This is a genomic window from Anianabacter salinae (genome assembly GCF_019061145.1).
Classification (GTDB): Bacteria; Pseudomonadota; Alphaproteobacteria; order Rhodobacterales; family Rhodobacteraceae; genus Anianibacter; species Anianibacter salinarum.
The window spans coordinates 1-56,051 of record NZ_JAHQZS010000008.1 but is presented as its reverse complement, the minus strand read 5'-3'; the positions used below and the strand labels follow the sequence as shown (position 1 = coordinate 56,051).

The following is a 56,051-nucleotide window of genomic DNA, read 5'->3' as shown; positions in this document are numbered from 1 at the left end:
GTCTCATCACGCCAATGGGTTTCGTCATCCACCCAGCCATTGCGCTGCGCGACATAGGTCCATGTGCGGATATACGCCAACCGCTTGGACAACGCATCGATGTCGCCATCGGTTCGGTCGATGCGCTTGACCTGCCGGGCCATCCAGTCGTCGGGAACCCGGTGCCATTCGTGCAGAAAGCGAAAGATCTGGTCCAGCAGGCTGGTGTGTTCCTGATGGCTGATGCCCCGGAAATCGGGAATCCGGCAGACGTCCCACAAGAGGCGCACATCCTCGGGACGCCGCGCGCGGTCTCGGATCTCGGGCACGTCAGCCAGCGTCTTCAGCGACTGCAGGTCGTCGGCGTCGCGCGCGCGGGTCAGCCATTCGTTGCTCGTGTGTTCCTCGAGCGACGCGATCAGCCGGTGCAGCGCGCCGAATTCGAGCCGGGAATTGCGCCACTGCAGCTTGCGCACCGGCGCAAAGCGGTGGTCCATGATCGACTGAACAACCTCGTCGTCCAGCGGCCCCGCATCGCCCGTGGTCCCAAAGGTGCCGTCCTTGGTGTGACGCCCCGCCCGGCCCGCGATCTGCGCCAGCTCGTTCGGCTGCAGCGGCCGCATCCGCCGCCCGTCGAACTTGTGCAGGCTGGAGAACGCGACATGCCCGATATCAAGGTTGAGACCCATCCCGATGGCATCGGTGGCGACAAGGAAATCCACGTCGCCGTTCTGATACATCTCGACCTGCGCATTGCGCGTGCGCGGCGACAGCGCGCCCATCACCACGGCCGCCCCGCCCTTCTGGCGGCGGATCAGTTCGGCGATGGCATAGACGTTTTCCACCGAGAAACCGACGATGGCCGAGCGCGGGACCATGCGGCTGATCTTTTTCTGGCCGGAATAGATCAGCTGCGAAAACCGCTCGCGCCCCATGAACTGCACGCGGGGCACCAGCGCGGCGATGGCGCTGCGCATGGTGTCGGACCCCAGGAACAACGTCTCGTGCAGGCCGCGCGCGTTCAGCAACCGGTCGGTGAAGACATGGCCCCGCTCGGGGTCGGCGCACAGCTGCACCTCGTCGATGGCAAGGAAATCGGCGCCCAGCGCGTCCGGCATCGCCTCGACGGTGCAGACCCAGTATTGCGCGCGCGGCGGGACGATGCGCTCCTCGCCGGTCACAAGCGCCACGACCGAAGGGCCCCGGATGGCGACGATGCGGTCATAGACCTCGCGCGCCAAAAGCCGCAGCGGCAGGCCGATCACGCCCGTGCGGTGCGCCAGCATCCGCTCGATGGCATAATGCGTCTTGCCGGTATTGGTCGGGCCCAGGACCGCGACGATCCTTGACTGCTCGGCCATGGAACTGCCCTTCGGGTGTGGTCAGAGCGGGGTTGCGCCCGTCTCTTTTTCGAGCCTCTCGATGGTCTCGTCTACGTCCTGCAGATGCGGATGTATAGCCTCGACCCGGCGCCAGACCTCTAGCGCGGCTTCCGAATTTCCCGTGCGTTGCAGGATCACCGCAAGCCCGGACAGCGCGCCGAAATGGTCGGGGTTCAGCGCCAGCGCCGCGCCGATGTCGTTCATCGCAAGGCCGAACCTGTCCTGCTGGTAGAACGCCGTCGCGCGGGCATGGAAGGCCTCGGCAAAGTCCGGCGCATGGTCGATCAGCGCGGACAGATGGTCGATGGCGCTGGCCCACTCTTCTTCCTCGATGGCGTCGCGCCCGCGCTGCAGCAGGAAATCCATCGAGTCGGACCCCGACCGCGACCAGGCGTCGATCACCTTACGCTCGGCCCTGCGCCAGTTGTCGTTGTCCGGGTCCGCCAGTTCGGTCATCAGGGTGTCCAGATCGGACGCCTCTTGCGCCGCCGCAGGCGCGGCAAACGCGACACAGACCAGCAGTGCCGCAACGATACGTTTGGAAATGAAAGCACAAGCCACCATAAGCCGAGTATAGGCCCCTTGCGCCGTTTGGCGACACCCCCCGGGCCGTCACATATCAGGGAAGTGAACAGATGAGCGACGTGATCGACACCGCAGTCAAGGAACTCAACGCCAAGATGGACGGCGGCTTTGACGGAACCGCGAAATTCGTGATCGAGGGCGAAGGCGCTATCATGGTCGACGAGAACGGCGCGCGCGCCGGGGACGACGACGCGGACGTGACGCTGACCGCTGACGCCGACACCTTCAAGTCGATGCTGGACGGCGACATCAACCCCACGGCGGCCTTCATGCAGGGCAAGCTGGCGGTGGACGGCGACATGGGCCTTGCGATGAAACTCGGATCGGTGCTCGGCTGATCATGGCGGACGCGGCGCCGTTCCTTGCCGATCTGGCGGATGGACCCGAAGGCGGCCACGCCGTCTGGACCCATGCGGCGGACGGCGTGCGCCTGCGGATCGGGCTTTGGCCCAGGGCGGACGCGGCGGGCACGGTGCTGCTGTTCCCCGGCCGCACGGAATACATCGAGAAATACGGCCGCGCGGCGCGTGACCTGGCGGCGCGCGGATTGGCGACGGTGGCGATCGACTGGCGCGGTCAGGGTCTGGCCGACCGGCTTCTGCCCGACGCCGCGCCGGGGCATGTGGCGGATTTCGCCGATTATCAGCTGGATGTCGCGGCCCTGGTGGCAGTTGCCCGGGCGCAGGGGTTGCCGGAACCCTACACGCTGATCGGGCACTCGATGGGAGGCTGCATCGGGCTTCGCGCGGTGATGGACGGGCTGCCGGTCAAGGCGGCGGCGTTCAGCGCGCCGATGTGGGGTATCGCCATCGCCGGGATGATGCGCCCTGCCGCCTGGGCGCTCAGCTGGGCGGCGCGGCGGATCAACCTTGGGCACGCCTATCCCCCCGGCACTTCGGGCGAAAGCTATGCTGCCGCGACGCCGTTCGATGACAACATGCTGACCCGCGACCGCGAGATGTTCGACTACATGCGGCGGCAGGTTGTCGAAAAGCCCGAGCTGGCGCTTGGCGGCCCCAGCTATCAATGGCTGAACGAGGCGCTGACGGAATGCCGCGCGCTGTCGCGCCTGCCCGCGCCCGATCTGCCTTGCGTCACCTTCCTTGGCACGCACGAGCGCATCGTCGATCCCGGGCGCATCCACGCCCGCATGGCGCAATGGCCGCGCGGACGGCTCGAGATCGTGGACGGCGGCGAGCACGAGACCATGATGGAGCGCCCCGAGGTGCGGGCGCGGTTCTTCGACGCGGTGGCCGGGATCGCGGACGCCTGAGCGTCAGTCCGCCACGACCTCTTGCCGCTGGCGGCCCAGACCCTCGATGGTCAGTTCCACAACATCCCCGGCCTTGAGCCAGCGCTGCGGCTTCATGCCCATCCCGACGCCGGGCGGCGTGCCGGTGGCGATCACGTCGCCGGGGTGCAGCGTCATCATCTGGCTGAGATACGACACCAGATGGGCGACGCCAAAGATCATCCGGTCGCTGCGCCCCGATTGCATCACCTCGCCGTTCACCCGCAATTCCATGCCCAGGTCCTGCGGATCGGCCACCTCGTCCGGCGTGACCAGCCAGGGGCCGAGCGGACCAAAGCTGTCGCAGCTCTTGCCCTTGGTCCATTGGCCTGCACGCTCGATCTGGAAGGCGCGTTCGGACACGTCGTTGACGCAGGCATAGCCCGCGACATGGGCCATCGCCTCGGCTTCGGTGACGTATTTCGCGGTCTTGCCGATCACCACGCCCAGCTCCACCTCCCAGTCGGTCTTGTGACCGCCGCGCGGGATGCGCAAGGGGTCGGACGGCCCGCAGATGGCGGAAGTGGCCTTCATGAAAACGATGGGTTCGGGCGGCGGTTCCATCCCCGCCTCGGCGGCATGGTCGGAATAGTTAAGCCCGATGCAGATGAACTTGCCCGTCCCCGCGACGCAGGGACCAAGACGCGGCGCGCCGTCGACAAGGGGCAGATCGTCCAGCGGGATGTCGTGCAGGCGGGCCAGCACCGGCCCCGACAGATCGGCGATCACGCCCGACAGATCGCGGATCAGGCCGTCTTCGCCCAGAAGTCCGGGCTTTTCCTGCCCCGCCTCACCAAACCGCAGGAATTTCATCGCGCACCTCCCGAATTTTCCGAGGGTGACACTACCCGCCAGACCGGCGGGCGCAAGGCGGCGTCAGATCGCGATCTTGGTGAAGGCGTCGCGCAGCGCCTGGCTCCACGCCAGGCTCATTTCCTGGAACGTCTCGTCGTTGGCGTCGATCCGGCGTTGTTCCTCGATGCGGCATGCGCCCGCGCGCACGGTCACAAGGTCCAGCGGCATCCCCACCGACAGGTTCGAGCGCAGGGTCGAATCCATCGACAGCAGCGCCGCCTTGCGCGCGTCCTGAAGCGAGGTTTCAGGGCGCACCACCCGGTCGAGGATCGGCTTGCCATACTTGTGCTCGCCGATCTGAAGGAACGGCGTGTCCTTGGTCGCCTCGATGAAATTGCCCTCGGGATAGATCAGGAACATCCGCATCGCGCCGCCCCGTCGCTGCCCCGCGACGATCATCGCCGCCGACGCACTTTCGCTGGCGCGGCTCATTTTCGAGGCGATCTCGACGCGCACGTCCGACAGGGTCTGGCCGATCATCTCTGCCACTTGCAGCATCGTCTCGCAGGTCATGATCGACCCGCGGTCTGCGGCGTCGATGGCGTGCACCGCCTCATCCAGCCGCGCGATGGTGGTCTGCGTCACCGACAACGATCCAGAGGTCATCATCACGATAACCCGTTCGCCCGGATCCTCGTAGATGAACATCTTGCGATAGGTCGAGATGTTGTCGAGACCCGCGTTCGTGCGCGTATCGGACAAAAGCACCATGCCCTCGTCCAGAAGGAGGCCGACGCAGTAAGTCATGGCGATTGTCCGTCAGGATTGTTGCTGCTGCATGTTCTGGACTGCAACGGTGACGTCAAGGGTCTCATCGCCGCGCCCCATCACGATGCCGCGGATTGGAGCTGCGTCTTCCGCGTCGAGGCCCGATCCAAGACGGACATACCGCTCGTCCGGGCAGACCCCGTTGGTAGGGTCGAACGCCACCCATCCCAGCGCCGGAACGTGCAGTTCCGCCCAGGCATGGCTGGCCGACGCGCCGATCAGATCATCCGCGCCATCGGTGTGCAGGTAGCCGCAGACATAGCGCGCCGGGATGCCCGCCGCGCGCGCCGCCGCGATCAGCAGATGCGCAAGGTCCTGGCAGACGCCCTTGCCCTGCTCCAGCGCTTCGGCGGCGCGGGTGTGGGCGTCTGTCTCGCCGGGGCTGTAGACCAGCGCCTCCTGCACGGCGGCGGACAGCGCGTGGGCACGCTCCAGCACGTCCTCGGCGGCGATCCCTGCAACGGCGGTCTCGGCCAGCGCGGCGATGGCGGGGTCGGGTTCGGTTGCATCGGTGGATTGCAGATAGACCTCGGGCGCGATGCGCTCGCGGTGGCCGCGCAGGACACCCGCCATGTCCGACGTCTCGACGATGCCTTCGTTCGTAACCTCGATCTGGCTGACAAACCCCCGGATGCTGGCGGTCTCCACGAAATCGCCCGCGCCGTCATGAAAGCCTGCGCCGAACACCGCGTCCGTGACCGTGCGGGACCATTCGATGATCGTCTGACCCTCGAATTCCGCCGGGCGCATCCGCAGCGATTGCACCAGCCCGCGCACAGGCTCGGAAAAGCGGTAGGTCGTGGTGTGGGTGACATGCAGTCTCATGCGGCGCGTCCCGTCATGTAATTAGCGTAGACGTGGCCGCTGAGAACGCCGACCTGGCGAATCATCCGGGTCAGGAATTCATGCAGGCCCTCGTCGAAGATGTCGGCAATGGTCGCTTCGCTGAGTTCCCCTTGAAGCGCGCGCGCATAGCTTTGCGCCTCGGTCGTGGTGCCGTAGCCGCGGCCCAGCGCATCCAGTTCCTCGCGGATGCCTTCCACCGAGTAGCGGATCGAGCGTGGGCACTGCCGGTTGAGGATCAGGAAATCGGCGATCTTGGCCGAGGACAATTCACCCTTGTAGACCCAGTTGAACGCGCGGGCCGAGGACAGCGCCCGAAGCACCGTCTGCCATTGGTAGTTGTCCAGACCGCTGCCGACATAGGACAGCCCCGGCAACAGAACAAAATACTTCACATCCAGGATTCGCGCCGTGGAATCCGCCCGCTCGATCAGCGATCCCAGCCGGATGAAGTGATACCCGTCGTTGCGCAACAGCGTGCCCTCGACCGCGCCGCGGATCAGCGCGGTGGTGCGCATGGTCCAGTCGGTCAGGTCGCGCAGCGGCAGCTGAGAGCGTTCGGTGCGCGCCATCTCGGCCATTTCCTGATGCGCGACGTTGATCGCGTCCCAAACCTGCGTGGTCATTGCCGTGCGCACGATCCGCGCATTCTCGCGCGCCGCGTGCAGGCAGGACGCGATGGACGACGTGTTCTCGCGGTCGAAGAACATATGGCTCTCGACGTTGCGCTGCACCATGTCGCCATACTTGGCGACAAAGGCAGTTCGGGTGCCCGCCGCGTTCAGGATCGATTCCCACTCGTTGCGAAAACCGCCGCCGGTATTCGGCAACAGCGCGTTGCGCGCGCCGACCTCGAGCAGGCGCGCCGAGGTTTCCGCGCGCTCAAGGTAGCGGGCGATCCAGAACAGGTTGTCTGCCGTGCGGCTCAGCATCGCGTCACTCCGCCAGAACCCATGTGTCCTTGACCCCGCCGCCTTGCGACGAGTTCACAACGAGCGAGCCGTCCACCAGCGCCACCCGCGTCAGCCCGCCGGGCACCAGGACGATATCCTCGCCGACAAGGCAATAGGGGCGCAGATCGACATGGCGCGGCGCGACGCCTTCCTCGACGAATGTCGGACAGGTGGACAGCGCCAGAGTTGGCTGCGCGATGTAGTTGTGCGGCCGCGCCTCGATCTTGGCGCGGAACGCGGCGATCTGGCTTTCGCTGGCCTTCGGGCCGACCAGCATGCCGTAGCCTCCCGATCCGTGGACTTCCTTCACCACAAGCTCCGCCAGGTGGGACAGCACGTATTTCAGGTCGTCCGGCTTGGCGCATTGCCAGGTCGGCACGTTGTTCAGAAGCGGCTCTTCGCCCAGGTAGAAGCGCACCATCTCGGGCACGAAGGTATAGATCGCCTTGTCATCCGCCACGCCCGCGCCCGGCGCCGAGCAGATCGTCACACCGCCCGAGCGGTAGACGTTCATCAGGCCCGGAATGCCCAGCATGGAATCCGGGCGGAAGCACAGCGGGTCGATGTAGGCGTCGTCAATCCGGCGGTAGATCACATCCACCTTGCGCGGGCCTTCGGTGGTTTTCATCCAGACGAAATCACCCTCGACGAACAGGTCCTGCCCTTCGACCAGTTCGACGCCCATCATGTCGGCCAGAAACGAATGCTCGTAATAGGCGCTGTTGAAATGGCCGGGCGTGAGGATCACCACGTTCGGCTCGCCGGTGCATTTCTCGGGCGCGACGGAGGCCAGCGTGCGGTTCAGCTGGCGCGGATAGCTTTCCACCGGCGCGATGCGGTTCTCCTGGAACAGGTGCGGAAACATCCGCATCATGATCTCGCGGTTTTCCAGCATGTAGGACACGCCCGACGGGGTGCGGCAGTTGTCTTCGAGCACGAAGAATTCGTCCGGCCCGGTGCGCACCAGATCGATGCCGACGATGTGCGAATACACATCCTTGGGCGGACGGAATCCCACCACAGCGTGCTCGTACGCCTCGTTGCAGTAGACCAGATGCGCGGGCACGATCCCGGCCTTGATGATCTCGGCCCGCCCGTAGACATCGCACAGGAAGGCGTTGAGCGCGCGCGCCCGCTGGATGATCCCGCGTTCAAGCCGCCGCCATTCGGTGTCGGTGAACACGCGCGGAAACATGTCGAACGGGATCAGCCGGTCTGGATCGCCGCCCTCGCCGTAGACGGCAAAGGTGATGCCGATCCGGCGGAACAGCGCTTCGGCCTCGGATTGCTTGAGCGTGCGCAATTCCTCGGGCATGTCGCGCATCCAGCCGTCAAGCGCGCGGTAAGCCGGGCGAACACCATCGCCGTCATACATCTCGTTGAAATACATCATATCCCCTGCATTCCCCCTATCAGATGCACGGGGCGCAGAGGATTTCCAGCCGCACGTTCCAGAACCCGCCCAGATGCAGCGTCTTCGCCCAATAATTAGGCATCCGCGCTTGGGTGGGCGCTGGCGGATCACTGCGGACGGCCCGGCCAAGGGCGAATGGCCGCAATGCGCTGTGTTGGACCCCGTTGCGCCGGGCGCGCGGTGCCCTACTCTCGCGGCATGGCACGCGATCCCGTTCTCACCTTCACCGACCGGGGCATCTATTGCCCCGCTGGCGATTTCTTCGTCGATCCGTGGCGTCCGGTGGACCGCGCGCTCATCACCCACGGGCACGCCGACCACGCCCGCCCCGACCACCGCCGCTACATGGCGACCCCTGCCGCCGCACCGGTGATGCGGTTTCGCCTTGGCGACATCGCCATCGACACCCTGCCCTACGGCGAGACGCGACGGATCGGCGGCGCTGACGTGTCGTTTCACCCCGCAGGCCATGTGCCCGGATCGGCGCAGATCCGCATCGAGGTCGCGGGCGAGGTCTGGGTCGTCTCGGGCGACTACAAGATCGAACCGGACGGACTGTGCGAACCGTTCGAGCCGGTGCGCTGCCACGCCTTCATCACCGAATGCACCTTCGGGCTGCCGGTGTTCTCCTGGGCCCCGCAGGCGCAGGTGATGGCAGAGATCGACGGTTGGTGGCGCGCCTGCGCGGCAGAGGGCAACACCGCCGTGATCGGTGCCTATGCGCTGGGAAAGGCGCAGCGCATCCTTGCCAATGTGGACACTTCCATCGGGCCGATCCTGACGCACGGCGCGATCGAGAACACCAACGAGGTGCTGCGCGCGCAAGGCATCGCGCTGCCCGACACGATCCGCGTGACGCCCGAGATGGACCCAAAGGACCACCCCGGCGCGCTGGTGATCGCCACGCCATCTGCACTCGGAACCCCGTGGATGCGGCGGTTTGGCCCCGTCTCGACCGGCTTTGCCAGCGGCTGGATGCGCCTTCGGGGCGTGCGCCGCCGCCGCGCCGCCGACCGGGGCTTTGTGTTGTCCGACCACGTCGACTGGGACGGCGTGAACAGCGCCATCGCCGAGACCGGAGCGGAACGGGTGTTCGTCACCCACGGCTACACCTCGATCTTTCGCCGCTGGCTGGAGGATCAGGGCTATGATGCCCGCATCGTGGAAACCGAGTTCACCGGCGAAAGCCTCGACGATCCGGACCCGCAGCAGGAGACCGCGCAATGACCGACCTGACGCTTGCCGACCGCTATTTCCGCTGGAACGCCCGCTACATCGAACGGGGCATGCTGGCCCTGGTCGCATCGCAGCCCATTTTGCGCCGCCTGATGGAGGTGACGGCCCCTCTGGGCAGCAGCCTGCCCGCCGGCATGGACATCTCCATCGACGCCGACGGCACGCATTGGTTCCGACCTGCCGGCGTTGCCGCCGATGCGCCCGTCATCCTGTATATCCACGGCGGCGGCTTCACCATCGGCAGCCCCAACACGCATCGCGGCTTGATCGGGCACCTGGCCGAGGCCGCGGGCCTGCGCGCCGCCGCTCCGCGCTACGGACTGGCGCCCGAACATCCTTTTCCCGCCGCGCCGCAAGACGCCACCGCAGCCTACAAGCGCCTTATCGATAGCGGCACCCCGCCCGTGGCGATTTGCGGCGACAGCGCGGGCGGGTGCCTTGCACTTCTGGTCGCGCAGGCCGCGCGTGACGCGGGCTGGCCAATGCCCCGCGCGCTTGGGCTTCTGGCCCCGGTCGCAGACCTGTCGGGAGACATCGCTGAGCGGTTCGCGCAGGCCGAGGACGAGATGCTGATCCCGCCCGCCTGGGCCGAACGCATCCGCCGCGACTATCTTTCGGGCACCGATCCCACCGACCCCAAGGTCTCGCCGCTGTTCGGCGACCTTACAGGCCTGCCGCCCACGCTGATCCAGGCCGGAGATGGCGAAGCGCTGGTCGAGGACGCGCGCCGCCTGCAGGAGGCCATGGACGACTGCACGCTCGACCTTTGGCCGGGGATGCAGCACGTCTGGCAGATCCACGCGGGCAAATCCCCCGTCGCCAACCGCGCGCTTGGCCGGATGGGGCAGTTCCTGCGCGATCACGCCGCCGCATGAAGCGTTTCGCCGACCTCTTCGCGCAGCTTGACCAGACCACGCGCATCACCCCCAAGGTCGCGGCGCTGGCTGCCTATTTCCAGGACGCGCCCGAGGACGACCGGCTTTGGACCATCGCGCTCTTGTCGGGACGCCGCCCTAAGCGCACCGTCACCACGACGCTTCTGCGCACATGGGCAGCCGAACGGGCGGGCATCCCGCTATGGCTGTTCGAGGAAAGCTATCCCATCGTCGGCGATCTGGCCGAGACCATCGCGCTGGTCCTGCCGCCCGCCACGCGCGGGAGCGACCGCAGCCTGACGGACTGGATCGGCGTGATCCGGGGGCTGTCGGCGCTGGACGAGGACGCGCGCAAGACCGCGATCCTAAGCGCCTGGAACAGCCTCGGCCCACTGGAGCGGTTCCTGTTCAACAAGCTCATCACCGGCGGTTTCCGCATGGGCGTCAGCCAAAAGCTGATGACCCGCGCGCTGTCCCAAGCCACAGGCATCGACGAGGCCGAGCTCGCTCATCGCCTGATGGGCGACTGGACGCCCGAGACGACCAGCTTCGACGCGCTGGTCCTGACCCACGATCCCGCTGCCGACCTGTCGAAACCCTATCCCTTCTACCTCGCCTACCAGCTTGACGATCCGCCCGAAGACCACGGGTCCCCCGGCGACTGGCATGCGGAATGGAAATGGGACGGCATCCGGGGGCAGCTGGTGATCCGGGGCGGCCAGCACTTTGTCTGGTCACGCGGCGAAGAGTTGATGACCGACCGCTTCCCCGAACTCGCCGCCGCCCGCGACTTTCTCCCCGACGGCACCGTGATCGACGGCGAGATTCTCGCATGGGGCGACGGCGCGCCGCTGCCCTTCAACGCCCTGCAGAAACGCATCGGGCGCAAGACGGTGCCAAAGTCGCTGCTGCGCGACGCGCCGGTGATCGTGAAGGCCTATGACCTTCTGGAATGGCAGGGCGAAGACATCCGCGCCCGCCCCTTCGCCGACCGCCGCGCACTTCTCGACCGGCTGGTCGGCGCGCTGCCGCCCGAGGCCCCCGTCCGCCTGTCACCGCTGATCGCCTTCGACTGTTGGGACGCGCTGGCCGCCACCCGCGCCACGTCGCGCGACAAGGGGGCAGAGGGCGTGATGCTGAAACACCGCGCCTCGCCTTATCTCTCGGGCCGCAAGAAAGGCGACTGGTGGAAATGGAAGGTCGACCCCCTGACCATCGACGCGGTGATGATCTACGCCCAGCAGGGCCACGGGCGGCGCGCGAACCTGTTCACCGACTTCACCTTTGCCGTGCACGACGGCGACGCACTGGTGCCGTTCACCAAGGCCTATTCCGGCCTGACGGATGCCGAATTCCGCAAGATCACTGCATGGGTCAAGAAGAACACGCTGGAGCGCTACGGCCCGGTGCGCGCGGTGAAACCCGAGCATGTCTTCGAGATCGCCTTCGAAGGCATTCAGGAAAGCCCCCGCCACAAGTCCGGCGTCGCCCTGCGTTTTCCGCGCATGAGCCGCTGGCGGCACGACAAGCCTGTGGAGGAGGCGAACACGCTGGAAGACCTGCGGGCGATGCTGGCGGCCTATGGGCAGGGGGGGAAGGTTGGGGTGGACGCGGTCACGCCGCAGGAGACGGATTAGTGGCAAGTGGGGGCGGCGCAGTGGTTCGGCGCTATTCGTCCCGTCCGGCTTCGGCCGGGTTGCTGGAGAATAGCGCGATCTTGTTCCCTTGCGGGTCGCGCAGATACCCGACGTAGAACTGTGGACCATAGGCCGCCCGAAAACCGGGCGCTCCCTCGTCGGTGCCGCCCGCGGCCAGCGCGGCGGCATGCAACGCGCGAACCTGGGCTTGGCTGCGCGCCTCGAACACGACCATGGCGCCGTTCCCGGCCGACGCGGGGCGACCATCGAAGGTCGGCTTGACGTAGAAATCCGGCTGCACGGGCGTTTCACCCGGTGCAACCGGCAAGCTGTAGCTCAAACCCTCCGGGCCCTCTTTCAGCCTATACCCGAGGACCGGCATAAACGCCGAGTAAAAGCGCCGCGCGCGGGCGGTGTCATCTGTGCCGACAGTGACATAGGCAATCATGCCGTGGGCCTCGGTTCCGGGTTTCTGCAAGTGACGCAGCACGACGAAAGCCATGCGCTGCGCCCAGCGCCGCCCCACCAGAGCAAGGGGTGCGATCTGCGCGCCACCCCCCTACCCCCCCTGAAGCACGGCATTGCCGTCGACCATGTAGCTTGCCGAGATCGGGCGTGCCGCAGCCCCGAGGGCGCGGGCGATCTGGCCGAGGTGCCCTTCTTCGATGTCGGGAAGCGCCACGCCCTGGAGGTCGATCTTGCGGATATGGGCCTGGACCTCGTCCAGAAGCCGGGTTCTGATCGCCGGGGGCAGCGCGCCGTCGATGATGACGCCTTCGAAATCGATCACCGCAAGGCTGGACACGATGGCATGGGCCAGGCTGCGGGCGGCCCGGATCACCCATTGGCCAAGGACAGGTTCCAGCCGGTCCCAGTCGTCGGTCTCGTCCGGGATCTCGACGTGGTCATGCCCTGCGTCGCGCAGCATCCGTTTCAATACGGCGAGCGAGGCATGATCGACCAGCCGGTTTCCGCCCGCCTCGTCGGGAACCCGAAGCGGGCCCAGACCGCCGGAATTGCCGCGCCGCCCCGAGAACACGCTGCCGTTCAACACGATGCCGCCGCCGATGAAGGTGCCGACGAAAAAGTAGATGGTGTCGAGGTGCCTGACCCCGGGCCCGAACACGAGTTCCGCGCGGCATGCGGCGGTGCCGTCGTTCTCTGCGGTGACGGGACCGGGCAGAAGCGCGCTCAGATCCTCGACCGCGAACGTCTGCCATGCCGTCATTTCCGCCGCCGGTGCGCCGAAGTCCTCGGTCCAGTGCCACAGCTCTGACGGCATGGCGACATGAGACCCCGCGATGCTGCCTGCTGGCAATCCCGCGTCGGCAAGCAGCCCCGGAACCTCGCGGCGCAGGAAATCGGCGGTCGCGTCAGGTGTCGGATAGCCGTGGCGGGACGTTCTGCGCGCCCGGACGCCGCCGACAAAATCCGCGACGATCATGTCAAAGCTGCTGCGCCCGATCTTCAGGCCGATGTGGAACCGCGCGTCGGGGTTCAGCCGCATCGGCGTCGAGGGCTGACCGATACGCCCGCGGATCGGCTCGCAGCGGAGCAGAAATCCGTCCTCTTCGAGGCTGCGGAAGATCACCGACAGGGCGTTGGGCGACAGGCCGGTCGCCCGCGTGGCGTCCGCCTTGGTCATCGTCCCGTGCTGCCGCACCAGGTGAAGAACAAGGCGCTCGTTGGCGCCCCTCACCGTCGTCTGGTTCGAGCCGCGCAGCGGGATGGATGGCAGCCTGGCCTCTTTGTCGGGCGTCATGTCGAAATTCCGTAGCAGGGGTGCCGTCGCGCTCAAAAGCCTCTCGTTCAATGAAATACGGCCCTGGGCGCTGCGCCACAAGCCTGCGCTTCTTAATTAATTCATCTGACAGTTTTTAATTTGACTCGCCGCGCCGCCCGCGCCTAGGGTGATGCGTCTGGCGCTGGCGGACGGTGTGACCAGCGCGTGACCGACCGGCGGCCAGGACGCGAAGTCGTGGCGCCAGAGATCGAACGAACAGAGGAGGAGACAAGATGAACGCGATCAAGACAGGGCTTCTGGGCCTCGCCGCATCGACGGCGATGGCGGGCACGGCCTGGGCGGACGGCAGCGTGTGCCTGATCACGAAGGACGCGACCAACCCGTTTTTCGTCAAGATGGCAGAGGGCGCCTTTGCCAAGGCGGTCGAGCTTGGCGTCGAGCTGCGGTCCTTCGCGGGCAAGTTCGACGGCGACCACGAAACGCAGGTTGCCGCGATCGAAACCTGCATGGCCGCCGAGGTCGACGGCATCCTTCTGGTCGCGTCCGACACCAAGGCGATCACGTCCCAGGTGCAAAAGGCGCGCGATGCCGAGATCCTCGTGATCGCGCTGGACACGCCGCTCGATCCGATCGACGCCGCAGACATGACCTTTGCCACCGACAATTTCGAGGCCGGGCGTCTGATCGGCGAATGGGCGGCCAAGACGATGGGCGACACGTCGGGCGCCCGGATCGGCCTGCTGAACATCAACGTAAGCCAGCCGACCGTCGGCGTGCTGCGCAACCAGGGCTTCCTGACCGGCTTTGGCGTGGACATCGGCGACGAAACCCGCTGGGGCGACGAAGATGATCCGCGCATCGTCGGGCAGGAACTGTCCAGCGGCAACGCCGAGGACGGCCGCGCCGGGATGGAGAACCTGCTGGCGATCGATCAGGGGATCAACGTCGTCTACACGATCAACGAACCCGCCGCTGCCGGCGCCTACGAGGCGCTGCGGTCGTTCGGGCTGGAAGATCAGGTGATGATCGTCTCGGTCGATGGCGGCTGCCCCGGGGTCGAGGACGTGGCAGCGGGCGTGATCGGCGCAACCGCGCAGCAATACCCGCTCGACATGGCCGCGCTTGGCGTCGAGGCGGTCGCGTCCTACGCCGCGACCGGCGAAAAGCCCGAAGCCACCGAGGGCAAGGCGTTCTTCGACACCGGCGTCGGTCTGGTGACGGACGCCCCGGTCGAGGGCATGGACCAGCTCAGCGTCGAGGAAGGCCTCGCGCGCTGCTGGGGCTGATGTGACCAAGCGGGCGGCCCGGGCGCACAACGCCCCTGGGCCGCCCGTTCCCTCCTCATCCCGTCCAATTTCCAACTCAATGGAGGCCGCCATGCAGGACGCATCCCGCAGCGGGTCCGACCTGACGCCCCCCGCCGAAACCGTCGCGCACTTTACCGGACCGACCGGCATCAGGGCGCGCATCGGCAACCTGCTCTACAACGCCCCGGCCATCGTGCCGCTGTTCGTGCTTCTGGTCGCAGTCGCAGTGTTCGGCGCGCTTCTGGGCGACCGCTTTTTCTCGCCCTTCGCGCTGACGCTGATCCTGCAGCAGGTCGCGATCATCGGTATCGTCGCCTCGGCGCAGTCGCTGGTGATCCTGACCGCCGGGATCGACCTGTCGGTGGGCGCGGTGATGATCCTGTCGTCGGTCATCATGGGCAAGTTCACCTTTGATCTGGGATTTCCGCCTGCGCTTGGCGTGCTGTGCGGGCTGCTGTGCGGGCTGATCTTCGGCACGATCAGCGGCATCCTCGTCGCGATCGTCAAGCTGCCGCCGTTCATCGTCACGCTGGGCATGTGGCAGATCGTGCTGGCGGTGAACTTCCTCTATTCCGGCTCTGAAGTCATCCGCAGCCAGGACATCGACGCCGAGGCGCCGCTGCTGAAATTCTTCGGCAACACGGTCGAGATCGGCGGCGCGGTGTTCACCTACGGGGTGACCCTGCTGCTGGTGCTGGTGGCTGTGCTGGCCTACGCGCTTAGCCAGACGGCATGGGGGCGGCACGTCTATGCGGTGGGCGACGACAAGGACGCCGCCGCTCTGGCAGGCGTGAACGTCACGCGCACGCTGATTTCGGTCTACGCCTTGGGCGGCCTGATCTGCGCCTTTGCAGGCTGGGCTCTGATCGGCCGTATCGGCTCGGTGTCACCGCAGGCCGGGCAACTGGCCAACATCGAATCCATCACTGCGGTCGTGATCGGGGGCATCTCGCTGTTCGGCGGTCGGGGGTCCGTCGCGGGCACGCTGTTCGGTGCGTTGATCGTCGGAGTGTTCTCGCTCGGACTGCGCCTTCTGGGGGCGGACGTGCAGTGGACCTATCTGCTGATCGGCGTGCTTATCATCGCCGCCGTCACGGTCGACCAACGCATCCGGAGGGCCGCGCTATGAGCACCACACCGATCCTGTCAGCGCGCGGGCTGGTCAAGCGCTATGGCCGCGTCACCGCGATGGACGATTGCGACTTCGATCTCCACCCGGGCGAAATCCATGCCGTGATCGGCGACAATGGCGCGGGCAAGTCGACGATGATCAAGGCGCTGTCCGGCGCGATCCGCCCGGATGCGGGCGAGATCAGGCTGGAGGGCAAGCCGGTGTCCTTTGCCTCGCCCATCGACGCGCGCGCCATGGGCATCGAAACCGTCTATCAGACGCTTGCCATGTCGCCTGCCCTGTCGATCGCCGACAACATGTTCATGGGCCGCGAGATCCGCAAACAGGGCGTCATGGGCCGGTGGCTGAGGCAACTCGACAAGGCCGAGATGCGCCGCTTCGCCCGTGAAAAGCTGTCAGAGCTGGGCTTGATGACGATTCAGAACATCGATCAGGCCGTCGAAACGCTGTCGGGCGGCCAGCGGCAGGGTGTCGCCGTGGCGCGCGCGGCCGCCTTCGGATCACGCGTCATCATCCTGGACGAACCGACAGCGGCTCTCGGCGTCAAGGAAAGCCGCAAGGTGCTGGACCTGATCGCCCGCGTGCGCGACCGGGGCGTGCCGATCATCCTCATCAGCCACAACATGCCGCATGTGTTTGAACTGGCCGACCGCATCCATGTCCACCGGCTTGGGCGGCGGCTGTGCGACCTGACCCCCGGCGAGGTGTCGATGCAGGACGCCGTGGCGCTGATGACCGGCGCCATGACCCCGGACGAGATGACCAGCGCCGCATGACCCATCATGACCGGGACGGCGACCTGCGCGCCGTGTTGACACTGATCGATAGTTTGCCGCGCGGCCTCGGGCGCCGCCTCGTCGGCATCGCCGGGCCACCCGGTTCTGGCAAGTCCACGCTGGCCGCGCGCGTCGCTGCGGCTCTTGGCACCCGGCGGGCGGTCGTGTTGCCGATGGACGGCTATCATCTCGACAATGCGGACCTCGACCGGCGCGGCCTGCGCGACATCAAGGGCGCCCCCGAAACCTTTGATGCGGACGGGTTCGTGACGAAGCTGCGAGCCGTGCGAAAGGCTACGGGCGTCGTCCGCTATCCGGTATTCGACCGCGCCGCCGACCGCACCGTGCCAGAGGCCGGGACGCTTCATCCGCAGGTCGATACCGTCGTCGTCGAAGGCAATTACCTTTTGCTTCAAGACCCTCCGTGGAACGCACTGCGGTCGCTTCTGGACGCGAGTGTGATGATCGCACCGCCCGAAACGGTGCTGCTTGAACGGCTCGTGGAGCGTTGGCTGACGCACGGGCTTTCACCAGAGGCAGCGCGCCGCAGGGCCGCCGGAAATGACCTCAGGAACGTGCGCACCGTCCTGTCACGAAGCGCACCAGCAGACCTGCTGATCGGCACCGGCCCCCAGGCAGGCGACCCGGACCACAAGGAAGGAACACCATGAAGATCTTCGCCGACTCGGCAGACCTCGATACGATCCGGCCGCTCGCAGAGGCGGGCCTGATCGATGGCGTCACGACGAACCCCAGCCTGATCGCAAGATCGGGCTCCGACTTTCTGGACACGGTGGGCGCGCTGGCCGCGATGATCGATGGCCCCGTCTCGGCAGAGGTCGCGGCGACCGAGTATGACCCGATGATGCGCGAAGCGGCGCGGCTGGCGCAGATCGCACCGAACGTCTGCATCAAGCTGCCCCTGACGCTGGACGGTCTGCGCGCCTGCCGCACGCTTCGCGGCGAGGGCCGGGAAACGAATGTCACGCTGTGCTTTTCCGTCACCCAGGCCGTGCTCGCAGCCAAGGCGGGCGCCACCTATGTGTCGGCCTTCGTCGGGCGGCTGGACGACATCAACATCGACGGCGGGGCGCTTCTGAAGGATATCCGCGATGTCTTTGACACTTACCCCGCGTTCAGGACGCAGGTTCTGGCCGCGTCGCTGCGCAGCGTGAACCATGTAAGTGCTGCCGCCCTTGCGGGCGCGGACGCCGCAACGATGCCGCCCGAGATCGTGACGGCGATGGCCCGTCACCCTTTGACCGACAAGGGATTGGCGGCGTTCCTCGCGGATTGGGAACGCACGGGCCAGACGATCCGGTAGCCTTGCGCTACCCGCGCCGTGCCAGCGCCTCGCGCACCAGCGCGGTGAAATCCTCTCCGCGCTTCTCGAAGTTCGGATACTGGTCGAAACTCGCCGCCGCCGGGGCCAGAAGCACGGTATCGCCCGGCTCGGCCTCGGCCAGCGCGGCGTCCACCGCGCGCGCCATCGTCACGCTGATCTCGTGCGGCACGTCGCCCAGCTCCAGCGCGAAATCGCGCGCCGAGTGGCCGATCAGGTACGCCTTCACCACCGACCCCAAGTGCGGCACCAGCGCGGCGATGCCGCCGTCCTTGCCCAGCCCCCCGGCGATCCAGCGGATACGCCCGAAGGCCTGTAGCGCCTGCGCGGCGCTGTCGACATTCGTCGCCTTGCTGTCGTTCACCACGGTCACGCCGCCCGCCTCGGCAATGATCTGGCTGCGGTGCGGCAGCCCCTCGAACGTGCCCAGCGCGTCCTCGATCAGCTTGGGCCCCAGCCCCAGCGCGCGGGCCGCGGCATAGGCGCAGCAGGCGTTCTGGTGGTTGTGCCGCCCCGGCAGCCCGCGCACGCCCCGCAGGTCGATGGACCCGACCTGCTTGCCCTTGCGGTACTCTGACAGGAACCCCTTGCGCGCGAACACCGACCAGCCAAAGCGGTCAAGCCGCCCCGCCACCGACACCCGGATCAGCCGGTCATCCTGGGGCCCCTCGGCCATCTGGTTGGCAAGGTATTGCCCTTCGGCCTCGTCCACCCCGATCACTGCGCGGTCGGGCCCCCCTTCGGCGAACAGACGACGCTTGGCGGCGAAATACCCCCCCAGCCCGGCATGCCGGTCAAGGTGATCGGGCGAAAGGTTGGTCAGAACCGCGATATCCGGCGTCAGCGCGCGCGCCAGGTCCGTCTGGTAGGACGACAGCTCCAGCACGATCACCTCGCCGTCCTGCGGAGGCTCGAGGTCCAGCACCCCGCGCCCGATGTTGCCCGCCATCTGGCAAGGGCGCCCCGCCTCGGACAGGATATGATGGATCAGCGCGGTGGTGGTCGACTTGCCGTTCGATCCCGTGACGGCCACGACGCGCGGCACGGTGTCGAGATCGGCAAAGATATCCGACCCGAAAGACCGGAAGAACAGGCCGATGTCGTTGTCCACCGGCACCCCCGCCGCCCAGGCCCGCGCGATCACGGGATTGGGCCGGGGGTAGAGATGCGGGATGCCCGGCGACACGACCAGCGCAGCGACGCCGTCGAACGCCCCTTCGCGGGTCAGATCGTGGATCGCAAGGCCCTGCCCCTCGGCGGCGTCGCGCGCCTCCTGCCCATCGTCCCAGCACAGCGCCAGCGCGCCGCCCGCCTCGAGCGCGCGCGCGGTGGCCAGGCCCGATCGGCCCAGCCCCAGAACGGCGACGCGGCACCCCTCGTACCCGGTGACCGGAATCATGGCTGGCTCCTGCTGAAGAAAATCTGCGCTCCACCGTGCACGCCCGTGCCCGCCATCGGCAAGGGCCAACCGGACGCGGCCACCGGCGCAAACGCGCGCGCCCATCATCTTTGGTCCGGAAGTACTCCGGAGGGGGTCCGGGGGAGGCAGCGCCTCCCCCGGCCTCCGTCAATCCTTGGCGCGCTCGACATAGGTCGCATCGGCCGTGTTGATCACCACCCGCGTGCCGACGCCGATATGCGGTGGCACCATCACCCGAACGCCCTTGTCGGTCATCGCGGGCTTGTAGGACGACGACGCCGTCTGCCCCTTAACCACCGGTTCGGTCTCGGTGATCTCCAGCGTGATCCTCTGCGGCAACTCGATGGCGATGGCGATCCCGTTGTAGATTGACAGGTGCACCCGCAGCCCGTCCGTCAGGTAGACCTTGTCTTCGCCGATCACGCTCTCGTCCACGGCGACCTGCTCGAAGGTCTCGGGCTCCATGAAATGATAGCCCTCGCCGTCGGCATAGAGGAAATCATAGGACTTTTCCTCGACGAAGGCGCGCTCGACCTGCTCGGTGGTGCGCCAGCGCTCCGACACCTTGGTGCCGTCCGAGATCCGGCGCATGTCCACCTGCGTCACCGGGGTGCCCTTGCCGGGATGGAAGTTCTCGGCCGACAGCACGACATAGAGATGGCCGTCCTGTTCGATGACGTTGCCCTTGCGGACCTGGCTGGCGATGACTTTCAAGACGTCGTTCCTTGCGGTTGCTCGTGCGCCTGCCTATCCGGGCGGCGCGGGGATCGTTTCGCCCGCGCCTATCCTATCTCGGCCCCCGAATCCAGATGCATCCCATGACCGCCCAGAGACCTCAGCGATGACCGACACCTCGCCCTGGTGGGACCCTGCCCGCCACAACGACCGCCGCCCGTTCCTCATGGCGCGCAACGTCGTGCGCCGCGCGCTTCAGGACTGGTTCGATGCGCAAGGCTTCACCGAGGTCGCCCCGGCCGCTCTTTCCTTGAGCCCCGGCAACGAGGCGCACCTGCACGGCTTTCAGACCACGCTCCTGCACCCCGATGGCCGCAGCGCACCGCGCTACCTGCACACCTCGCCCGAATTCGCGATGAAGAAGCTGCTGGCGGCGGGCGAGACACGCATCCACGCCTTTGCCCATGTCTGGCGCAACCGCGAGGCCGGGCCGCTGCATTCCCCCGAATTCACCATGCTGGAATGGTACCGCGCCGATGCGCCGTATGACGCCGTGATCGACGACACGGTCGCCCTGATCGCCGCCGCTGCTGCTGCGCTCGGCGCGCGCAGCCTGCAGTACCGCGATCGCCGTTGCGATCCCGCCGCTCCGCCCGAGCGCCTGACCGTCGCCGACGCCTTCGCCCGCCACGCCGGGATCGACCTTCTGGCCACCTGCCACGCAGACGGCACCACGGACCGCGCCGCGCTTGCGGCCGAGTGCGCGGCCAACGGCATCGCCACGGCGCCAGACGACACCTGGTCCGACATCGTCTCGAAGGTCCTCACCGGCCATGTCGAACCGCATCTGGGCCAGGGCCGCATCACGATCCTTGACCGATATCCCGCCGCCGAGGCCGCCCTCGCCCGCCGCACGCCGGACGATCCGCGCACCGCAGAGCGGTTCGAGGTCTACGCTTGCGGGGTGGAACTGGCCAACGGCTTTGGCGAATTGACCGACGCCGCCGAGCAGCGCCGCCGCTTCGAGGCCGAAATGGACGAAAAACAGCGCGTCTACGGCCACCGCTATCCGCTCGACGAGGAGTTCCTCGCCGCGCTCGCCCACATGCCCGAGGCGTCCGGGGTCGCGATGGGCTTCGACCGCCTCGTGATGCTGGCCAGCGGCGCCCCGACCATCGACCATGTGCTTTGGACACCGATCTCGCGCCTGTGATGCCGGCGCGAGGGGGGAACGCCGCTTGCGGGCATTGAGCCCGCTGCGCGGCGTGCGAGACGACTCCCGCGCGCTCTCCTGAGTATTTCGGGACCAAAGATGGAACGTCTCGTCCCATATTCATCTTTGGTCTCCAAATACCTCCAGGGGGGTCTGGGGGGACAGCGTCCCCCCAGACGGTCGCCCCGCGCAGCGGGGCGAAACCGGATCTGGCGCAGACCTTACCGCAGCTTGAGCGTTGCCAGTCCGATCAGCGCGAGAATAAGCGCGATGATCCAGAACCGGATCACGATCTGCGGCTCGGCCCAGCCCTTCTTTTCGAAATGGTGGTGGATCGGCGCCATCAGGAACACGCGCTTTCCGGTGCGCTTGAAATACAGCACCTGGATGATGACCGACAGCGCCTCGACCACGAACAGGCCGCCGACGATGGCAAGGACGATCTCGTGCTTTGTCGCCACCGCGATGGCCCCCAGCGCGCCGCCGAGTGCCAGAGATCCGGTGTCGCCCATGAACACCGCCGCGGGCGGGGCGTTGTACCACAGGAACCCGAGCCCCCCGCCGATCAGCCCGGCGACGAAGACGAGGATCTCGCCGGTTCCGGGCACATAATGCACATCGAGGTATTCGGTAAAGTCGACCCGGCCGACCGCGTAGGCGATCACGCCCAGCGCGGCGCTCGCGATCATCACCGGCATCACCGCCAGCCCGTCCAGCCCGTCCGTCAGGTTCACCGCGTTCGCGGCGCCCACGATCACCAGCACCGAGAACGGCACGAAGAACACCCCGAGGTTCATCAGGAGTTCCTTGAATACCGGGAACGCCAGCTGGTTGGTCAGCTCGTCGGGGTGCAGCGCAGAGGCCCAGGCCCCCGCCCCCGCCGCGATCAGCAGGCCAAGCGCGATGCGGGTGCGCCCGGACACGCCCTTGTTGGTGTTCTTCGACACCTTGGCGTAGTCGTCGGCAAAGCCGATCAGGCCGAACCCGATGGTCACCGACAGCACCATCCAGACGAATCCGTTGTCGAGCCGCGCCCACATCAGCGTCGAGACGATCAGCGCGCCGAGGATCAGGACGCCTCCCATGGTCGGCGTTCCCGCCTTGGTCAGAAGATGGCTCTCGGGCCCGTCCGCACGGATCGGCTGGCCGGATTTCTGGCGCTTCTTCAGCAGGTTGATCAGCGGTCTGCCGAACATGAACCCAAAGATCAGCGCGGTGAAGAACGCCGCGCCCGCCCGGAACGTGATGTAGCGGAACAGGTTGAAGAAGTCCCCGCCATCCGAGAATTCGGTCAGCCAATAGAGCATGTGATCACGTCCCCCGTGTCTCGTCCGCGAGCGGTTGCCCGAGTTTGCGCAGCGCGTCAACGACAAGGCTGACCTTCGACCCCTTGGAGCCCTTGACCAGCACGACATCGCCGGCGTCCATCAGCCCGCCCGCGCGGCGGGCGAGCGTCTCTGCCGTCTCGGCCCAGTGACCGCGCATTTCCTCGGGCAGCGCCTCGAACAGGTGCCGCATCCGTGGGCCGACGCAATGGACCAGCCCCAGCCGCCGCATCGCGGGCAGGTCCGCCAGGTCCCTGTGCAACACCGTCTCGTGCGGTCCCAGTTCCAGCATGTCGCCCAGGATCGCGATGCGGCGCCCCTTGCCGACGCGGCCCACGCCGTCGACCGGCGTCGCGGCGGCCAGCACCTCGAGCGCAGCGGCGACCGAGGCCGGGTTTGCGTTGAAGGCATCGTCGATCAGGTCGAACCGGATATGATCCTCGACCGCGTCCATCACGATGGTCTCGCGGGTGCCGCGCCCGGCGGGCGGTTCCCAGCGGCCCAGATCGTTGGCGGCGATGGCGACATCCGCCCCTGCGGCGCGGACAGCCGACAGCACCGCCATCGCGTTCAGCGCAAAGTGCCGCCCGGCGGTGTTCAGCCGGAACATCACCGGAGTGCGCCACAGCCGCCCCTTGCCTACCGTGCAGTCGTCGGACAGGTGGACCTCTGCGAGGCGGTTGAAGTTGCGCCGCGCGGTCCCGAAGGTCCGCACCGTAGCGCCAGCCCGGCGCGCCGCGTCCAGCAGGATCGGCGTGACCGGCAGATCGCCGTTGACGATGGCAATGCCGCCCGGCTCCAGCCCTTCGAAGATCGACGCCTTCTCGCGCGCGATGCCTTCAAGGCTTTCGAAGGCTTCCAGATGCGCAGCGGCGACGGTGGTTATCAGCGCCACATGCGGGCGCGCAAGGCGCGCCAGCGGAGCGATCTCGCCGGGGTGGTTCATGCCGATCTCGATGATGGCGATGTCGGTGTACGGCGGCATCCGCGCCAGCGTCAGAGGAACGCCCCAGTGGTTGTTGTAGCTGGCTTCCGCCGCGTGGATGCGCCCCTGTGCCGCCAGCGCCGCGCGCAGCATTTCCTTGGTCGAGGTCTTGCCGACCGAGCCGGTGATGGCCACGATCCGCCCCGCGCACCGCGCCCGCGCGGCGCGGCCAAGGTCTTCAAGCGCCTTCAGCACGTCCGGCACGACCAGAAGCGGCGCATCCGCCGCGACCCCGTCCGGCACATGCGAGACCAGCGCGGCGCCACCGCCCTTGTCCAGCGCGGCGGCCACGAAATCATGTCCGTCGCGCACGTCCTTCAGCGCCACGAACAGATCGCCCGGCGCCAGCGTGCGGGTGTCGATGGACACACCGTTTGCCTTCCAGTCCCCGCGCGCGTCGCCGCCCGTCGCCGATGCCGCCTCGGCGGCCGTCCATAAGGGTGTCATACGAGGCGCCCGTCAAGCGCGGCCACGGCCACGCTCGCCTGTTCGACATCGTCGAAGGGGAACACGTCGTCACCGACGATCTGCCCCGTCTCGTGGCCCTTGCCCGCGATCAGAAGCGCATCGCCCGGCTGCAGCGCATCGACGCCGCGCAGGATCGCCTCGGCCCGGTCGCCCACTTCGGACGCGTCGGGGCATCCGGCCATGACCATCTGCCGGATGATCGCGGCCTCTTCGCTGCGCGGGTTGTCATCGGTGACGATCACCACGTCCGCATGATCCTGCGCCGCGGCGCCCATCAGCGGGCGCTTGGTGGTGTCGCGGTCGCCGCCCGCGCCGAACACAACGATCAGACGGCCCAGCACATGCGGGCGCAGCGCGCGCAGCGCGGTGCGGATCGCGTCGGGCGTGTGGGCATAATCGACAAAGACCGCCGCGCCGTTCTCGCGCCGCGCGGCAAGCTGCATGCGGCCGCGCACGCCCACCAACTCGGGCAGGACGCGGAACACCTGCGAGGGATCGCAGCCCGAACCGATGGCCAGCGCCGCAGCGACCAGCACGTTTTCCGCCTGAAATCCGCCGATCAGGTTCAGCCGCGTCTGGTGAGTGCCCCCGGCCCATGAAAACCGAAGCTCCTGCCCGGTGGCGTCATAGCGCTGCGCCTCGATCCGCAGGTGTGCGCCCGCGCTGCGCCCGATGGTGATCAGGTCCTGCCCCCGGTCCACCGCCGTCTCGGCCATCGCCGGGCCCTTGGCGTCGTCGATGTTGACGACCGCCACGCCGTCCTCGGGCAGCACGCGGTCGAACAGGCCGCGCTTGGCGGCGAAGTACTCGTCAAAGCTGGCGTGATAATCGAGGTGGTCCTGGCTGAAGTTGGTGAACGCCGCCGCCGTCAGCCGCACACCGTCGAGCCGTCGCTGCGCCAGCCCGTGCGACGACGCCTCCATCGCGGCGTAATCCACATCGGCATTGGCGATGGCCGCCAGCGTCCGGTGCAGCGTGATCGGCTCTGGCGTGGTGTGGCCAAGCGGCGCGTCATAGGCACCTTCGACGCCGGTGGTGCCGATGTTCACCGACTGGATGCCCAGCAGCGTCCAGATCTGCCGGGTAAAGGTCGCCACGGAGGTCTTGCCGTTGGTGCCGGTGACGGCGCAAACGACCTCGGGCTGCATTTCGAACCACAGCGAGGCGGTGTAGGCGAGCGTCTGGCGCGGGTCCTCGGCCACCACCAGCGCGGCCTCGGAGGTGGCCAGCACATCGGCGGCGATCCGCGCGCCGTCGCGGTCTGTCAGGATCGCGGCGGCCCCCATGCGCAGGGCATACTGGATGAACTCGGCGCCGTGGACGCGGCTGCCCGGCAGCGCGGCGAACAGAAAGCCGTCCCGAACCTCGCGGCTGTCGACGGCAAGGCCGATGATCTGCGGGTCCTTGCCGCCCTTGGCCGTCAGACCGAGCGATCCCAGCGATTTCGACTCGACCCGATCCGTCATGTTCGTCCCGTCCTGCTACTGCTTTGCAGAGACTGTTACCGCAGCCGGGGGTGGAGGTTCAATCTCGGGCCGCAGGCCAAGCAACGGCGCGGCGCGGCGCACGATCTCGGCGGCGACGGGAACGGCCGTCCAGCCTGCGGTGCGGCGCGGCTCTGGCCCGGTCAGATCCTCGGCTTCGTCCAGCGTGACGACGATGACGTATTTCGGGTCATGCGCCGGGAACACGCCCGCGAAGGTGTTGATATTGACGTTCTTCTCGTAGCCGCCCGTGGCCTTCTGCTTGTCGGCGGTGCCGGTCTTGCCGCCGATGGCATAGCCTGCGACCTCGGCCATGCTGGCGGTGCCGCGCACGACGACCTGCCGCAGCATGGCGCGGGCCAGCGCCGACGTCGCCTCGCTGACGACCCGTTCCCCAAGGCGCGGGCCGGACTGGCGCAGAAGCGTCGGCTTCACCACGCGCCCGCCGTTCAGAATGGACGAATAGGCCGCCGCAAGGTGCAGCGGTGTCGTCGACACGCCATGACCGAACGAGATCGTGATGGTCGAGATTTCCGACCAGTTCGGCGGCAACAGCGGCTTGACGCCGGGTGCCTCGCCCAGTTCCACCGGCAGGGGATCAAGAAGGCCAAGGCTGCGCAGGAAGGTTTCCTGCCGCGCGCTGCCGATCTGCTTGGCAAGGTTGCCGGTGCCCACGTTGGACGATTTCACGATGACATCCGTCAGCGACAGGGTCGGGCCGTAATTCTTGCCCTCGAACTCGCCGATCTTGAACTTGCCCCAGACCAAGGGCGCATTGGAGTCGATCTGCGTGGTCGGATTGGCCAGCCCAAGCTCCATCGCCTGCGCGGCGGTGAATATCTTGAAAGTCGAGCCAAGTTCATAGACGCCCTGCGCCGCACGGTTGAACAGCGGGCTGTCCTCGGGGTTGCCCGTCACCGGAGGCGCGGGGCGGTCGTTGGGGTCGAAGTCGGGCAGCGAAGCAAGCGAGATGACCTCGCCGGTGTGCACGTCCATCACCACAGCCGCCGCGCCCTTGGCGTTCATCAGCCGCATCCCGCCATCCAGCACCTTTTCGACCGCCGCCTGAACGGACAAATCGATCGACAGCTCCAGCGGGCGGGCCCCGTTTGCGGGGTCCCTCAGGTAGTCGTCCAGCGCGCGCTCGACACCGGCCCGGCCAACCAGCTCTGCGGCGGAAACGCCTTCTTCACCAAAGCGGTAGCCACCCAGCACATGCGAAGCGAGACGGCCGTTGGGATACAGCCGCATCTCGCGCGGTCCGAACAGAAGACCGGGATCGCCGATGTCGTGCACCGCCTGCATCTGTTCGGGCGACAGCTTGCGCTTGATCCAGACAAAGGTGCGCTCGCCGGTGAACTGGCGCGTCAGGCGTTCAAGATCGAGGTCTGGGAATATCTCGACCAGCTTGGCGGCGGACCCGGCAGGATCGGTCATCAGCGGCGGCTGGACGTAGAGCGAATGGGTGACGAGGTTCGAGGCGAGGATGCGCCCGTTGCGGTCGACGATCTCGGCGCGGCCCCCGACGATGGGGGTGCCGATCACTGCGGCGGTAGGCTCCTCCGGCTCGGCGGCGGACAGGGCGCCCATCTTCACACCGACGGTGGCGAAGGCGCAGAAGAACAGCATGCCGAGCATCTGCAAACGTCCCTGCGCGCGGCTGCGCGCCCGGTCGCGCATCTCCTCGTGCCGCATGCGGATGTTCTCGCGTTCGATCGCGTCGGGGTTCTCTCCCTTGTCGCGGGCATCCAGAATGCGGGCCAGCGGGCGAAGCGGCGTGCGGGTCATGGAGAGTCCTCGTCTTCAGCCGGTTGCGGCAGGGTGCCGCTGACATCCACCGCGCCGGTGATCGCAAGCGGCAGATCCTGAACGGCGTCTGGCAGCGGATAGGGGATTTCATCGACACGGCCGAACTGGTCGGGCCGGAACGGCGACAGGTCGAGCCGCTGGTAATTCAACTCGACCAGCTCGGACAGACGGGCGGGCCGGTTGAGATAGGCCCATTCGGCCCGCAGCGCCGCGCGTTCATCCCGCAGGCGGGCGATGTCGCGGTTGAGCGTGTCGACAGCATCGAGCGCAGCCTTGGTCTGGTAGTTCTGGTGATAGGCCCAGAACGCAAGGCCCATCACGGCGAAGGCGGTCAGAAGGAACAGGATCGGGCGCATCTAGCGGCGGTCTCCGTGGCTTGGCAGGTCGGGCATCCCCAGCGCGCGGCGGTCGATGTCGGTGGCGGGCGCGTCGGTGCGGCGGCCGATGCGCAACTTGGCCGAGCGGGCGCGCGGGTTCAGGTCGGTCTCGGCGTCATCGGCGGCGACGGCCTTGCGCGTGACGATCTCGAAGCTGGGGGTGGTTTCCTCGGCCAGGGGCGCGTGACGGTTGCCCTGCCCCGCACCGCCGCCCTTGAGCTGGAAGAACCGCTTGGCCATGCGGTCCTCGATGGAATGAAAGGTGACGACCGCCAGCCAGCCGCCGGGACGCAGCGCACGCTCGGCCGCTTCCAGACCGCGGGCAAGTTCGGCGTACTCGTCATTCACCGCGATGCGCAGCGCCTGAAAGCTTCGGGTGGCGGGATGCGCTTGCCCCGGCTTTTGACGCGGCATGACACCCTCGATGATCCGGGCAAGCCGCAAGGTCGTCTCGATGGGCGCGGTGTCCCGCGCCTTGACGATGGCGCGCGCGATGCGCCGCGAGGCGCGTTCCTCGCCGTAGTTGAACAGGATGTCCGCGATCTCGGTGTCGCTGGCGTCGTTGACGATATCGGCGGCTGTCGCGCCGTCATCGCCCATCCGCATGTCCAGCGGACCGTCCTTTTGAAACGAGAACCCCCGCTCGGGCTGGTCGATCTGCATGGAAGACACACCAAGGTCCAGCACCACACCGTCAAGCGGCGCGTCCGTATAGGTGTCGAGCGCGCCAAAGGTGCCTTGCGTCAGGACAAGCCGGTCGCCGTAGTCCTTCGCCCAGGGCTGGGCCATGACGAAAACGCTCGGGTCACGGTCCACCGCGATGACACGGTCCGCCCCGGCGTCCAGCAGCGCGCGGGTGTAGCCGCCCGCGCCGAAGGTGCCGTCAAGCCAGACCCCCGACACCGGCGCCACGGCGCGCAGGATCGGCGCGAGCAGGACCGGGATGTGCGGGGATCTCGTGGGTTCGGCCACCGCGCGGCCCCCCTATTGTTCCAGCAGTGAGAGCGGATTGAAGTTCTCGGGCTTGTCGGCGAGGTAGGCTTGGACGGTCTTGGCCATCTTGGCCTCGTAGGCAGCCTGGTTCCAGACCTGGAAGGTCTTGCCGGTCGCCACGAAATGCGCCTCGCCGTCGATGTTGACCTTCTCGCGCAGCCAGGCCGGCATCACGATGCGGCCGGTGTCGTCGATGGAAGCCTTGAGCGACTCGCTGCTGATCAGCTCTTGCATCACTTCGCGTTCAGTCGATCCCAGGGGCATCGCTTCGATCTTTGCTTCGATCTCGACGATGGCCTCCATGGTGTAGCACTCAAGGTATCCGCGGAAGGACAGGCCGTAGACAACGACCATTTCAGCAGGCTTGCCCTCGACCCAGTCGGGGTCGTTGGCCTCGAGCACACGGCGAAATTCGACAGGGATCGAGACGCGACCCTTGCCGTCAACTTTCTGCGTGTGCTTGCCCCTGAACCTTTGAGCCACTGTCCCGCGGGCCCCTTGTCAACCTGCACCCCGGATCGGCGGGGCCCCGAAAATGAAAACGGCGGATTGAGCTGCTGCCACTGCCCAATCCGCCGCACTCGACCCATTTACTGGGCTGTCCGATTACGCGCGCCACCTGGGGGGATGTCTGCTCGCCCACGCATCGGATCTCTCGTTTTCGACGAAGCGGGTGCCTGTATGAAACCTGCTTATTGTTAGGGTTCGGGGTTCTTTGCTGCCCCTTAACTGTCCGCCTCATCGTGTGAATATGGATGACATGGTACTAGATGGTAATCAAGGGGAAATTATGGCCCACGGCGCAGGATGTTGTTCAGGGCGCCCCTGCAAAACAAGGTGTTGTGGACGTTCGAGGGCCAACTGACACCCTCTGTGGTGGCAATCCGCCCAGGACACACAAAATATAGCGCACCCTCAGGCTTTCGCACCACACGCCTTTACCGGGAACTTTTTTCAGCCAATTCGGCGAAACTGTGTTCGACACCTTGGGAATCTCCGCTCCAGAGTGATTCGTTCCACCGGAATCCGCAAGATCACCGCTTGGTACCATCCAGTACCACCCAAAGACCATTCGGCGCTTTCAGAACGGATGCGCCTGTGGCGCTGCCCATTGCACGATCATTCGGCGCTTCGCCCGTTCGATCACCGCTGCGAAAAATAGGTCAATGAGACATATGCAATTGCTGCATGGCAGCATTGAACGAAAGGCGGATTGTGCATCCGCAGAAAAACGCCATCTTGGGTTCAACGGCAGGGTAGCGCAAACACGAGGCTGCCCGGCCAGAACCAGAGGCAAGAGTGAAAGGAACGCAACGATGGCGTCCGTAACAGAAATTTTCGCCCCCTCCCATCCGGTGGGCGCCCGCTTCAACGGCATGAAGTCCGAACTTCGCGCTCGCTGGGAATCCTACAAGGTGTACCGCCGGACGGTGTCCGAGCTGGCCGCCCTGTCCGACCGCGAGTTGAACGATCTGGGCCTTCACCGCTCCAGCATCCGTGGCATCGCCTACGAGGCCGCCTACGGCAAGTAACACCCGGTTTCAGCCCGCCCCTCCTCCTCCCTGGGTGGTCTGAGAACGAGCGGCGGCACCCCTCCTCCTCCCTGGGTGCCGTCGCACAAGACACCGGAGCCGACATGGCTCCAACGGCATCGGACCCCCTCCTCCTCCCTGGGGTTCGTGACCTCGGCGGCACCACCCCTCCTCCTCCCTGGGTGGTGTCGCCACGGAACACCGGAGCCAGCGACTGGCTCCAACGGCATCGGGTCTCCTCCTCCTCCCTGAGGCCCGTGACGTAGGCGGCGGCACCCCTCCTCCTCCCTGGGTGTCGTCGCCACGCGAATTCAGGGGCCGAAAGGCCTCGACGGTATCGGACCCCCTCCTCCTCCCTGGGGTCCGTTAACTGAGCGGCACCACCCCTCCTCCTCCCTGGGTGGTGCCGCACATCTTCTTCGGGCCGAAACCGGCCCAAATGGCTCGGGTCTCTCTTCCTCCTCCCTGAGGGACTCGTGACTTCGGCGGCGGTGCCCCTCCTCCTCCCTGGGCACCGCCGCTTTTTCGTTTTCAGCCTTGATGGATTGTCAGAACGGCACGTCGTCCGCGGCGTCGGCGCTGACGATGAACTTGGCCACGACCTTCTTGGTCCCGGCCTTGTCGAATGCGATCTCCAGCTTGTCGCCCTCGATCGCAGCGATCAGGCCATAGCCGAACTTCTGGTGAAACACGCGGTCGCCTTCGGTGAACGCCGACACCGCGTCGAGGTCGATGACCTGGTTGCGCGTCTCGCGCGGCTGGCTCATCCCGCGCTCGGTCGCGCGGCTTTGCAGGCGGCGCCACCCGGGCGAGTTGTAGACATCGGCGCGGCTGGCCCTGTCGTGCAGGTCAGACCCTTCCATACCCATGATCTGAGGGGCGGCGCTGGCTGCCATGCCGGCCGCTCCGAAACCGCCGCCATAGAGGCCAGGAGGCGTCAGCACCTCGACATGCGCCTCGGGCAATTCGTCGATGAACCGCGACGGCAACGCAGACTGCCACTGGCCATAGACCCGGCGGTTCGCGGCAAAGGAAATCGTGCAAGCCTCTTCGGCCCGCGTGATGCCGACATAGGCCAGCCGCCGCTCTTCCTCGAGGCCCTTGAGCCCGCTCTCGTCCATCGACCGCTGCGACGGGAACAGCCCGTCTTCCCAGCCGGGCAGGAACACGGCCGGAAATTCCAGCCCCTTGGCGGCATGCAGCGTCATGATCGACACCTTGGGCCCGCCTTCTTCCTGCTCGTTGTCCATTATCAGCGCGACGTGTTCGAGGAAGCCTTGCAGGTTCTCGAACTGCTCCAGCGCCTTGACCAGTTCCTTGAGGTTCTCCAGCCGCCCCGGCGCCTCGGGCGTCTTGTCGTTCTGCCACATGCCGGTATAGCCCGACTCGTCGAGGATCATCTCGGCCAACTCGATATGGCTCTGGTCCGGCCTGCGCACGAGGTCGTGCCAGCGGTCGAACTGCTGGCACAGCGTTCCGATCTGGCCCTTGGCCTTGCCCGACAGCATGTCCGCCGACACCGCCAGCCGTGCGCCTTCCAGAAGCGACACGCCACTCTCCCGCGCCGTGCGCTGGATCACCTGCTGCGCCTTGTCGCCCGCGCCGCGTTTGGGCGTGTTCATGATCCGCTCGAAGGCAAGATCATCGTCGGGCGATACGGCGACGCGGAAATAGGCCATCGCGTCGCGGATCTCGAGCCGTTCATAGAATCGCGGCCCCCCGATCACGCGGTAGGGCAGCCCGATGGTCAGGAACCTGTCCTCGAAGGCGCGCATCTGGTGGCTGGCCCGCACAAGGATCGCGCTTTCGTCCAGGCTCATCGGCCGCATCCCGCGCGTACCGCCCTGCATCGCCTCAAGCTCTTCGCCGATCCAGCGCGCTTCTTCCTCGCCGTCCCAGTGCCCGATTAGGCGCACCTTCTCGCCGTCCTGTTCCTCGGTCCACAGCTCCTTGCCCAGGCGTCCCGCATTGGCGCGGATCACACCCGATGCGGCCGACAGGATATGCGGGGTCGAGCGGTAGTTCTGTTCCAGCCGGATCACGGTGGCGCCGGGAAAATCCTTTTCGAACCGCAGGATGTTGCCCACCTCGGCGCCGCGCCAGCCATAGATCGACTGGTCGTCGTCACCCACGCAGCAGATGTTGCGATGGCTTTGCGCCAGAAGGCGCAGCCAAAGATACTGCGCGACGTTGGTGTCCTGATACTCGTCGACAAGGATGTACCGGAACCAGCGCTGATACTGCGCCAGCACATCCTTATGCGTCTGAAAGATCGTCAGGACATGCAGCAAGAGGTCGCCGAAATCGACGGCGTTCAGCTCTTTCAGGCGGGCCTGATACTGGGCATACAGTTCCACCCCGCGCTGGTTGAAGGCGCTCGCCTCGGCCGCTGGAACCTTGTCCGGCGTCCAGGCGCGGTTCTTCCAGTGGTCGATATGCCCGGCCAGCTGCCGCGGCGGCCAGCGTTTTTCGTCGATGTCGGCGGCCAGCACCAGTTGCTTGAGCAGCCGCACCTGGTCGTCGGTGTCGAGGATCGTGAAATTGGACTTGAGCCCCACCAGCTCCGCATGCCGGCGCAACAGCTTGACGCAGATCGCGTGGAAGGTGCCGAGCCACGGCATCCCCTCGACCGTCTGCCCCAGCAGCCGCGCCACGCGGTCCTTCATCCCGCGCGCGGCCTTGTTGGTGAAGGTCACGGCGAGGATCTCGTTCGGGCGCGCCTTGCCCACGTTCAGCAGATGCGCGATCCGTGTCGTCAGCGCCTTGGTCTTGCCGGTGCCCGCGCCAGCGAGCATCAGGACAGGGCCATCGAGCGCCTCGACCGCCGCGCGCTGCGCGGGGTTCAGATCGTCCAGATAGGGCTGCGGCCGCGCCGCCATGGCCCGCGCCGACAGCGAGGTCTGCGCGGCACTGGCAAAGGCGTCGTCTTCATCGAAGTGACTCATGCGGGCAATCTAGCGGTTTGCCCGCCCGGTGGAAAGGGCGTGTTCCACCTTCGTTCCGGGCGTCATTCAAGGGTTGGAAGGGAAATCGCCTTGCCAAGGTCGCATGACACCCGGCTCGATGCCATCACTGGCAGATCGTTGAGCGACTTGTCCAGCGGCACATCGCGGAACGCTGATGTCGCCGCCCAGGCCACGACGAAATCCTTGGAGCAGGTGCCATAGGCAATACCCAGGTGATCGGCGACGCGCCGGATTTCGTACTGATAGCGGTCTTCGCGCCCGTCGGTGTCGATGATGACCACCATCGGCGTCTTGCCGGCCAGAAGCGCCGAGAACACCGCCTGATGTACGCTGTCGCGTGAGCCTGCCTTGTTGTCGAGGCCGATCTCGATGACGTGCGTCGGTGTCTCGCAGTCGATTCGGATGATCCGGTTCTCGCCGAGGTTGGGGAAACTCTGGCGCATTTCGGTGGCGCCCCCACTCAGCAAGCCGCAGAGCAGCGCCGCAATTCCCACCTCGCCCACGTCTCGCCCCCTGCGTGTTGTTAACCTTCGTTAACACGCCCCCGGACGCCCCGCACCACCCTCATCATCTTTGGTCTGCAAATACTCAAACCCGGCCCCTCCACGGTCGCCCCGGCCGGTCATGCAGCCCCTTCCGCCCGCCAGCGCCCGGCGCTATTCACGCGTCATGGATCTCGATCACACGCACCCCTCGATTGCCGACCTGACCGCGCGCGCGCGCCGCCGTGTGCCGCGTTTTGTCTGGGACTACCTCGACAGCGCCACCGGCACCGAGGCGACAAAGGCCCGCAACCGCGCCTCTCTCGACAAGGTTCTGCTGCGGCCCGCCGTCTTGTCCGGCGAAACCGTCCCTGACCTGTCGGTGCGCCTTCTTGGCCGGGACTACCCGCTGCCGTTCGGCATCGCGCCCGTCGGCATGTCGGGGCTGGTCTGGCCTGGGGCAGAGCCTAGCCTTGCGCGCCTCGCGCAGCGCAGCGGCATTCCCTACGGGCTGTCCACCGTCGCCAGCCGCACGCCAGAAGACGTCGCGCCGATGATCGGCGATCAGGGCTGGTTCCAGCTTTACACGCCGCGCGATCCCAAGATCCTGGCCGACATGCTGGGCCGGGTGAAGGCGGCGGGCTTCCACACGCTGATCCTGACCGCCGATGTGCCCGTCGCCAGCCGGCGCGAGCGTCAGCGCAAGGGCGGGCTGACGCATCCGCCCCGGATGTCCCCGCGCATCCTTGCGCAGACCGCCCGCTGTCCGGCCTGGGCGCTGGGGACGGCGCGCGTCGGGATGCCGCGCCTGCGCTTCATGGAAAGCTATTCCGACAAGATCGGGCCGCTGCCCTCGACGCAGCATATCGGCTACCTGCTGCGCACCTCGCCCGACTGGGAGTATCTGGCGCGGGTCCGGCAGGCTTGGGACGGGCCGCTCGTCGTGAAGGGCGTCCTCTTTGGCGAGGACGCCGTGCGGCTGAAGGATGCGGGCGCCGATGCGGTCTGGGTGTCGAACCATGCAGGGCGGCAGTTCGACGGCGCCCCTGCCGCGATTGACTGCCTGCCCGGCGTGCGCGCGGCGGTCGGCGACGACTATCCGGTGATCTTCGATTCGGGGATCGAAGGCGGGCTCGACATCCTGCGCGCCTTTGCGCTTGGCGCGGATTTCACCATGTTGGGCCGCGCCTTCCACTACGGGCTCGCCGCGTTCGGAACACCGGGCGCCGCCCATGTCGTGCACATCCTGACCGATGATCTCAAATCGAACATGGGCCAGCTTGGCATCACCAGACTGGCCGAGGTGCGCGACCGTATGTGGACGCCCGGCGCCTGAAACCGGCGCCCCGGACCGCCTTGCGGCGGGCCCGGACGGCCGGGGCAAAAAATCGCCGCGAGGTCCAAAAAGACCCTTGCGGCCCCCGGCGGTTATTTATATCTCACGCCTCACCCAAGGATGCGGGCGTAGCTCAGGGGTAGAGCATAACCTTGCCAAGGTTAGGGTCGGGCGTTCGAATCGCCTCGCCCGCTCCAATGGGTCCCTTCGAAACCCCCGAAGGAACAGACGAAAAAGCCCGGACTTCGGTCCGGGCTTTTCGCATTTTCAGGTTCGGATGGTCAGGGTTAGCGCCCACGATCAGTCGCGGATCGAGCCTTCCTCGTCGCCCGCGCGGCGCATCCGGCGGCGCACCATGCCGCCCACGAAGATCGGCAGCAGGAAGCCCACCACAGCCACGGTCCACAGCCCGATGGACAGAGCGCTGTCCACTAGCGTCGTCCAGTCGCCGTTCGAGATCGTGACGGCGCGGCGCAGGTTGTTCTCCATCTGGTTGCCCAGAAGCGTGCCCAGGATCACCGGCACCAGCGGCACGTCGAACTTGCGCAGCACCCAGCCCAGCACGCCGAAGCCCACCATCACCATCAGATCAAAGCTGGAGCCGGAAATGCCGTAGATCCCGACAAAGCTGACCATCGCCACCACCGGCATCAGGATGCGCGGCGGCACCATCAGCACACGGGTGAACAGCCCGACCATCGGAATGTTCATCGCCAGCAGCATGAAGTTGGCGATGAACAGCGCCGCGATCAGGCCCCAGACCACGTCGGGGTTGTTCTGGAACAGCAGCGGCCCCGGCGTGATGTTCAGCGCCAGCAGCACCGCCAGCAGAACCGCCGTGGTGCCCGACCCCGGAACCCCCAGCGCCAGCATCGGCACCAGCGCGCCGCCCGCCGCCGCGTTGTTGCCGGCCTCGGGCGCCGCGACGCCGCGCGGGTCGCCCTTGCCGAAGGTACCGTCGCGGTCGACCAGCTTTTTCTCCATCGAATAGGCGATGAACGAGCCAAGCGACGCTCCCGCCCCCGGCAGGACGCCCGCGAGGAACCCCAGCACCGTGCTGCGCAGCATCGTCGGCGTGCATTTCTTCAGCACCGACCAGGACGGGGTAAGCCGCCCGACGACGATCTTCTTGCCCGCCGCGTCGGCGGACCCGTGGCGATGCTCGAGAAAGATGAACACTTCGGACAGTGCGAACAGCCCGACGATCGCGACTAGAAAATCGATCCCATCGTAAAGGTGCACCTCGCCATAGGTGAAGCGCGGCACACCGGTCTGGGTGTCCACGCCGATCATCGCAAGGCCAAGGCCCAGCATCGCGGCGAAGGCGGATTTCGCCTGGTTGGTCGAGGACACGCCGCCCAGCGTCGCAAACGCCAGCGCGAACAGCGCGAAGTATTCCGCCGGTCCGAACAGCAGCGCGACCTTGACCAGTTGCGGCGCCAGCAGGATCAGGCCCCAGGTGGCAAAGAATGCACCGACGAAGCTGGCGATGCCGGACAGCGTCAGAGCCTCGCCCGCGCGGCCCTGCTGGGCCATCGGATAGCCGTCGAGACAGGTCATCATCGCAGGCTCGTCGCCCGGAATGTTCAAGAGGATCGACGATATGCGCCCCCCATACATCGCCCCGTAATAGACGCTGGTTAGCAGGATCAACGAGGCCGTCGGCCCAAGGCCGAGCGTGAAGGCAAGCGGGATCAGGATCGCCACGCCGTTCGACGGGCCAAGGCCCGGCAGCGCGCCCATGATCGTGCCCAGAAAGCAGCCGAGCAGCGCAAGACCGATGTTCTGCCAGGTCAACGCGATGGCGAACCCGTCGCCGAGAGAAGAAAGCATGTCCATCGCGAAGCCCTCAGAAGCCGAACGGGCCACGGGCCAGCGACAGCCCGAGCACGAGGTGAAAGACGGTATAGATGCCGATGGAGGTGCAGATGCCGATGATCACCGACTGCAGGGGTCCCGACCCCAGCCGCCAGGTCAGATAGGCCGAGGCGAGCGCGGTCGCGGTCACGAAGCCAAGCTCTGGCAGCAACTGGGCATAAAGCAGCATCACCACGATGGCGGCGAGGATCTCGGTCAGGCGGCCCAGCGCAGGCCATGTCGGATTGGGATCGGGGCGCAGCATGATCGCGCCCGAGGCCAGCCCGAGAATGGTTGCGATGATGATCGGGAACGCCTTGGGGCCGACCGCATCGGACAGGAAGCTCTCCTGGATCTGCGTCGCCGACCAGGCGAAGAGAATGGCAATGAAAAGGCCCACGGCCCCGAAGATGCGATCGCTCATCCAGTTCCCCCGGCGTTATGTGGTGTAAGCCGGGCGGCGCAGGATGGCGCGCCGCCCGGATCGCCCGTCTTGGGGGCGATTACTGGATGATGCCGATCTCTTTCGAGATGGCTTCGATCTGTGCGACCGACTCGGCGACAAAGGCTTCGAACGCGGCGCCCTGCAGGTCGAGCGGCGCAATGCCGTTCTGCTCCATGATCGCCTTCCACTCGTCCGAGGCGTACAGCTCGGCGATCTTGGCGACCCAGCCCTCGTAGGCTTCGTCGGACATGCCGCCGGGGCCGTAGAACCCGCGCCAGTTCGCGCCGATGGCGTCGACGCCCTGCTCGCGCGCGGTCGGAAGTTCGGCGAACTCACCGCCCAGACGCTCGGGCGCGAGAACCGCGATCACCTTGATGTCGCCCGAATCCACGAAACCCTTGGCTTCGGACAGATCGCCGGTGAACGCCTGCACCGACCCGGCCAGAAGCTGGGTCACAGCTTCGCCGCCGCCGTCGAAGGCGATGTATTTCACGGCGCGCACGTCCTCGATGCCATAGGCATTCGCGGCGATCAGCACCTTGAGGTGATCCCAGCCGCCAACGGCCGAGCCGCCCGCGATGGACACCGTCGTCGGGTCTGTCTTGATCTGGTCCAGAAGCTCGGGCAGCGTGCTGACCGCGCTGTCGGCGGCAACTGCGATCACGCCATAATCGGCGCCAATCGAGGCAAGCCAGCGCACCTGGTCCATGGTGTTGCCCGGAAACGCGCCCTGGGCCAGACGGGTCGAGGTGGCGGACGAGGCTGCGACGATCAGGTCGTTGCTGTCATTGCGCTTGTTGACGACTTCGGCATAGGCCACGCCGCCGCCACCGCCCGCAAGGTTGACCACCTGCATCGTCTTTTCGATCAGACCGAGATCCTGAAGCGATTTGCCCACCTGGCGGCAGGTGAAATCCCAGCCGCCGCCCGGGTTCGCAGGGGCGATGCACTCGGGGTTTTCGGGTGAAAACATGCTGTGGCTGGCGGTGAATGCGGCAGGCGCGGTCAGCGCAACCGCCGCTGCGGCAAGCGCCGCGCGTGCGAAAGTGATCTTCATTGGTTCCTCCCTGGAGCGCCCGGCACGTCGAGGTGCCGCTTTTCGCGCCGGGAAAGTGTTAGCGATAGCCTGACGCCCGGTCAACACGGTCACTTTGCGGGGGGTGCCAAGACCCTATCGACCTATGCGCAGTTTGTGCTAAACTGCCTCAAATGCTGCCCGACAAGAGGCGGCACCACCGAGAGGCAGTTTCATGAGCATTCGCATTGCGGCACTCGCCGCTTGTCTTGGCGTTTTCGTCACCCCTTTATCCGCACAGTCCGAATTCGGCGGTGAATTCGTGCTTGGCTATTCCTTCGACGCCGGGAACGCGTCGCGCAACAAGCGCGAGATCGGCGTCGCGGGCGAGTTCCGCGCCCAAGGCTTCGGCGGCCAGGCCGATTACACCAACTACCGCCTTGGCGGCACCGGCACGAGCGCGGACGGCTACGGCCTGCACCTGAACTTCTCGCCCAGCCTTGGAACCGCAGTCGGCGGCTTCTACGCCCATGATACCGGCACCACCTTCGGCTCGATCAGCTATTACGGCGCAGAGGCGCAGATCGGCGTCGCGCAAGGCAGTGTCGAGACCCATATCGGGATCGCGCAGTTCGGCGCGGGCAACGGAACGCTCTACGGTTTGCGCGGGGACTACGCGACGCCGCAGGGTGTGAACGTCTACGCCACCGCCGACCACGTCGGCCTCACCGGCGCCTACGTCAACCGCTTCGGCATCGGCGGCGGCGTAACGCTCGCCGACCGGTTCGACCTGTCCGCCGAGATCGGCTCGGCCTCGGTCAACAGCGGCGGCGCCACCACGTCGAGCGCGTATATCGGCCTGCAGGGCAGCGTGACCTTCGGTGCGGGCAAGGGCGCCACCTTCGAACGCCGCGGCCTGCTGAACCGCCTGCCGGGGTTCTAGTCCCGCGCCTTGAAGGTCCCCGTGGCGGTGGCGCACAGGCGCCCCGCCCCGTCCCACATCCGCCCTTCGGTGAAATAGACCTTGCGACCGCCCCCGGTCCGGTGCCCCTCGGCCACCAGCCGCGGGCCTTCCGGCGGCGCAAGGTAGTTCACCGTGATCGACAGCGACATGGTGTGGCGAATGTCGTCGCGCGCGCCGGTGAACGCGCCGGTAAAGCCCATCGCACTGTCCAGAAGCGCCGCCGCGATGCCGCCATGCGGATTGCCGTGCCGGTTCATGTGCTGCGGGCCAAGATCCATCTCGAAACGCGCATACCCGTCACCCCATCCGGTCAGCTGAAAGCCGATCAGGGACTGCGCGGGATACTCCGGCTCGACCAGATCGGCGGGGACGGGATGAAGGTTCGGCGGAATCTCGGTCATCGTCAGGGGGCCCTGTGCAGTCTCGTCGCCCCCCGCATAGCGCTGCTGCGCCGTGGCTTCCAGCCCGGCGCCCGGCCCGTCCGCCCCCGATCAGGCGCTTTTCAGAATCCGTGGGCGCTCCCCGGCCGCCCAGGACCGGACCGCATCGCCGAACGCCTCAAAGAGCTGCCGCGACGGGCGGTCATCCTCGACGTTGAGTTCGGGATGCCACTGCACCGACAGGGTGAACCCGGGCGCATCCTTGATATACAGCGCCTCTGGCGTGCCGTCGTCGGCGAACCCGTCGATCACCACACCCGCGCCGGGGGTCATCACCCCCTGCCCGTGCAGCGTGTTGGTCATGACGCTGCGCGCGCCGAAAAGCCGGTGGAACGGCCCGCCGTCCGCCAAAGTGACACGCTGGCGCAATTCGCGGATCTCGTCGCGGCTGCCGCCCGGGGGCATGCGGTGGTTCATCCGCCCCGGCAGATCGCGGATCTCGGGATGCAGCGTGCCGCCAAAGGCCACTGCGACCTCCTGAAAGCCGCGGCAGATGCCGAACATCGGCTGCCCGCGCTCGACCGCGCGGCGCACCAGCGGCAGCGTGATGCCGTCCCGCTCGCGGTCGAAGGCGCCATGCGCCTCGGTCGCCGCCTCGCCATACTCCTCGGGATGGACATTGGCGCGCCCGCCGGTCAGCAGGAACCCGTCGCAGACCGACATCAGATCGTCGAGATCCACGAGATCGGGATCGGACGGCACGATCAGCGGCAAGGCGCCCGTCACCTTCGCGATCGCCTCGGAACACCAATAGCCGCCCGCATGCACCTTGTAGGTGTCCGAGATCATGTGCGCGTTGCCGATGATACCTACGATGGGGCGGTTCATTCTGCGAAATCCGTGCTGCTCATGCCCCAAGACATAACGCCCCGCCGCGCGCAGATGAAGCCCCAGTGCCGCACATCGCCCTGTGCGGCGGCGAATGCCTCATTTGCGGGCAAATGCCCGAGCGGATGCCCTACGCCTCGCCAGTCAGCCCCGCCGCCGCGATGCCCTTGAGGCCCGCCGCCGCATCGTTGTCCGAGGTGTCGCCGGTCACGCCCGCCGCCCCGATGATCGCGCCGTCCGCGCCGCGGATCAGGATGCCGCCCGGCACCGGGATCACCTTGCCGCCATAGACGCCGTTCACGGCGGCCATGAAATAGGCCTGCGCCTCGGCCCGCTTCATCTGCGCGCTGCCGGGCATCCCCAGCATCACCGCGCCGTAGGCCTTGGCAAAGGCGATCTCGAACCGCCCAGGCGCCGAGCCGTCCTCGCGGGCGAAGGCCAGCAGATGCCCGCCCGCATCCAGCACCGCGACCGCCAGCGGCTTCAGCCCCATCTCGCGCCCTGCCTCGCGCGTCACCCGGATGATCGTCTCGGTAGCTTCAAGCGTCAGGCCCATGTCGTCCCCCTTTTCATCTTTGGTCCACAAATACCTCCGGGGGTCTGGGGGCAGAGCCCCCAGCCCGGTCGCCCCGCGCCAGCGGGGCGAAACGGCTCAGCCCGCCTTCAGCTCCAGCCGCCGGGCGTGCAGCACCGGCTCGGTATACCCCGAAGGCTGCACGCGACCCTTCAGAACCAGATCGCAGGCCGCCTTGAACGCCGGGCCGTCGAAACCGGGCGCCATCGGCACGTAGGCCGGATCCCCCGCGTTCTGGCGATCGACCACAGCGGCCATCTTGCGCATCGCGGCGCGCACCTCGGCCTCGCTCACGATCCCGTGGTGCAGCCAGTTCGCCAGCGCCTGGCTCGAAATGCGGCAGGTCGCGCGGTCCTCCATCAGGCCGACGTCGTGGATGTCGGGCACCTTGGAACAGCCGACCCCGGCGTCGACCCAGCGCACGACATAGCCAAGGATGCCTTGCGCGTTGTTCTCGACCTCTTGCGTGATCTCGGCGCCGGACCAGTTGTGCCCGTCCGCGACCGGGATCGTCAAAAGCTGCCGCAGCGTGGCACGGGCTCCGCCTTGCGCGATCTTCTCCTGCACCGCGGCGACATCCACCTTGTGATAATGCGTCGCGTGCAGCGTCGCGGCGGTGGGCGACGGCACCCAGGCGCAAGTCGCGCCTGCCTGCGGATGGGCAATCTTGGCCTCCAGCATTTCGGCCATGCGGTCCGGCATCGCCCACATGCCCTTGCCGATCTGCGCCCGCCCGCGCAGCCCGCAAGACAGGCCGATGTCGACGTTGCGGTCCTCGTAGGCCCTGATCCAGTCCAAGGTCTTCATGTCGCCCTTGCGCACCATCGGCCCGGCTTCCATCGAGGTGTGGATCTCGTCGCCGGTGCGGTCGAGAAAGCCGGTGTTGATGAACGCGACCCGGTGCCTGGCGGCGCAGATGCATGCACGCAAGTTGGCGCTGGTGCGGCGCTCCTCGTCCATGATCCCCAGCTTGACGGTGTGCAGCGGCAGGCCGAGCATCTCCTCGACATGGGCAAAGACCTCATCGGCAAAGGCGACCTCGGCGGGACCGTGCATCTTGGGCTTCACGACATAGACCGACCCGGTGACCGAGTTGCGCGCGCCGTCCGTCTTGTTCAGGTCGTGCATTGCGATCAGCACCGTGACCGCCGCGTCCATCAGCCCCTCGAACGCCTCATGGCCGTTCCGGTCCAGGATCGCGGGCGTGGTCATCAGGTGGCCGACGTTGCGCACCAGCATCAGGGCGCGGCCCTTGACGCTCAGCGTGCCGCCCCCCGGCGCGGTGTAGCTCGCATCGGGCGCCATGCGGCGGGTGATCGTGCGACCGCCCTTGTCAAAGCGTTCCTCCAGGTCTCCGGTCATCAGGCCCAGCCAGTTGGCATAGGCCAGCCGCTTGTCGGGGCCATCGACGGCGGCCACGGAATCCTCGCAATCCATGATCGTCGACAGCGCCGATTCAAGCCGCACGTCGGCGACATGGGCCGGATCGGATGCACCGATGGTGTGGCCCGCGTCGATCACGATCTCGATCTTGAGGCCGTGGTTCTCGAGCAGGATATGGCTCGGCGCCTCGGGCGCCCCGCGAAAGCCGACGAACTGGTTCGGGCGCGCCAGCGGCACCTCGTGGATGTCGGTCGGCGGCGTCTCGTCCGGGCCCTTGTCGCGGCTGATGGCCGAGACGCTGCCGCGATGATCCTGATCCGCAAGGCGCAAGCCGACCAGCCCGCGCGCCGTGACGCTGTAGCCGACGAGGTCGGCATGGCTTCCCGCGTGCAGTGGGGCGGCCTGATCGAGAAATCCCTTCGCCCAGGCAATCACCCGCGCGCCCCGCGCGGGATCATAGCCGCCGCCCTGCGGTGCATCGCCCAGCGCGTCTGTGCCGTAGAGCGCATCATAGAGAGACCCCCAGCGCGCGTTCGCCGCGTTCAGCGCAAAGCGCGCATTGGTGATCGGCACGACCAGCTGCGGCCCAGCGATGCGTGCGAATTCGGGGTCGGTCGGCGGCGTCTCGATCTCGAAATCCGGGCCGTCCTCGACCAGATAGCCGATCTCGCGCAGGAACACTTCGTAGGCGTCCGCGTCATGGGGCTGGCCCCGGCGCGCGATGTGCCAGTCGTCGATGCGGCGCTGCATCTCCTCGCGCGTGTCCAGAAGCGCGCGGTTCCTCGGGCCGAAGTCGTGGACCAGTTCCGACAGACCCTGCCAGAAGGTATCGGGATCGACGCCTGTGCCGGGGATCGCCCGGGTGTCGATGAATTCCGCCAGGCTGCTTTCGACCTGTAGTCCGAATTTCTGCGTGCGGTCCGTCATGCCTGCCTCCGGTTCTGCCCGGCTCATGGGCGGGCTTCGCAGAGCGATAGGAAAAAAGTTTCCGATAGGCAACAAGCGTTCTGATGCGAAAGGGCTGCAGGCCCGCTCAAGATGCAAGGTCGCACCCCGAGGGTCAGGCGGCAGGCATCTTGCGCGATCCTGAGGCGGATGACCCCCGCGCGCCGCGGCAGCGGTCAGAGCAGTAGCGCACCTCGTCCCACACCCGCGCCCATTTCTTGCGCCAGCTGAACCGGCGGCCGCAGGTGGCACAGGTCTTCTGCGGCAGGTCGGCCTTTCGGATGGCTTTGGGCATGCCCCGCTTTACCTTGTTCCCGCGCGGCCCCACGCGTCAGTCGGCGGGAACCTCTTCTCCGGTGCGCCCGTCGATCAGCGTGTCCGCGCCGTCGGGCTCGTTGCCCGTCATGACGACATAGGCGGTCAAGGCCAGAAGCAAGAGCAGCGCAACCGAGACCGCGACGGCGATGCCGACAAGCGGCCCCTTGTGGCGGCGTTCCTGCTTTTCGATGTCTGTCTTCGGTGCTGACACTGAATTTCCCCTTTATAATCACCCGGCATCCGTGAAACGAATATCCCTTGTCGGACCAACGCCCGGGCGACGGGATTTGGTTCCGTCCAACGCCCGGATTTCATGTGAAAAACTCCAAGGAGGCTCGATGTGATGAAAGACAGTGCGCCGCAGGCCGTCCATCTGGCAGACTATACGCCCCCCGCCTGGTTGGTAGAGCGTACCGAGTTGATCTTTCGCCTCGATCCGACTGCGACGCGCGTGATCTCGTCGATCCGGTTTCACCGCAACCCCGACGTTCCGCGCGGCGATCTCTGGCTTGACGGCGAGGCCCTCAAGCTGATCGAGGCGCGCATCGACGGAACGCCCCTGTCCGGCCATGAGATGACCGAGCGCGGCCTGAGGGTGCCCGCCGATCGACTGCCGCAGGACAGCTTTACCTGGGAGGCGGAAGTCGAGATCGCGCCCGCCGAAAACACCGCGCTGGAGGGGCTTTACATGTCGAAGGGCATGTATTGCACCCAATGCGAGGCCGAGGGGTTCCGCAAGATCACCTATTATCCCGACCGCCCGGACGTGATGGCCCCGTTCAGCGTGCGGATCGAGGGCGAGCCGCCGGTGATGCTGTCGAACGGCAACCCCGTCAGGATGGAGCGCGGGGTGGCGGTCTGGCACGATCCGTGGCCGAAACCGTCCTACCTGTTCGCGCTGGTCGCGGGCGATCTGCGCGCGGTCGAGGACAGCTACACCACAGGCTCGGGGCGCAAGGTATCGCTCGCGGTCTGGGTGCGCCCGGGCGACGAATCGCGCTGCGACTACGCGCTGGACGCCCTGAAACGCTCGATGCGCTGGGACGAAGAGGTGTATGGCCGCGAATACGATCTGGACGTGTTCAACATCGTTGCGGTGGACGATTTCAACATGGGCGCGATGGAGAACAAGGGGCTGAACATCTTCAACTCCAAATACGTCCTGGCGTCACCGGAAACCGCGACCGACCGCGATTACGAGATGATCGAGGGGATCGTCGCGCACGAGTATTTCCACAACTGGACCGGCAACCGCGTGACTTGCCGCGACTGGTTCCAGCTGTGCCTGAAAGAGGGGCTGACGGTCTACCGCGACCAGCAGTTCTCGGGCGACGCGCGCAGCCACGCGGTCAAGCGCATCGACGACGTTCTGCAACTGCGCGCCCGCCAGTTCCGCGAGGACAACGGCCCGCTTGCGCATCCGGTGCGGCCCGGCTCTTATGTCGAGATCAACAACTTCTACACCGCGACCGTCTACGAGAAGGGCGCCGAGGTGATCGGGATGCTCAAGCGTCTGGTGGGCGATGCCGCCTATGACCGCGCGCTGCGGCTCTACTTCGACCGCCACGACGGCGATGCCGCCACGATCGAGGACTGGCTTGCGGTGTTCCAGGAGGTGACGGGCCGCGACCTTCAGCAATTCTCGAAATGGTACACCCAGGCGGGCACGCCGCGCGTCGAGGTGTCCGAGGCGTTCGCGGATGGCACCTATACCCTGACCCTGCGCCAGCACACGCCGCCGACGCCCGGCCAGTCCGTCAAGGACCCGCTGGTGATCCCGGTCGCCGTTGGCCTTCTGTCTCCGAACGGCGACGAGGTGGTGCCGACGACGGTGCTGGAGCTGACCGAGGCGGAACAGAGCTTTTCGTTCCCCTCGCTCGGCGCGAAACCCGTGCCCTCGCTGTTGCGCGGCTTTTCGGCGCCGGTGATCCTTACGCGAGAGACCAGCGCCGAGGAACGCGCCTTCCTGTTGGCCCATGACACCGACCCCTTCAACAAGTGGGAGGCGGGTCGCAGTCTGGCCAAGGACGTGCTGACGCGGATGGTCACCGACGGCGCCTCGCCCGGCCCGGCGTATCTGGATGCGCTGGAACGGGTGGCGCGCGACGAGGCGCTGGACCCCGCGTTCCGGTCGCTGGCGCTGCGCCTGCCGTCGGACGACGACATGGCGCAGACCCTGTTCGACGGCGGCGTGACCCCCGATCCGCTGGCGATCCGGCAGGCGCGCGAGAGGCTGGGCAACGCGCTGGCCGAGCGGTTGTCGGGCGTCTTGCCCGACCTCTACGAGGCGATGAACATCCCCGGCCCCTACACGCCCGATGCGCGGGCGGCGGGGTGCCGCGCGCTGCGCCTCACCTCGCTTGGCCTTCTGACCCGGCTGGATCAGGGCACGCTGGCCGCGCGGCAGTTCCGGGATGCGGACAACATGACCGAGCAGCTGGGCGCGCTGTCCTGCCTTCTGGATCACGGGCGCGGGCAGGACGAGCTGCAGGGCTTCTATCGCCGCTGGCGCGATGACCGGCTGGTGATGGACAAATGGTTCATGCTGCAGGTGCTGCACGCCGCGCCGCTGGATGCCGCCGGGATCGCGGACCAGTTGACGGCGCACCCCGATTTCGACTGGAAGAACCCCAACCGTTTCCGCGCGGTGATCGGCGGGTTGACGGCGAACGCGGCGGGGTTCCACGCGCCGGACGGCGCCGCCTACCGGCTGGTGGCGGACTGGCTGATCCGGCTCGACCCACTCAACCCGCAGACCACGGCGCGGATGACGACGGCGTTCGAGACCTGGGGGCGCTATGACGCGGACCGGCAGGCGATGATGACCGGCGAATTGCGCCGCATCCTGGCCACGAAGGACCTGTCGCGGGACACCACCGAGATGGTCAGCCGCATCCTTGGCGACGCCGCATGACCCGGCCAGACCAGAGGCCGGTCCTGTTCGTCACCGGCGCCAGCGCCGGGATCGGCGCGGCGGTCGCCCGGATGGCGGCCGCCGACTGGGACCTCGCGCTTGGCTACCACAGCGACCGCGCGGGCGCCAAGGCGGTGGCGGCGGACTGCGCCGCAAAGGGCGCGCGCACCGCGTTGATCGGCGCGGACCTGTCGCAGCCCGAGGGTGTCGAGGCCGCCTTTTCCCAACTCGACGAGGCCTTTGACGGGCTGGACGCGCTGGTGAACAACGCCGGTGTCGTGGATCTGGCGCAGCCGGTGGCGGATTACGAGGCCGCCCGCGTGGTGCGGATGGTGGCGACGAACCTCACCGGACCGATCCTTGTCGCAGGGGCGGCGGTGCGGCGGATGTCGACCGCGCTTGGCGGCAACGGCGGCGGCATCGTCAACGTCTCGTCGGAGGCGGCGCGGCACGCCGCGCCCGGCCAGTATGTCGATTATGCCGCCACCAAGGCCGCCATCGACACCCTCACGCGCGGGCTGGCGATCGAGGTTGCGGGCGACGGCATCTGCGTCAACGCGGTTCGCCCGGGCATCATCGACACCGGCATCCACGCCAAGGGCGGCGTGCCGGGCCGCGCGGCAACTCTGGGCCCGCACGTCCCGGCTGGGCGCGCGGGAACCCCGGACGAGGTGGCACAGGCGGTCCTGTGGCTGCTGTCGGAGGAATCCAGCTATGTCACGGGGGCGTTACTGGATGTGGCTGGCGGGCGCTGAGCCAGGCGGAACCCGTCGCCGTTCCAGACGTTTGCAAGGCAACACGCACCCATCTGGAGGGAAACCGATGCCTGCCATCAACGAAGCGAAGATTCTCATTCTCGCCACGCACGGTTTCGAGCAGTCCGAACTCGAAGCCCCGCGCGACAAGCTGTCCTCGATCGGCGCGACCGTTCACCTTGCCACCCCCGGCGGCGAGGATATCCGCGGCTGGGACCAGGACCACTGGGGCGACATCGCGCACCATGATGTCGCACTGGAAACCGTCAAGGCGGACGATTACGACGCCATCGTCCTGCCGGGCGGCCAGATCAACCCCGACCTTCTGCGCGTGAACGAGGACGCGCTGAAGCTGATCCGGGCCTTCTTCGATCAGGGCAAGACCGTTGCGGCGATCTGCCATGCGCCTTGGCTGCTGGTCGAGACCGGCATCGCCAAGGGCCGCACGATGACCAGCTACCCGTCGCTGAAGACCGACGTCATCAACGCGGGCGCAACCTGGGTCGACGAGGCGGTGATCGCCGACAACGGCGTTATCACCAGCCGCAATCCGGGCGATCTGGACGCCTTCTGCAGCAAGATCATCGAGGAAATCCAGGAAGGCTTGCACGAGCGAAAGGCTGCCTGATCCGATGATCGCTCTTGCGAAATGGTCGGTTTCGGCCGATTTTGACCCCGTCGCGGCAGCACGCGGCGGGGTTTTCGTGGGCGCGCTGCGCGTCCCCGAGGAGGCACCCCGCAACGGTGTCACACGCATGTCGCGTTGTTTTGGGAAGGGGTTGGGATGCGTGAGAGACTCGATCCTCTGATCGCCGAACGGGCCCCCTGGCTTTTCGCCAGCCGCCCCGGCACACGTCCCGCCCGGTGGGTCCTGGAGCGGATGCTCGGCTATGGCCGCACGCTGGAGCTTGGGGCCTATTTCCGCGACAAGTCAAACGCCGAGATCATGGCGCACATGGGCAAGCTGCTGGCGCGGGATCTCAAGGTCACCGGGTTGCAGAACATTCCGCGTCACGGCCCCGCGCTGGTGGTGTCGAACCATCCCACGGGGATCGCCGACGGCATCATGATGCATGCCGCGCTGGCCCCGATCCGCCCCGATCTTTACGTCTACGCCAATTCCGACATACTGCGCGTGCTGCCGCAGATGTCCGAGATGATCGTCCCGGTCGAATGGCGCCCCGAGAAGCGCAGCCACGCCAAGACCCGCGAGACGATGCAGCTGACCAAGACCGCGATAGAGGCGGGACGGCTGGGCGTAATCTTTCCGTCCGGGCGGCTGGCGAAACGTCGCGGCCTGCGCCTGTTCGAGCGTGACTGGATGGCCTCGGCCGCGATGATCGCGCGCAAGTTCGACGTGCCGGTGATCCCGGTGAACATCCGCGCCCGCAACTCGGCGCTGTTCTACCTGTTCGACGCGATCCACCCCACCTTGCGCGACATCACGCTGTTCCACGAGACGCTGAACAAGCACCGCCAGCCCTACCGGATCAACGTCGGCGAGCCGATCTCGGCCTCGGCCCTGCCGGTGCGGTCCGAGGACGGCATCGAGTTCCTGCGGCGCGCGACCCTTGCGCTTGGCGGCCGCTATGCGCCCACGGTGTCACTGGTCGACATGACGCGGCATCCGTTCCGCGCGAGATCCCCGGCGACGGGATAGGGCGGCGAGGCTGGGGGGACGCTGTCCCCCCAGACCCCCCTGGAGGTATTTGAAGACCAAAGATGACAAGGTGCGCGCACCGGGTCAGCTGCCGCCGCTTTCCGCCTTCTTTTCCCAGCGGCCCGAGTCCTCGGACCAGTATTGCGCGGCGGCCCCGGCGGCAGTGAGGGTTTTCCACTGGCCGCGCGCGGTCTGCACGGACGCGGCATCGTTGCCGTCGAAAAGGATGCACACCCGGTCAAGCGCCGCGACCTCGTCCGGAGCGATGTCGGCGCCGTCGATCGCCATGACGCAGGTGGCGGCATTCGGCGCGGCGCGGGCGGTGGTCAGAAGGATCGGCTGGTCGGCATCGTTCGGCCCGCCCGCCAGCCCATGCGGCAGGAACCCGTCCTCTGCCCCGAGCCACAGTTTCTGGTCGAGCCAGTCCAGCCGCGCGGGATCGGTGCCGCGCACCGCCACGCGCCAGCCCGCCTGACGCGCCTTGGCCAGCAGCATCGGCAGCGCGGCCTCGAGCGGCTGGCGCGTCAGGTGGTAGAAGTATGCCGCGCCCATCAGCCCTCGAAGCCGTCGCGGATCAGCCGGTCGAGCGTCAGGACCCCCCAGCCCGAGGCGCCTTTGGGTGCATGGGCGCTTTCCGATTTGGTCGAGGCAACGCCCGCGATGTCGAGATGCACCCACGGGGTGCCGTCCTTGACGAATCGCTGCAGGAACTGCGCGGCGGTGATCGAGCCGGCCGGACGGCCGCCGACGTTCTTCATGTCGGCGATGTCGGATTTCAGCTGCGCGTCGTAGGCCGGATCGAGCGGCATGCGCCACGCGCCCTCGCCTACCGCGCCGGCCGCCTTGAGCACCTGCCCCGACAACGTGTCGTCGTTCGAGAAGACGCCCGCCTTCTCATGGCCGAGGCCGATGATGATGGCGCCGGTCAGGGTGGCCAGGTCGACCATGGCGCGAGGCTGATAGGTTTCCTGCGCGTACCACATCACGTCGGCCAGAACGAGGCGGCCCTCGGCGTCGGTGTTGATGATCTCGACGGTGTCGCCCTTCATCGAGGCGACCACGTCGCCGGGACGTATGGCGTTGCCGTCGGGCATGTTCTCGACCAGCCCGACAAGGCCAACGACATTGGCCTTCGCCTTGCGCAGCGCGAGCGTCTTCATCACGCCCGACACCACGCCTGCGCCGCCCATGTCCATCGTCATGTCTTCCATACCCGCGGCGGGCTTGATCGAGATGCCGCCGGTGTCGAATACGACCCCCTTGCCGACCAGCGCCACCGGCGCCTCGTCGCCGCCGCCCATCCAGCGCATCACCACCATCTTGGTCGGCGCGCGGCTACCCTGCCCCACGGCAAGCAAGAGCCGCATCCCCAATTCTTCCAGCCGGTCCTCGTCCAGCACCTCGACCTCGAGGCCGATGCCGCGCAGCGCCTCCAGCCGGGCGGCGAATTCGGTCGTCGTCAGCACGTTGGCGGGGGCCGAGACCAGATCGCGGGTGAAGAACACGCCTTCGGCCAGCGCGAACACGGCATCGACCGCCGCACGGTGATCGTCGGGCGCTCCGACCATCAGCGTGATCGGCGCCTCGGGGTCGGCGGCCTTGGTCTTCTGGTCGCTGTAGGCATAGGCGCGCAGCGTCGCGCCCAGCAGCACGCCAGCGGCATGCTTGCGGTTGCCGCCAAGGATCAGCAGCGGCTTGCCTGCCTTGATCCGGCCCAATGCAACCCCGGCCTTGCGCGCAGCCTCATCCCCGGCGCGGCGGTCCAGCTTGACCACGACGACCCCATGCGCGGCCATGCCGGATGGATAGGCGATCTCGGCGGCGTCGCCCTGTTTCATCTCGGTGAACCTGCCCGATGCCGCCATCCTCTCGAGCGCGCCGCGCGTCAGCCGGTTGACCCGGCGCCCGGCGGGATCGAGTCGCCCGTCCTCTTCGACGAAGATCGCGACGCGGCCCTCGAACGCCGCGATCGCGTCCAGATCGGTTTCGGTCAGCGTTGCGGGGGCGGGTGTGGTCATGTTGCGTCTCCTGTGGTCGATCCCCGCAATAGGTAGCGGCGGGGTCAAGGATTTGCCAGATATCAGTTTCGCGGGCGCGGACGATCCGCTAGGGTCGTGCGCAGTGAACGGGGGCGATGAAGACGTGCTGCACACGGGCCGTGCGAACGGAACTTTGATGGTGCTCCGGCGGCTGCTATGGCAGATCGCCTTCGTGGTGCTGTGTGCGGCCGGCGCCGCCGCGCAGACCCCTGCCACGCTGGTCGCCGATCAGGTGGCCCTGTCCGGCGATCAGACCATCACCGCGACCGGAAACGTCGAGGTGCTGTACGAGGGATCGCGCCTGCGCGCCCCGCGTATCGTCTATGACCAGGAGGCCGACCGCATCGTCATCGACGGGCCGCTGACCATCGTGCAGCCCGATGGCACGGTGCTGACCGGCGAGCAGGCGGATCTCGACGCCGACCTTCTGAACGGCATCGTCCTTGGCGCGCGGATCGTGCTGGACGAACAGATGCAGATCGCCGGGGCCGAGGCGTTCCGCGTGAACGGACGCTACAACCAGCTTGGCAATGCCGTCGCATCGACCTGCCGGGTGTGCGGCGACGGTCCGCCGTTGTGGCAGATCCGGGCGCGCCGCGTGGTGCACGACCAGGAAGAAAAACAGATCTACTTCTACGATGCCCGGTTCGAGGTCGGCGGGCTGCCGATCGCCTATCTTCCGCGCCTGCGGATGCCCGACCCAACGCTCAAGCGCGCTACCGGCTTCCTCACGCCCAGCTACCGGGTCAGCGACCTGTTCGGCTTTGGCATAAAGGTGCCCTACTTCATCGCGATAGACGATCACCAGGACCTGCTCTTGACGCCCTATCTTGCGCCTGAGACGCGGACGCTGGAATTCCGCTATCGCCGGGCGCTGCGCAACGGCTTTGTCACGGTGCAGGGCGCGGTCAGCGATGACAGCATCCGGCCCGGGCAACTGCGCTATTTCATCAAGGCCGATACCACGTTCAATCTGCCGCGCGATTTCGCGCTGGCCTTTTCGATCAACGATGCGTCGGACGCCAGCTACGGGTCGGAATACGGGTTCCCGGTCAGCACCGAATTTGCCAGCAGCGCGTCGCTGTCGCGCACCAAGCGGGCGTCATACTTCAACGCCGAAGCCAACTATTACGAGACAAAGTCGAACACGCCGACGGTCAGCTATGGCACGTCTGCCACAACGCGCCTGAGCCTGCTGTATGATCGCAGGTTCACGCCGCTGTCGCTGGGCGGCGAGGGGCGGTTCCAGTTCGAACTTGCCGGTCTCAACCGCCCGCTGCGCACCATCACGCCCGCGATCACAGCCTCTTGCACCGCCGAGAGCGTGCTCGACTGCACCGCGCGCGATTCGGTGCAGGCCCATGCGGAAATCGACTGGCAGAAGAACTGGTTTCTCGCGGGCGGCGTGGTGGCCGGGTTCGAGGCAGGGCTTGCGGGAGACTACGTCCTGACCCGCGACGATCCGGCCTTTGGGTCCAACCTGGCGCAGGCGGTTCCCACGGTCGCCACCAGCCTGCGTTGGCCGGTGTCGCGGCAGACACGGTCGGGCAGCCAGCTGCTCGAGCCGATCCTGCAGGTCGGCTATGCCGGACTTCTCGGCGACCGTCTGCCGAACGATGACAGCCGCCTGAACGAATTCGACTTCGGCAACTTCCTCAAGCTCAGCCGCTTTTCGGGCGACGACCGCACCGAGGAAGGCCTGCAGGCCGCGCTTGGCCTGACCTGGAGCCATTATGCCAACAGTGGCTGGACGCTGCACCTTGCGGGCGGGCGGGTGTTCCGAGACCGCACGACGGCTGGCTTTTCCAACTCCAGCGGCCTGTCCGGGTCTGCGACCGACTACCTTGTCGCGGCGGGGGTCGAATACGAGGGCTGGACCCTTCAATCGCGGCTGCTGCTCGATCCCGGCCTCGATGTCACCCGGGCCGAGGCGCGCGCGGGCTTCAGCATGAACAGGCTGTCGGTTTCGGGCACCTATTTCTATTCGCTGGCCGATCTGGCCGAGTCGCGCGCCACCGATGTCAGCGAAATCGCATTCAGCGGCGGGATCAGCCTGTCGCAGCGCTGGTCGACGGCGTTCTCGACCCGGTTCGACCTTGTCGCGGACCGGCGCGACGACACCGTGATCGACCTGACCTATCAGAACGAGTGTATCCGGGTTGGCCTCAGCTGGACGCAGCGATACATCTCATCCACAAGCGCGACGCAGGAAACGGCCTATGGCATCACCATTGGCCTCAACGGCGTCGGCAACGATGCACGGCGGTTCCGGCGCACCTGCTCTGGCTGATCCGCCGCCCCCCGCGACGACCGAAAGGAACACGACCCATGTCCCCGCGTCTTACACGTCTCGCCGCAAGCGCCCTGATGGCCCTGTGCATAGCAGTCCTTGGCACGTCAGGGGCGATGGCGCAGAACCTGTTCGCGCCCGTCGCGCGGGTGAACGACCAGATCGTGACGCAGTATGAACTGAACCAGCGGGCCCTGTTCTTCGACGCCCTTCGCGCGCCCGGCAATTCGGAAGAGCGCGCGCTTGAGGTTCTGATCGAGGAACGCCTGCAGACCGAGGCGGCGCGCCGCGCGGGCGTCACCCTGACCGACGAACAGGTGCAGGCCGGGATGGAGGAATTCGCAAGCCGCGCCAACCTCACCGCCGAGCAGTTCGTCGCCGCGCTGGGGCAGGAAGGCGTCGATGCGCTGTCGTTCCGCGAATTCGTGCGCAACGGCCTGCTGTGGCGCGAATTGGTCGGCCAACGCTTTGGCCCCCGCGCCCAGGTGACCGAGGCCGAGATCGACCGTGCGATCGAGTTGGGCTCGACCCAGACAGGCGTGCGCGTGCTTCTGTCCGAGGTGATCCTGCCCGCAGACACGCCCGAACGCTCTGCCGCCGCGCGCACCCGCGCCACCCAGATCGCTGCCATCGACACCCTGCCCGCCTTTGCCTCGGCGGCGCAGCAGTTCTCGGCAGCGCCGTCGCGCGGACGCGGCGGGCGCCTCGACTGGATGCCGCTGTCGAATCTGCCGCCGCAAATCTCCAGCCAGGTGCTGGCACTGAATGTCGGCGAAGTCACCGCGCCGATCCCGCTGCCGAATGCGATCGCGCTGTTCCAATTGCGCGCGCTTGAGGAAACCGGCGTGCCGACACCCGAAGCGGTGTCGGTGGAATTCGCGCGCCTGTTCCTGCCGGGCGGACGCACCGAGGATGCACTGGCGCGCGCCCGCGACATCGAGGCCGAGGTGGACACCTGCGACGACCTTTACGGCATCGCGCAGAACCTGCCCGAGGACCAACTGCGCCGCGACACCATCGCGGTCGGCGAGTTGCAGGGCGATATCGCGCTGGAACTGGCGCAGCTTGACGAGGGCGAGGTGTCGACCAACCTGACCACGGCCGACGGCAGCGCCCTGGTGTTCCTGATGCTGTGCGGACGCACCCTGGCCCTGAGCGAGGACGTCTCGCGCGAGCAGATCCGCGAGAACCTGTTCAACCAGCGCGTCCAGTCCTATGCCGACGGGTATCTGGCGGAACTAAAGGCCGACGCGGTCATCACCTACCCCGAGGGGCAATGACCCTCGCGCCCATTGCGGTCAGCTGCGGCGAACCTGCGGGCATCGGCCCCGAGATCGCGGCCCGGGCATGGGAGCATTTCAGGGAGCGTCTGCCGCTGTTGTGGATCGGCGATCCGCGCCACCTGCACGGGCTTGTTCCCGTCGAGGAGGTCGCCGACCCCGCCAATGCCGCCCGCGCCGCGCGCAGCGGGTTGCCGGTCTGGCCGCTGCGCTTTCCCAAGCCGTCGATCCCCGGCACGCCCGATCCGGCCAATGCCCAAGGCGTGATCGATGCCATCGCTCAAGGTGTGGCGCTGGTGCAGGATGGCCGCGCCCGCGCGCTGTGCACGGCGCCGATCCACAAGAAGGCGCTCATCGACGGGGCGGGCTTTGGCTATCCCGGCCACACCGAATACCTTGCCGCGCTGGCGGGGGACGTGCGCGTGGTGATGATGCTGGCCTGCGATTTGCTGAAGGTGGTGCCCGCAACGATCCACATCCCGCTGGCCGAGGTGCCGGGCGCGCTGACGGCGGCGGGCCTCGCAGAGACGATCCGCATCACCGACGCCGCGCTGCGCCGTGATTTCGGCATAAGCGCGCCGCGCATCGCCGTCGCGGGGCTGAACCCCCACGCGGGCGAAGGCGGCGCGATGGGGCGCGAGGAGGTGTCGATGATCGGCCCGCTACTGGACACCCTGCGGGCCGAGGGGATGGCTGTCGCGGGCCCGATGTCGGCGGACACGATGTTCCACGCCGCCGCCCGCGCGCGCTATGACGCGGCGATCGCGATGTATCACGACCAGGCGCTGATCCCGATCAAGACGCTGGATTTCGCGGGCGGGGTCAACGTGACACTGGGCCTGCCGTTCATCCGCACCTCGCCCGATCACGGCACCGCGCTGGACATCGCGGGCACCGGTGTCGCCGATCCGTCGAGCATGATCGCGGCGCTGGAGATGGCGCAGCGGATGGCGGAGGCGCGGGGTGCCTGAGAGCGATTGCGCGGCCAGCGGCGTCATTGGATTGACGAGGTCTTGCGACGCCTGCGGCGTCATTGGATTGATAAGGTTTTGCGACGCCTGCGGCGTCGCGGGGGCCGGGGGGGGGGGGGGGGGGGGCCCCCCGGGGGGCCCCCCGCGCCCCCCCCCCCCCGCCCCCCCCCGCCCGGGCCCCGCGCCGCC

Annotated in this window: 52 protein-coding genes and 1 tRNA gene (1 of these 53 running past the window's edge); 22 read left to right on the top strand and 31 right to left on the bottom strand. The window is 67.1% G+C overall.

Annotation, left to right across the window (positions count from 1 at the left end; all coding sequences use genetic code 11):
• Both KTJ87_RS17070 and KTJ87_RS17065 read right to left on the bottom strand, forming a co-directional pair.
• Nucleotides 1-1,340, bottom strand: partial view of a helicase-related protein gene (locus tag KTJ87_RS17070; protein ID WP_267140365.1) — the start only. It extends 1,531 nt beyond the left edge of the window; 1,340 of the gene's 2,871 nt are visible here — the first part of the coding sequence; it begins with the start codon at nt 1,338-1,340; the stop codon falls past the left edge of the window.
• A gap of 21 nt (nt 1,341-1,361) precedes the next feature.
• Nucleotides 1,362-1,922: a tetratricopeptide repeat protein gene (locus tag KTJ87_RS17065; RefSeq protein ID WP_267140364.1), complete on the bottom strand. Its 561-nt coding sequence runs from the start codon at nt 1,920-1,922 to the stop codon at nt 1,362-1,364.
• A 74-nt stretch (nt 1,923-1,996) separates the two neighbouring features.
• Here KTJ87_RS17065 and KTJ87_RS17060 point away from each other — a divergent pair, with 74 nt between their 5' ends.
• Nucleotides 1,997-2,284: an SCP2 sterol-binding domain-containing protein gene (locus KTJ87_RS17060; protein WP_267140363.1), complete on the top strand. Its 288-nt coding sequence runs from the start codon at nt 1,997-1,999 to the stop codon at nt 2,282-2,284.
• A gap of 2 nt (nt 2,285-2,286) precedes the next feature.
• Nucleotides 2,287-3,219 (top strand): alpha/beta fold hydrolase, encoded by a 933-nt coding sequence (locus KTJ87_RS17055; protein ID WP_267140362.1) that lies wholly within the window; start codon nt 2,287-2,289, stop codon nt 3,217-3,219.
• A 3-nt stretch (nt 3,220-3,222) separates the two neighbouring features.
• Here the strand turns inward: KTJ87_RS17055 and KTJ87_RS17050 are convergent, their stop codons facing one another.
• The 5 genes from KTJ87_RS17050 to KTJ87_RS17030 all read right to left on the bottom strand — a co-directional run bounded on the left by KTJ87_RS17050 (nt 3,223) and on the right by KTJ87_RS17030 (nt 8,049).
• Nucleotides 3,223-4,050 (bottom strand): fumarylacetoacetate hydrolase family protein, encoded by an 828-nt coding sequence (locus KTJ87_RS17050; RefSeq protein ID WP_267140361.1) that lies wholly within the window; start codon nt 4,048-4,050, stop codon nt 3,223-3,225.
• 63 nt (nt 4,051-4,113) lie between these two features.
• Nucleotides 4,114-4,839 carry a peptidase gene (locus KTJ87_RS17045; RefSeq protein WP_267140360.1) on the bottom strand — a complete coding sequence of 242 codons (726 nt, stop codon included), beginning with the start codon at nt 4,837-4,839 and terminating at the stop codon, nt 4,114-4,116.
• A gap of 12 nt (nt 4,840-4,851) precedes the next feature.
• Nucleotides 4,852-5,685 (bottom strand): transglutaminase family protein, encoded by an 834-nt coding sequence (locus KTJ87_RS17040; protein ID WP_267140359.1) that lies wholly within the window; start codon nt 5,683-5,685, stop codon nt 4,852-4,854.
• Nucleotides 5,682-6,635, bottom strand: coding sequence for an alpha-E domain-containing protein (locus KTJ87_RS17035; protein ID WP_267140358.1), 954 nt, complete (start codon nt 6,633-6,635; stop codon nt 5,682-5,684). Before KTJ87_RS17035 ends, KTJ87_RS17040 begins: the two co-directional genes overlap by 4 nt.
• Before the next feature lie 4 nt (nt 6,636-6,639).
• The gene (locus KTJ87_RS17030; RefSeq protein WP_267140357.1) at nt 6,640-8,049 is read right to left on the bottom strand and encodes a circularly permuted type 2 ATP-grasp protein; all 1,410 of its coding nucleotides are present in this window, start codon (nt 8,047-8,049) and stop codon (nt 6,640-6,642) included.
• A 219-nt stretch (nt 8,050-8,268) separates the two neighbouring features.
• Between KTJ87_RS17030 and KTJ87_RS17025 the strand changes: the two genes are divergently transcribed.
• From KTJ87_RS17025 to KTJ87_RS17015, 3 genes are read left to right on the top strand one after another with little or no spacing between them, the layout of a single operon-like run.
• Nucleotides 8,269-9,297, top strand: coding sequence for a ligase-associated DNA damage response exonuclease (locus KTJ87_RS17025; protein WP_267140356.1), 1,029 nt, complete (start codon nt 8,269-8,271; stop codon nt 9,295-9,297).
• Entirely contained in the window at nt 9,294-10,181 is an 888-nt protein-coding gene (locus tag KTJ87_RS17020) for an alpha/beta hydrolase (RefSeq protein ID WP_267140355.1), read from the top strand. Before KTJ87_RS17025 ends, KTJ87_RS17020 begins: the two co-directional genes overlap by 4 nt.
• Nucleotides 10,178-11,818, top strand: coding sequence for an ATP-dependent DNA ligase (locus KTJ87_RS17015; protein WP_267140354.1), 1,641 nt, complete (start codon nt 10,178-10,180; stop codon nt 11,816-11,818). The genes KTJ87_RS17020 and KTJ87_RS17015 overlap by 4 nt, the downstream gene beginning before the upstream one ends.
• Before the next feature lie 31 nt (nt 11,819-11,849).
• Here the strand turns inward: KTJ87_RS17015 and KTJ87_RS17010 are convergent, their stop codons facing one another.
• Together KTJ87_RS17010 and KTJ87_RS17005 are read right to left on the bottom strand one after the other, a co-directional pair.
• Complete coding sequence (locus KTJ87_RS17010) at nt 11,850-12,266, bottom strand: VOC family protein (protein ID WP_267140381.1); 417 nt, start codon at nt 12,264-12,266, stop codon at nt 11,850-11,852.
• 111 nt (nt 12,267-12,377) lie between these two features.
• On the bottom strand, nt 12,378-13,580 hold the full coding sequence (locus KTJ87_RS17005) for an ROK family transcriptional regulator (protein WP_267140353.1): 1,203 nt from the start codon (nt 13,578-13,580) through the stop codon (nt 12,378-12,380).
• 254 nt (nt 13,581-13,834) lie between these two features.
• Between KTJ87_RS17005 and KTJ87_RS17000 the strand changes: the two genes are divergently transcribed.
• From KTJ87_RS17000 to KTJ87_RS16980, 5 genes are all read left to right on the top strand, one after another.
• The gene (locus KTJ87_RS17000; RefSeq protein WP_267140352.1) at nt 13,835-14,848 is read left to right on the top strand and encodes a substrate-binding domain-containing protein; all 1,014 of its coding nucleotides are present in this window, start codon (nt 13,835-13,837) and stop codon (nt 14,846-14,848) included.
• Nucleotides 14,849-14,939: 91 nt separating this feature from the next.
• On the top strand, nt 14,940-15,998 hold the full coding sequence (locus tag KTJ87_RS16995; protein ID WP_267140351.1) for an ABC transporter permease: 1,059 nt from the start codon (nt 14,940-14,942) through the stop codon (nt 15,996-15,998).
• Complete coding sequence (locus KTJ87_RS16990) at nt 15,995-16,777, top strand: ATP-binding cassette domain-containing protein (RefSeq protein ID WP_267140350.1); 783 nt, start codon at nt 15,995-15,997, stop codon at nt 16,775-16,777. The genes KTJ87_RS16995 and KTJ87_RS16990 overlap by 4 nt, the downstream gene beginning before the upstream one ends.
• On the top strand, nt 16,774-17,448 hold the full coding sequence (locus tag KTJ87_RS16985) for an AAA family ATPase (protein WP_267140349.1): 675 nt from the start codon (nt 16,774-16,776) through the stop codon (nt 17,446-17,448). Before KTJ87_RS16990 ends, KTJ87_RS16985 begins: the two co-directional genes overlap by 4 nt.
• Complete coding sequence (locus KTJ87_RS16980) at nt 17,445-18,101, top strand: transaldolase family protein (RefSeq protein ID WP_267140348.1); 657 nt, start codon at nt 17,445-17,447, stop codon at nt 18,099-18,101. The genes KTJ87_RS16985 and KTJ87_RS16980 overlap by 4 nt, the downstream gene beginning before the upstream one ends.
• Before the next feature lie 7 nt (nt 18,102-18,108).
• On the opposite strand, the gene murD is transcribed toward KTJ87_RS16980, so the two are convergent.
• A complete protein-coding gene (gene murD, locus KTJ87_RS16975; RefSeq protein WP_267140347.1) occupies nt 18,109-19,518 on the bottom strand; it encodes a UDP-N-acetylmuramoyl-L-alanine--D-glutamate ligase in 1,410 nt (469 codons plus the stop codon).
• 168 nt (nt 19,519-19,686) lie between these two features.
• On the bottom strand, nt 19,687-20,253 hold the full coding sequence (gene efp, locus KTJ87_RS16970) for an elongation factor P (RefSeq protein ID WP_267140346.1): 567 nt from the start codon (nt 20,251-20,253) through the stop codon (nt 19,687-19,689).
• A 127-nt stretch (nt 20,254-20,380) separates the two neighbouring features.
• On the opposite strand from efp, the gene epmA reads away from it, so the two are divergent.
• Nucleotides 20,381-21,427 carry an EF-P lysine aminoacylase EpmA gene (gene epmA, locus KTJ87_RS16965; protein ID WP_267140345.1) on the top strand — a complete coding sequence of 349 codons (1,047 nt, stop codon included), beginning with the start codon at nt 20,381-20,383 and terminating at the stop codon, nt 21,425-21,427.
• A 221-nt stretch (nt 21,428-21,648) separates the two neighbouring features.
• Here epmA and mraY read toward each other — a convergent pair whose 3' ends face one another.
• The 7 genes from mraY to mraZ are packed head-to-tail and all read right to left on the bottom strand — an operon-like array spanning nt 21,649 to nt 29,351.
• Nucleotides 21,649-22,734, bottom strand: coding sequence for a phospho-N-acetylmuramoyl-pentapeptide-transferase (mraY, locus tag KTJ87_RS16960; RefSeq protein WP_267140344.1), 1,086 nt, complete (start codon nt 22,732-22,734; stop codon nt 21,649-21,651).
• A gap of 4 nt (nt 22,735-22,738) precedes the next feature.
• Nucleotides 22,739-24,184, bottom strand: a complete 1,446-nt coding sequence (locus tag KTJ87_RS16955; RefSeq protein WP_267140343.1) for a UDP-N-acetylmuramoyl-tripeptide--D-alanyl-D-alanine ligase — start codon at nt 24,182-24,184, stop codon at nt 22,739-22,741.
• On the bottom strand, nt 24,181-25,671 hold the full coding sequence (locus tag KTJ87_RS16950; RefSeq protein WP_267140342.1) for a UDP-N-acetylmuramoyl-L-alanyl-D-glutamate--2,6-diaminopimelate ligase: 1,491 nt from the start codon (nt 25,669-25,671) through the stop codon (nt 24,181-24,183). The genes KTJ87_RS16955 and KTJ87_RS16950 overlap by 4 nt, the downstream gene beginning before the upstream one ends.
• A 15-nt stretch (nt 25,672-25,686) precedes the next feature.
• A complete protein-coding gene (locus tag KTJ87_RS16945; protein WP_267140341.1) occupies nt 25,687-27,477 on the bottom strand; it encodes a peptidoglycan D,D-transpeptidase FtsI family protein in 1,791 nt (596 codons plus the stop codon).
• Entirely contained in the window at nt 27,474-27,854 is a 381-nt protein-coding gene (ftsL, locus tag KTJ87_RS16940) for a cell division protein FtsL (protein ID WP_267140340.1), read from the bottom strand. The genes KTJ87_RS16945 and ftsL overlap by 4 nt, the downstream gene beginning before the upstream one ends.
• Nucleotides 27,855-28,847, bottom strand: coding sequence for a 16S rRNA (cytosine(1402)-N(4))-methyltransferase RsmH (gene rsmH / locus KTJ87_RS16935; protein WP_267140339.1), 993 nt, complete (start codon nt 28,845-28,847; stop codon nt 27,855-27,857). It lies immediately after the preceding gene.
• 12 nt (nt 28,848-28,859) lie between these two features.
• Nucleotides 28,860-29,351, bottom strand: a complete 492-nt coding sequence (mraZ, locus tag KTJ87_RS16930; RefSeq protein ID WP_267140338.1) for a division/cell wall cluster transcriptional repressor MraZ — start codon at nt 29,349-29,351, stop codon at nt 28,860-28,862.
• Nucleotides 29,352-30,184: 833 nt separating this feature from the next.
• Between mraZ and KTJ87_RS16925 the strand changes: the two genes are divergently transcribed.
• Nucleotides 30,185-30,400: a DUF1127 domain-containing protein gene (locus tag KTJ87_RS16925; protein ID WP_407650509.1), complete on the top strand. Its 216-nt coding sequence runs from the start codon at nt 30,185-30,187 to the stop codon at nt 30,398-30,400.
• Nucleotides 30,401-30,948: 548 nt separating this feature from the next.
• Here the strand turns inward: KTJ87_RS16925 and KTJ87_RS16920 are convergent.
• Nucleotides 30,949-33,345, bottom strand: a complete 2,397-nt coding sequence (locus KTJ87_RS16920; protein WP_267140337.1) for an ATP-dependent helicase — start codon at nt 33,343-33,345, stop codon at nt 30,949-30,951.
• A 62-nt stretch (nt 33,346-33,407) separates the two neighbouring features.
• A complete protein-coding gene (locus KTJ87_RS16915; RefSeq protein ID WP_267140336.1) occupies nt 33,408-33,869 on the bottom strand; it encodes a hypothetical protein in 462 nt (153 codons plus the stop codon).
• Nucleotides 33,870-34,035: 166 nt separating this feature from the next.
• Between KTJ87_RS16915 and KTJ87_RS16910 the strand changes: the two genes are divergently transcribed.
• The gene (locus KTJ87_RS16910; RefSeq protein WP_267140335.1) at nt 34,036-35,184 is read left to right on the top strand and encodes an alpha-hydroxy acid oxidase; all 1,149 of its coding nucleotides are present in this window, start codon (nt 34,036-34,038) and stop codon (nt 35,182-35,184) included.
• A 122-nt stretch (nt 35,185-35,306) separates the two neighbouring features.
• Nucleotides 35,307-35,381 (top strand) — tRNA-Gly (locus KTJ87_RS16905).
• Between the two features lie 103 nt (nt 35,382-35,484).
• Here the strand turns inward: KTJ87_RS16905 and KTJ87_RS16900 are convergent.
• The 3 genes from KTJ87_RS16900 to KTJ87_RS16890 all read right to left on the bottom strand — a co-directional run bounded on the left by KTJ87_RS16900 (nt 35,485) and on the right by KTJ87_RS16890 (nt 38,543).
• Entirely contained in the window at nt 35,485-37,023 is a 1,539-nt protein-coding gene (locus KTJ87_RS16900; RefSeq protein WP_267140334.1) for a tripartite tricarboxylate transporter permease, read from the bottom strand.
• Between the two features lie 10 nt (nt 37,024-37,033).
• Nucleotides 37,034-37,465 (bottom strand): tripartite tricarboxylate transporter TctB family protein, encoded by a 432-nt coding sequence (locus KTJ87_RS16895; protein ID WP_267140333.1) that lies wholly within the window; start codon nt 37,463-37,465, stop codon nt 37,034-37,036.
• 79 nt (nt 37,466-37,544) lie between these two features.
• The gene (locus KTJ87_RS16890; protein WP_267140332.1) at nt 37,545-38,543 is read right to left on the bottom strand and encodes a Bug family tripartite tricarboxylate transporter substrate binding protein; all 999 of its coding nucleotides are present in this window, start codon (nt 38,541-38,543) and stop codon (nt 37,545-37,547) included.
• A 193-nt stretch (nt 38,544-38,736) separates the two neighbouring features.
• On the opposite strand from KTJ87_RS16890, the gene KTJ87_RS16885 reads away from it, so the two are divergent.
• Nucleotides 38,737-39,444: a hypothetical protein gene (locus KTJ87_RS16885; RefSeq protein ID WP_267140331.1), complete on the top strand. Its 708-nt coding sequence runs from the start codon at nt 38,737-38,739 to the stop codon at nt 39,442-39,444.
• On the opposite strand, the gene KTJ87_RS16880 is transcribed toward KTJ87_RS16885, so the two are convergent.
• The 6 genes from KTJ87_RS16880 to KTJ87_RS16855 form a co-directional block, all read right to left on the bottom strand.
• Nucleotides 39,441-39,866 carry a PaaI family thioesterase gene (locus tag KTJ87_RS16880; protein ID WP_267140330.1) on the bottom strand — a complete coding sequence of 142 codons (426 nt, stop codon included), beginning with the start codon at nt 39,864-39,866 and terminating at the stop codon, nt 39,441-39,443. The two genes, KTJ87_RS16885 and KTJ87_RS16880, sit on opposite strands and share 4 nt — an antisense overlap.
• Nucleotides 39,867-39,956: 90 nt before the next feature.
• Nucleotides 39,957-40,733, bottom strand: a complete 777-nt coding sequence (locus KTJ87_RS16875; RefSeq protein WP_267140329.1) for a gamma-glutamyl-gamma-aminobutyrate hydrolase family protein — start codon at nt 40,731-40,733, stop codon at nt 39,957-39,959.
• 130 nt (nt 40,734-40,863) lie between these two features.
• Nucleotides 40,864-41,289, bottom strand: a complete 426-nt coding sequence (locus KTJ87_RS16870; protein WP_267140328.1) for a GlcG/HbpS family heme-binding protein — start codon at nt 41,287-41,289, stop codon at nt 40,864-40,866.
• Between the two features lie 96 nt (nt 41,290-41,385).
• On the bottom strand, nt 41,386-43,617 hold the full coding sequence (locus tag KTJ87_RS16865) for a malate synthase G (protein ID WP_267140327.1): 2,232 nt from the start codon (nt 43,615-43,617) through the stop codon (nt 41,386-41,388).
• Between the two features lie 133 nt (nt 43,618-43,750).
• Nucleotides 43,751-43,930 carry a DUF2256 domain-containing protein gene (locus tag KTJ87_RS16860; RefSeq protein ID WP_267140326.1) on the bottom strand — a complete coding sequence of 60 codons (180 nt, stop codon included), beginning with the start codon at nt 43,928-43,930 and terminating at the stop codon, nt 43,751-43,753.
• A 36-nt stretch (nt 43,931-43,966) separates the two neighbouring features.
• Complete coding sequence (locus tag KTJ87_RS16855; RefSeq protein ID WP_267140325.1) at nt 43,967-44,164, bottom strand: hypothetical protein; 198 nt, start codon at nt 44,162-44,164, stop codon at nt 43,967-43,969.
• Nucleotides 44,165-44,296: 132 nt separating this feature from the next.
• Between KTJ87_RS16855 and pepN the strand changes: the two genes are divergently transcribed.
• From pepN to KTJ87_RS16835, 4 genes are all read left to right on the top strand, one after another.
• Complete coding sequence (gene pepN / locus KTJ87_RS16850) at nt 44,297-46,867, top strand: aminopeptidase N (RefSeq protein ID WP_267140324.1); 2,571 nt, start codon at nt 44,297-44,299, stop codon at nt 46,865-46,867.
• Nucleotides 46,864-47,622, top strand: a complete 759-nt coding sequence (locus KTJ87_RS16845) for an SDR family oxidoreductase (RefSeq protein ID WP_267140323.1) — start codon at nt 46,864-46,866, stop codon at nt 47,620-47,622. Before pepN ends, KTJ87_RS16845 begins: the two co-directional genes overlap by 4 nt.
• 67 nt (nt 47,623-47,689) lie before the next feature.
• Nucleotides 47,690-48,250, top strand: a complete 561-nt coding sequence (locus KTJ87_RS16840; RefSeq protein WP_267140322.1) for a type 1 glutamine amidotransferase domain-containing protein — start codon at nt 47,690-47,692, stop codon at nt 48,248-48,250.
• A gap of 156 nt (nt 48,251-48,406) precedes the next feature.
• Nucleotides 48,407-49,282, top strand: a complete 876-nt coding sequence (locus tag KTJ87_RS16835; protein ID WP_267140321.1) for a lysophospholipid acyltransferase family protein — start codon at nt 48,407-48,409, stop codon at nt 49,280-49,282.
• Nucleotides 49,283-49,366: 84 nt separating this feature from the next.
• Here KTJ87_RS16835 and KTJ87_RS16830 read toward each other — a convergent pair whose 3' ends face one another.
• Together KTJ87_RS16830 and KTJ87_RS16825 are read right to left on the bottom strand one after the other, a co-directional pair.
• Nucleotides 49,367-49,834, bottom strand: a complete 468-nt coding sequence (locus KTJ87_RS16830; RefSeq protein ID WP_267140320.1) for a DNA polymerase III subunit chi — start codon at nt 49,832-49,834, stop codon at nt 49,367-49,369.
• Nucleotides 49,834-51,300, bottom strand: a complete 1,467-nt coding sequence (locus KTJ87_RS16825; protein ID WP_267140319.1) for a leucyl aminopeptidase — start codon at nt 51,298-51,300, stop codon at nt 49,834-49,836. Before KTJ87_RS16825 ends, KTJ87_RS16830 begins: the two co-directional genes overlap by 1 nt.
• A gap of 160 nt (nt 51,301-51,460) precedes the next feature.
• On the opposite strand from KTJ87_RS16825, the gene KTJ87_RS16820 reads away from it, so the two are divergent.
• From KTJ87_RS16820 to pdxA, 3 genes are read left to right on the top strand one after another with little or no spacing between them, the layout of a single operon-like run.
• Nucleotides 51,461-53,611, top strand: a complete 2,151-nt coding sequence (locus KTJ87_RS16820; RefSeq protein WP_267140318.1) for an LPS-assembly protein LptD — start codon at nt 51,461-51,463, stop codon at nt 53,609-53,611.
• Nucleotides 53,612-53,649: 38 nt separating this feature from the next.
• Nucleotides 53,650-54,891, top strand: a complete 1,242-nt coding sequence (locus KTJ87_RS16815) for a peptidylprolyl isomerase (protein WP_267140317.1) — start codon at nt 53,650-53,652, stop codon at nt 54,889-54,891.
• Entirely contained in the window at nt 54,888-55,862 is a 975-nt protein-coding gene (gene pdxA / locus KTJ87_RS16810; RefSeq protein ID WP_267140316.1) for a 4-hydroxythreonine-4-phosphate dehydrogenase PdxA, read from the top strand. The genes KTJ87_RS16815 and pdxA overlap by 4 nt, the downstream gene beginning before the upstream one ends.
• Nucleotides 55,863-56,051 lie beyond the last annotated feature (189 nt).

Excerpts from the sequence above, each read along its gene's own strand:
- KTJ87_RS16815 (WP_267140317.1), top strand. The coding sequence starts at position 53,650 with ATGTCCCCGCGTCTTACACGTCTCGCCGCAAGCGCCCTGATGGCCCTG.
- epmA (WP_267140345.1), top strand. The coding sequence starts at position 20,381 with ATGACCGACACCTCGCCCTGGTGGGACCCTGCCCGCCACAACGACCGC.
- KTJ87_RS16925 (WP_407650509.1), top strand. The coding sequence starts at position 30,185 with ATGGCGTCCGTAACAGAAATTTTCGCCCCCTCCCATCCGGTGGGCGCC.
- KTJ87_RS17060 (WP_267140363.1), top strand. The coding sequence starts at position 1,997 with ATGAGCGACGTGATCGACACCGCAGTCAAGGAACTCAACGCCAAGATG.
- KTJ87_RS16955 (WP_267140343.1), bottom strand. The coding sequence starts at position 24,184 with ATGACACCCTTATGGACGGCCGCCGAGGCGGCATCGGCGACGGGCGGC.
- KTJ87_RS16840 (WP_267140322.1), top strand. The coding sequence starts at position 47,690 with ATGCCTGCCATCAACGAAGCGAAGATTCTCATTCTCGCCACGCACGGT.
- KTJ87_RS16995 (WP_267140351.1), top strand. The coding sequence starts at position 14,940 with ATGCAGGACGCATCCCGCAGCGGGTCCGACCTGACGCCCCCCGCCGAA.
- KTJ87_RS17035 (WP_267140358.1), bottom strand. The coding sequence starts at position 6,635 with ATGCTGAGCCGCACGGCAGACAACCTGTTCTGGATCGCCCGCTACCTT.
- KTJ87_RS16895 (WP_267140333.1), bottom strand. The coding sequence starts at position 37,465 with ATGAGCGATCGCATCTTCGGGGCCGTGGGCCTTTTCATTGCCATTCTC.
- KTJ87_RS16830 (WP_267140320.1), bottom strand. The coding sequence starts at position 49,834 with ATGGGCGCGGCATACTTCTACCACCTGACGCGCCAGCCGCTCGAGGCC.
- KTJ87_RS16845 (WP_267140323.1), top strand. The coding sequence starts at position 46,864 with ATGACCCGGCCAGACCAGAGGCCGGTCCTGTTCGTCACCGGCGCCAGC.
- KTJ87_RS17015 (WP_267140354.1), top strand. The coding sequence starts at position 10,178 with ATGAAGCGTTTCGCCGACCTCTTCGCGCAGCTTGACCAGACCACGCGC.
- KTJ87_RS16910 (WP_267140335.1), top strand. The coding sequence starts at position 34,036 with ATGGATCTCGATCACACGCACCCCTCGATTGCCGACCTGACCGCGCGC.
- KTJ87_RS17020 (WP_267140355.1), top strand. The coding sequence starts at position 9,294 with ATGACCGACCTGACGCTTGCCGACCGCTATTTCCGCTGGAACGCCCGC.
- KTJ87_RS16990 (WP_267140350.1), top strand. The coding sequence starts at position 15,995 with ATGAGCACCACACCGATCCTGTCAGCGCGCGGGCTGGTCAAGCGCTAT.
- KTJ87_RS16980 (WP_267140348.1), top strand. The coding sequence starts at position 17,445 with ATGAAGATCTTCGCCGACTCGGCAGACCTCGATACGATCCGGCCGCTC.
- pepN (WP_267140324.1), top strand. The coding sequence starts at position 44,297 with ATGAAAGACAGTGCGCCGCAGGCCGTCCATCTGGCAGACTATACGCCC.
- KTJ87_RS16865 (WP_267140327.1), bottom strand. The coding sequence starts at position 43,617 with ATGACGGACCGCACGCAGAAATTCGGACTACAGGTCGAAAGCAGCCTG.
- KTJ87_RS17025 (WP_267140356.1), top strand. The coding sequence starts at position 8,269 with ATGGCACGCGATCCCGTTCTCACCTTCACCGACCGGGGCATCTATTGC.
- KTJ87_RS16890 (WP_267140332.1), bottom strand. The coding sequence starts at position 38,543 with ATGAAGATCACTTTCGCACGCGCGGCGCTTGCCGCAGCGGCGGTTGCG.
- KTJ87_RS16950 (WP_267140342.1), bottom strand. The coding sequence starts at position 25,671 with ATGACGGATCGGGTCGAGTCGAAATCGCTGGGATCGCTCGGTCTGACG.
- KTJ87_RS17055 (WP_267140362.1), top strand. The coding sequence starts at position 2,287 with ATGGCGGACGCGGCGCCGTTCCTTGCCGATCTGGCGGATGGACCCGAA.
- KTJ87_RS16875 (WP_267140329.1), bottom strand. The coding sequence starts at position 40,733 with ATGAACCGCCCCATCGTAGGTATCATCGGCAACGCGCACATGATCTCG.
- KTJ87_RS16985 (WP_267140349.1), top strand. The coding sequence starts at position 16,774 with ATGACCCATCATGACCGGGACGGCGACCTGCGCGCCGTGTTGACACTG.
- KTJ87_RS16870 (WP_267140328.1), bottom strand. The coding sequence starts at position 41,289 with ATGGGCCTGACGCTTGAAGCTACCGAGACGATCATCCGGGTGACGCGC.
- pdxA (WP_267140316.1), top strand. The coding sequence starts at position 54,888 with ATGACCCTCGCGCCCATTGCGGTCAGCTGCGGCGAACCTGCGGGCATC.
- murD (WP_267140347.1), bottom strand. The coding sequence starts at position 19,518 with ATGATTCCGGTCACCGGGTACGAGGGGTGCCGCGTCGCCGTTCTGGGG.
- KTJ87_RS16880 (WP_267140330.1), bottom strand. The coding sequence starts at position 39,866 with ATGACCGAGATTCCGCCGAACCTTCATCCCGTCCCCGCCGATCTGGTC.
- KTJ87_RS16825 (WP_267140319.1), bottom strand. The coding sequence starts at position 51,300 with ATGACCACACCCGCCCCCGCAACGCTGACCGAAACCGATCTGGACGCG.
- KTJ87_RS16900 (WP_267140334.1), bottom strand. The coding sequence starts at position 37,023 with ATGGACATGCTTTCTTCTCTCGGCGACGGGTTCGCCATCGCGTTGACC.
- mraY (WP_267140344.1), bottom strand. The coding sequence starts at position 22,734 with ATGCTCTATTGGCTGACCGAATTCTCGGATGGCGGGGACTTCTTCAAC.
- KTJ87_RS16835 (WP_267140321.1), top strand. The coding sequence starts at position 48,407 with ATGCGTGAGAGACTCGATCCTCTGATCGCCGAACGGGCCCCCTGGCTT.
- KTJ87_RS17010 (WP_267140381.1), bottom strand. The coding sequence starts at position 12,266 with ATGATTGCCTATGTCACTGTCGGCACAGATGACACCGCCCGCGCGCGG.
- KTJ87_RS17030 (WP_267140357.1), bottom strand. The coding sequence starts at position 8,049 with ATGATGTATTTCAACGAGATGTATGACGGCGATGGTGTTCGCCCGGCT.
- KTJ87_RS17000 (WP_267140352.1), top strand. The coding sequence starts at position 13,835 with ATGAACGCGATCAAGACAGGGCTTCTGGGCCTCGCCGCATCGACGGCG.
- KTJ87_RS16860 (WP_267140326.1), bottom strand. The coding sequence starts at position 43,930 with ATGCCCAAAGCCATCCGAAAGGCCGACCTGCCGCAGAAGACCTGTGCC.
- KTJ87_RS16920 (WP_267140337.1), bottom strand. The coding sequence starts at position 33,345 with ATGAGTCACTTCGATGAAGACGACGCCTTTGCCAGTGCCGCGCAGACC.
- KTJ87_RS16945 (WP_267140341.1), bottom strand. The coding sequence starts at position 27,477 with ATGACCCGCACGCCGCTTCGCCCGCTGGCCCGCATTCTGGATGCCCGC.
- KTJ87_RS17005 (WP_267140353.1), bottom strand. The coding sequence starts at position 13,580 with ATGACGCCCGACAAAGAGGCCAGGCTGCCATCCATCCCGCTGCGCGGC.
- KTJ87_RS17045 (WP_267140360.1), bottom strand. The coding sequence starts at position 4,839 with ATGACTTACTGCGTCGGCCTCCTTCTGGACGAGGGCATGGTGCTTTTG.
- KTJ87_RS16885 (WP_267140331.1), top strand. The coding sequence starts at position 38,737 with ATGAGCATTCGCATTGCGGCACTCGCCGCTTGTCTTGGCGTTTTCGTC.
- KTJ87_RS17040 (WP_267140359.1), bottom strand. The coding sequence starts at position 5,685 with ATGAGACTGCATGTCACCCACACCACGACCTACCGCTTTTCCGAGCCT.
- KTJ87_RS17050 (WP_267140361.1), bottom strand. The coding sequence starts at position 4,050 with ATGAAATTCCTGCGGTTTGGTGAGGCGGGGCAGGAAAAGCCCGGACTT.
- ftsL (WP_267140340.1), bottom strand. The coding sequence starts at position 27,854 with ATGCGCCCGATCCTGTTCCTTCTGACCGCCTTCGCCGTGATGGGCCTT.